Annotated in this window: 57 protein-coding genes (2 of these 57 only partly in view); 24 read left to right on the top strand and 33 right to left on the bottom strand. The window is 70.2% G+C overall.

Annotated elements, in window-relative coordinates:
* Nucleotides 1-47 carry the final stretch of a pyruvate kinase gene (gene pyk, locus ACZ7L5_RS22310; protein WP_369273473.1) on the top strand. The gene continues 1,384 nt to the left of window position 1, outside the view, so 47 of the gene's 1,431 nt are visible here — the last part of the coding sequence; the start codon falls outside the window, past its left edge; the stop codon is at nt 45-47.
* A 223-nt stretch (nt 48-270) separates the two neighbouring features.
* Here pyk and ACZ7L5_RS22305 read toward each other — a convergent pair whose 3' ends face one another.
* The 4 genes from ACZ7L5_RS22305 to ACZ7L5_RS22290 all read right to left on the bottom strand — a co-directional run bounded on the left by ACZ7L5_RS22305 (nt 271) and on the right by ACZ7L5_RS22290 (nt 4,609).
* Nucleotides 271-1,644 (bottom strand): hypothetical protein, encoded by a 1,374-nt coding sequence (locus tag ACZ7L5_RS22305; RefSeq protein WP_471518453.1) that lies wholly within the window; start codon nt 1,642-1,644, stop codon nt 271-273.
* On the bottom strand, nt 1,634-2,194 hold the full coding sequence (locus tag ACZ7L5_RS22300; RefSeq protein ID WP_471518452.1) for a DUF6114 domain-containing protein: 561 nt from the start codon (nt 2,192-2,194) through the stop codon (nt 1,634-1,636). The genes ACZ7L5_RS22305 and ACZ7L5_RS22300 overlap by 11 nt, the downstream gene beginning before the upstream one ends.
* Before the next feature lie 141 nt (nt 2,195-2,335).
* Complete coding sequence (locus tag ACZ7L5_RS22295; RefSeq protein ID WP_328879247.1) at nt 2,336-2,971, bottom strand: DUF6230 family protein; 636 nt, start codon at nt 2,969-2,971, stop codon at nt 2,336-2,338.
* A 663-nt stretch (nt 2,972-3,634) separates the two neighbouring features.
* On the bottom strand, nt 3,635-4,609 hold the full coding sequence (locus tag ACZ7L5_RS22290; RefSeq protein WP_471518451.1) for a tetratricopeptide repeat protein: 975 nt from the start codon (nt 4,607-4,609) through the stop codon (nt 3,635-3,637).
* Nucleotides 4,610-4,820: 211 nt separating this feature from the next.
* Here ACZ7L5_RS22290 and ACZ7L5_RS22285 point away from each other — a divergent pair, with 211 nt between their 5' ends.
* A complete protein-coding gene (locus ACZ7L5_RS22285; protein ID WP_328879249.1) occupies nt 4,821-5,441 on the top strand; it encodes a TetR/AcrR family transcriptional regulator in 621 nt (206 codons plus the stop codon).
* Between the two features lie 12 nt (nt 5,442-5,453).
* Here ACZ7L5_RS22285 and ACZ7L5_RS22280 read toward each other — a convergent pair whose 3' ends face one another.
* From ACZ7L5_RS22280 to ACZ7L5_RS22260, 5 genes are all read right to left on the bottom strand, one after another.
* Nucleotides 5,454-7,154, bottom strand: coding sequence for an acyl-CoA mutase large subunit family protein (locus ACZ7L5_RS22280; RefSeq protein ID WP_362380485.1), 1,701 nt, complete (start codon nt 7,152-7,154; stop codon nt 5,454-5,456).
* A 72-nt stretch (nt 7,155-7,226) separates the two neighbouring features.
* The gene (locus ACZ7L5_RS22275) at nt 7,227-7,559 is read right to left on the bottom strand and encodes a DUF3817 domain-containing protein (protein ID WP_328879251.1); all 333 of its coding nucleotides are present in this window, start codon (nt 7,557-7,559) and stop codon (nt 7,227-7,229) included.
* 56 nt (nt 7,560-7,615) lie between these two features.
* The gene (locus ACZ7L5_RS22270; protein ID WP_328423301.1) at nt 7,616-8,125 is read right to left on the bottom strand and encodes a MarR family winged helix-turn-helix transcriptional regulator; all 510 of its coding nucleotides are present in this window, start codon (nt 8,123-8,125) and stop codon (nt 7,616-7,618) included.
* A gap of 74 nt (nt 8,126-8,199) precedes the next feature.
* Nucleotides 8,200-8,505 (bottom strand): antibiotic biosynthesis monooxygenase family protein, encoded by a 306-nt coding sequence (locus tag ACZ7L5_RS22265; RefSeq protein WP_362380486.1) that lies wholly within the window; start codon nt 8,503-8,505, stop codon nt 8,200-8,202.
* 10 nt (nt 8,506-8,515) lie between these two features.
* Entirely contained in the window at nt 8,516-9,784 is a 1,269-nt protein-coding gene (locus ACZ7L5_RS22260) for a cytochrome P450 family protein (RefSeq protein WP_471518450.1), read from the bottom strand.
* A 157-nt stretch (nt 9,785-9,941) separates the two neighbouring features.
* Here ACZ7L5_RS22260 and ACZ7L5_RS22255 point away from each other — a divergent pair, with 157 nt between their 5' ends.
* Nucleotides 9,942-11,573, top strand: coding sequence for an FAD-dependent oxidoreductase (locus tag ACZ7L5_RS22255; RefSeq protein ID WP_471518449.1), 1,632 nt, complete (start codon nt 9,942-9,944; stop codon nt 11,571-11,573).
* Nucleotides 11,574-11,624: 51 nt separating this feature from the next.
* On the top strand, nt 11,625-12,590 hold the full coding sequence (locus tag ACZ7L5_RS22250) for an amidohydrolase family protein (RefSeq protein ID WP_471518448.1): 966 nt from the start codon (nt 11,625-11,627) through the stop codon (nt 12,588-12,590).
* Nucleotides 12,591-12,665: 75 nt separating this feature from the next.
* Here the strand turns inward: ACZ7L5_RS22250 and ACZ7L5_RS22245 are convergent, their stop codons facing one another.
* The 9 genes from ACZ7L5_RS22245 to ACZ7L5_RS22205 form a co-directional block, all read right to left on the bottom strand.
* Nucleotides 12,666-12,989, bottom strand: a complete 324-nt coding sequence (locus ACZ7L5_RS22245) for a TcmI family type II polyketide cyclase (RefSeq protein ID WP_328879255.1) — start codon at nt 12,987-12,989, stop codon at nt 12,666-12,668.
* Entirely contained in the window at nt 12,974-13,429 is a 456-nt protein-coding gene (locus ACZ7L5_RS22240; protein WP_328879256.1) for an SRPBCC family protein, read from the bottom strand. The genes ACZ7L5_RS22245 and ACZ7L5_RS22240 overlap by 16 nt, the downstream gene beginning before the upstream one ends.
* Nucleotide 13,430: 1 nt before the next feature.
* Nucleotides 13,431-13,697 carry an acyl carrier protein gene (locus ACZ7L5_RS22235; protein WP_328879257.1) on the bottom strand — a complete coding sequence of 89 codons (267 nt, stop codon included), beginning with the start codon at nt 13,695-13,697 and terminating at the stop codon, nt 13,431-13,433.
* 19 nt (nt 13,698-13,716) lie between these two features.
* A complete protein-coding gene (locus ACZ7L5_RS22230; RefSeq protein WP_471518447.1) occupies nt 13,717-14,964 on the bottom strand; it encodes a ketosynthase chain-length factor in 1,248 nt (415 codons plus the stop codon).
* A complete protein-coding gene (locus ACZ7L5_RS22225) occupies nt 14,961-16,232 on the bottom strand; it encodes a beta-ketoacyl-[acyl-carrier-protein] synthase family protein (protein ID WP_365062809.1) in 1,272 nt (423 codons plus the stop codon). The genes ACZ7L5_RS22230 and ACZ7L5_RS22225 overlap by 4 nt, the downstream gene beginning before the upstream one ends.
* A complete protein-coding gene (locus tag ACZ7L5_RS22220; protein ID WP_328879260.1) occupies nt 16,229-16,693 on the bottom strand; it encodes a cupin domain-containing protein in 465 nt (154 codons plus the stop codon). Before ACZ7L5_RS22220 ends, ACZ7L5_RS22225 begins: the two co-directional genes overlap by 4 nt.
* A gap of 44 nt (nt 16,694-16,737) precedes the next feature.
* Nucleotides 16,738-17,865 carry a SchA/CurD-like domain-containing protein gene (locus ACZ7L5_RS22215; protein WP_471518446.1) on the bottom strand — a complete coding sequence of 376 codons (1,128 nt, stop codon included), beginning with the start codon at nt 17,863-17,865 and terminating at the stop codon, nt 16,738-16,740.
* 426 nt (nt 17,866-18,291) lie between these two features.
* Nucleotides 18,292-18,585 (bottom strand): MTH1187 family thiamine-binding protein, encoded by a 294-nt coding sequence (locus tag ACZ7L5_RS22210; RefSeq protein ID WP_362380492.1) that lies wholly within the window; start codon nt 18,583-18,585, stop codon nt 18,292-18,294.
* A complete protein-coding gene (locus ACZ7L5_RS22205; protein WP_362380493.1) occupies nt 18,582-18,926 on the bottom strand; it encodes a DUF3817 domain-containing protein in 345 nt (114 codons plus the stop codon). Before ACZ7L5_RS22205 ends, ACZ7L5_RS22210 begins: the two co-directional genes overlap by 4 nt.
* 215 nt (nt 18,927-19,141) lie before the next feature.
* On the opposite strand from ACZ7L5_RS22205, the gene ACZ7L5_RS22200 reads away from it, so the two are divergent.
* The 4 genes from ACZ7L5_RS22200 to ACZ7L5_RS22185 all read left to right on the top strand — a co-directional run bounded on the left by ACZ7L5_RS22200 (nt 19,142) and on the right by ACZ7L5_RS22185 (nt 21,804).
* A complete protein-coding gene (locus tag ACZ7L5_RS22200) occupies nt 19,142-19,774 on the top strand; it encodes an AIM24 family protein (RefSeq protein ID WP_471518480.1) in 633 nt (210 codons plus the stop codon).
* 1 nt (nt 19,775) lies between these two features.
* Nucleotides 19,776-20,426 (top strand): AIM24 family protein, encoded by a 651-nt coding sequence (locus ACZ7L5_RS22195; RefSeq protein ID WP_328884319.1) that lies wholly within the window; start codon nt 19,776-19,778, stop codon nt 20,424-20,426.
* Nucleotides 20,427-20,470: 44 nt separating this feature from the next.
* On the top strand, nt 20,471-21,226 hold the full coding sequence (locus tag ACZ7L5_RS22190) for an AIM24 family protein (RefSeq protein ID WP_328884320.1): 756 nt from the start codon (nt 20,471-20,473) through the stop codon (nt 21,224-21,226).
* 101 nt (nt 21,227-21,327) lie between these two features.
* Nucleotides 21,328-21,804, top strand: coding sequence for a MarR family winged helix-turn-helix transcriptional regulator (locus ACZ7L5_RS22185; protein ID WP_328879264.1), 477 nt, complete (start codon nt 21,328-21,330; stop codon nt 21,802-21,804).
* 31 nt (nt 21,805-21,835) lie between these two features.
* Here the strand turns inward: ACZ7L5_RS22185 and ACZ7L5_RS22180 are convergent, their stop codons facing one another.
* Nucleotides 21,836-23,278 carry a sensor histidine kinase gene (locus ACZ7L5_RS22180; RefSeq protein WP_471518445.1) on the bottom strand — a complete coding sequence of 481 codons (1,443 nt, stop codon included), beginning with the start codon at nt 23,276-23,278 and terminating at the stop codon, nt 21,836-21,838.
* Complete coding sequence (locus ACZ7L5_RS22175; protein WP_363040767.1) at nt 23,275-23,943, bottom strand: response regulator transcription factor; 669 nt, start codon at nt 23,941-23,943, stop codon at nt 23,275-23,277. Before ACZ7L5_RS22175 ends, ACZ7L5_RS22180 begins: the two co-directional genes overlap by 4 nt.
* A gap of 160 nt (nt 23,944-24,103) precedes the next feature.
* On the opposite strand from ACZ7L5_RS22175, the gene ACZ7L5_RS22170 reads away from it, so the two are divergent.
* A complete protein-coding gene (locus tag ACZ7L5_RS22170; protein ID WP_471518444.1) occupies nt 24,104-24,787 on the top strand; it encodes a PepSY domain-containing protein in 684 nt (227 codons plus the stop codon).
* Nucleotides 24,788-24,816: 29 nt separating this feature from the next.
* On the opposite strand, the gene ACZ7L5_RS22165 is transcribed toward ACZ7L5_RS22170, so the two are convergent.
* The 3 genes from ACZ7L5_RS22165 to ACZ7L5_RS22155 form a co-directional block, all read right to left on the bottom strand.
* Nucleotides 24,817-26,052 carry an MFS transporter gene (locus ACZ7L5_RS22165; RefSeq protein WP_471518443.1) on the bottom strand — a complete coding sequence of 412 codons (1,236 nt, stop codon included), beginning with the start codon at nt 26,050-26,052 and terminating at the stop codon, nt 24,817-24,819.
* 181 nt (nt 26,053-26,233) lie between these two features.
* Complete coding sequence (gene meaB, locus ACZ7L5_RS22160; protein ID WP_328879269.1) at nt 26,234-27,190, bottom strand: methylmalonyl Co-A mutase-associated GTPase MeaB; 957 nt, start codon at nt 27,188-27,190, stop codon at nt 26,234-26,236.
* A 34-nt stretch (nt 27,191-27,224) separates the two neighbouring features.
* Complete coding sequence (locus ACZ7L5_RS22155; protein WP_471518442.1) at nt 27,225-28,427, bottom strand: acetyl-CoA C-acetyltransferase; 1,203 nt, start codon at nt 28,425-28,427, stop codon at nt 27,225-27,227.
* Nucleotides 28,428-28,574: 147 nt separating this feature from the next.
* Between ACZ7L5_RS22155 and mce the strand changes: the two genes are divergently transcribed.
* The 7 genes from mce to ACZ7L5_RS22120 all read left to right on the top strand — a co-directional run bounded on the left by mce (nt 28,575) and on the right by ACZ7L5_RS22120 (nt 38,354).
* Entirely contained in the window at nt 28,575-29,015 is a 441-nt protein-coding gene (gene mce / locus ACZ7L5_RS22150) for a methylmalonyl-CoA epimerase (RefSeq protein WP_363040774.1), read from the top strand.
* Nucleotides 29,016-29,248: 233 nt separating this feature from the next.
* Nucleotides 29,249-33,097: a polarized growth protein Scy gene (scy, locus tag ACZ7L5_RS22145; RefSeq protein WP_471518441.1), complete on the top strand. Its 3,849-nt coding sequence runs from the start codon at nt 29,249-29,251 to the stop codon at nt 33,095-33,097.
* Nucleotides 33,098-33,280: 183 nt separating this feature from the next.
* Nucleotides 33,281-34,216: a coiled-coil domain-containing protein gene (locus tag ACZ7L5_RS22140; RefSeq protein WP_328879272.1), complete on the top strand. Its 936-nt coding sequence runs from the start codon at nt 33,281-33,283 to the stop codon at nt 34,214-34,216.
* An 86-nt stretch (nt 34,217-34,302) separates the two neighbouring features.
* Nucleotides 34,303-35,265, top strand: a complete 963-nt coding sequence (locus tag ACZ7L5_RS22135; RefSeq protein WP_328879273.1) for an ATP-binding cassette domain-containing protein — start codon at nt 34,303-34,305, stop codon at nt 35,263-35,265.
* A 2-nt stretch (nt 35,266-35,267) separates the two neighbouring features.
* Nucleotides 35,268-36,038 carry an ABC transporter permease gene (locus tag ACZ7L5_RS22130; protein ID WP_328879274.1) on the top strand — a complete coding sequence of 257 codons (771 nt, stop codon included), beginning with the start codon at nt 35,268-35,270 and terminating at the stop codon, nt 36,036-36,038.
* Nucleotides 36,039-36,159: 121 nt separating this feature from the next.
* The gene (locus tag ACZ7L5_RS22125) at nt 36,160-37,485 is read left to right on the top strand and encodes an ABC transporter ATP-binding protein (protein WP_471518440.1); all 1,326 of its coding nucleotides are present in this window, start codon (nt 36,160-36,162) and stop codon (nt 37,483-37,485) included.
* Entirely contained in the window at nt 37,482-38,354 is an 873-nt protein-coding gene (locus tag ACZ7L5_RS22120) for an ABC transporter permease (RefSeq protein WP_328879276.1), read from the top strand. The genes ACZ7L5_RS22125 and ACZ7L5_RS22120 overlap by 4 nt, the downstream gene beginning before the upstream one ends.
* Before the next feature lie 7 nt (nt 38,355-38,361).
* Here the strand turns inward: ACZ7L5_RS22120 and ACZ7L5_RS22115 are convergent, their stop codons facing one another.
* Nucleotides 38,362-38,694, bottom strand: a complete 333-nt coding sequence (locus ACZ7L5_RS22115; protein WP_363040784.1) for an ATP/GTP-binding protein — start codon at nt 38,692-38,694, stop codon at nt 38,362-38,364.
* A 223-nt stretch (nt 38,695-38,917) separates the two neighbouring features.
* On the opposite strand from ACZ7L5_RS22115, the gene ACZ7L5_RS22110 reads away from it, so the two are divergent.
* On the top strand, nt 38,918-39,949 hold the full coding sequence (locus ACZ7L5_RS22110) for an LLM class flavin-dependent oxidoreductase (protein WP_471518439.1): 1,032 nt from the start codon (nt 38,918-38,920) through the stop codon (nt 39,947-39,949).
* Nucleotides 39,950-40,070: 121 nt separating this feature from the next.
* Here ACZ7L5_RS22110 and ACZ7L5_RS22105 read toward each other — a convergent pair whose 3' ends face one another.
* Complete coding sequence (locus tag ACZ7L5_RS22105) at nt 40,071-40,463, bottom strand: SCO5389 family protein (protein ID WP_328879279.1); 393 nt, start codon at nt 40,461-40,463, stop codon at nt 40,071-40,073.
* 265 nt (nt 40,464-40,728) lie between these two features.
* Here ACZ7L5_RS22105 and nucS point away from each other — a divergent pair, with 265 nt between their 5' ends.
* Nucleotides 40,729-41,400 carry an endonuclease NucS gene (gene nucS / locus ACZ7L5_RS22100; protein WP_471518438.1) on the top strand — a complete coding sequence of 224 codons (672 nt, stop codon included), beginning with the start codon at nt 40,729-40,731 and terminating at the stop codon, nt 41,398-41,400.
* Between the two features lie 79 nt (nt 41,401-41,479).
* Here the strand turns inward: nucS and ACZ7L5_RS22095 are convergent, their stop codons facing one another.
* The 4 genes from ACZ7L5_RS22095 to ACZ7L5_RS22080 all read right to left on the bottom strand — a co-directional run bounded on the left by ACZ7L5_RS22095 (nt 41,480) and on the right by ACZ7L5_RS22080 (nt 46,485).
* The gene (locus ACZ7L5_RS22095) at nt 41,480-44,062 is read right to left on the bottom strand and encodes an ATP-binding protein (protein WP_471518437.1); all 2,583 of its coding nucleotides are present in this window, start codon (nt 44,060-44,062) and stop codon (nt 41,480-41,482) included.
* Between the two features lie 259 nt (nt 44,063-44,321).
* Complete coding sequence (locus ACZ7L5_RS22090; protein WP_030046661.1) at nt 44,322-44,645, bottom strand: STAS domain-containing protein; 324 nt, start codon at nt 44,643-44,645, stop codon at nt 44,322-44,324.
* A gap of 213 nt (nt 44,646-44,858) precedes the next feature.
* Complete coding sequence (locus ACZ7L5_RS22085) at nt 44,859-45,707, bottom strand: 3-hydroxyacyl-CoA dehydrogenase family protein (protein ID WP_471518436.1); 849 nt, start codon at nt 45,705-45,707, stop codon at nt 44,859-44,861.
* A 139-nt stretch (nt 45,708-45,846) separates the two neighbouring features.
* On the bottom strand, nt 45,847-46,485 hold the full coding sequence (locus ACZ7L5_RS22080; protein ID WP_471518435.1) for a TetR/AcrR family transcriptional regulator: 639 nt from the start codon (nt 46,483-46,485) through the stop codon (nt 45,847-45,849).
* Between the two features lie 79 nt (nt 46,486-46,564).
* On the opposite strand from ACZ7L5_RS22080, the gene ACZ7L5_RS22075 reads away from it, so the two are divergent.
* From ACZ7L5_RS22075 to ACZ7L5_RS22065, 3 genes are read left to right on the top strand one after another with little or no spacing between them, the layout of a single operon-like run.
* Nucleotides 46,565-47,347, top strand: a complete 783-nt coding sequence (locus ACZ7L5_RS22075; protein WP_471518434.1) for an ABC transporter ATP-binding protein — start codon at nt 46,565-46,567, stop codon at nt 47,345-47,347.
* A gap of 10 nt (nt 47,348-47,357) precedes the next feature.
* Entirely contained in the window at nt 47,358-48,107 is a 750-nt protein-coding gene (locus ACZ7L5_RS22070; protein ID WP_471518433.1) for an ABC transporter permease, read from the top strand.
* Nucleotides 48,108-48,120: 13 nt separating this feature from the next.
* Nucleotides 48,121-48,693 carry a cob(I)yrinic acid a,c-diamide adenosyltransferase gene (locus ACZ7L5_RS22065; RefSeq protein WP_471518432.1) on the top strand — a complete coding sequence of 191 codons (573 nt, stop codon included), beginning with the start codon at nt 48,121-48,123 and terminating at the stop codon, nt 48,691-48,693.
* A 4-nt stretch (nt 48,694-48,697) separates the two neighbouring features.
* Here the strand turns inward: ACZ7L5_RS22065 and ACZ7L5_RS22060 are convergent, their stop codons facing one another.
* A complete protein-coding gene (locus tag ACZ7L5_RS22060; RefSeq protein ID WP_471518431.1) occupies nt 48,698-49,282 on the bottom strand; it encodes a hypothetical protein in 585 nt (194 codons plus the stop codon).
* Nucleotides 49,283-49,435: 153 nt separating this feature from the next.
* On the opposite strand from ACZ7L5_RS22060, the gene ACZ7L5_RS22055 reads away from it, so the two are divergent.
* The 3 genes from ACZ7L5_RS22055 (at nt 49,436) to ACZ7L5_RS22045 (ending at nt 53,206) form a co-directional block, all read left to right on the top strand.
* Nucleotides 49,436-50,623, top strand: a complete 1,188-nt coding sequence (locus tag ACZ7L5_RS22055) for a sensor histidine kinase (protein WP_471518430.1) — start codon at nt 49,436-49,438, stop codon at nt 50,621-50,623.
* Entirely contained in the window at nt 50,620-51,261 is a 642-nt protein-coding gene (locus tag ACZ7L5_RS22050) for a response regulator (RefSeq protein WP_471518429.1), read from the top strand. Before ACZ7L5_RS22055 ends, ACZ7L5_RS22050 begins: the two co-directional genes overlap by 4 nt.
* 124 nt (nt 51,262-51,385) lie before the next feature.
* A complete protein-coding gene (locus tag ACZ7L5_RS22045; RefSeq protein ID WP_467478795.1) occupies nt 51,386-53,206 on the top strand; it encodes a glycosyl hydrolase family 18 protein in 1,821 nt (606 codons plus the stop codon).
* 47 nt (nt 53,207-53,253) lie between these two features.
* Here the strand turns inward: ACZ7L5_RS22045 and ACZ7L5_RS22040 are convergent, their stop codons facing one another.
* The 3 genes from ACZ7L5_RS22040 to atpD all read right to left on the bottom strand — a co-directional run.
* A complete protein-coding gene (locus ACZ7L5_RS22040) occupies nt 53,254-53,700 on the bottom strand; it encodes a DUF2550 domain-containing protein (RefSeq protein WP_328879292.1) in 447 nt (148 codons plus the stop codon).
* Between the two features lie 163 nt (nt 53,701-53,863).
* Nucleotides 53,864-54,238 carry a F0F1 ATP synthase subunit epsilon gene (locus tag ACZ7L5_RS22035; RefSeq protein WP_328879293.1) on the bottom strand — a complete coding sequence of 125 codons (375 nt, stop codon included), beginning with the start codon at nt 54,236-54,238 and terminating at the stop codon, nt 53,864-53,866.
* A 130-nt stretch (nt 54,239-54,368) separates the two neighbouring features.
* Nucleotides 54,369-54,926: the 3' portion of a F0F1 ATP synthase subunit beta gene (atpD, locus tag ACZ7L5_RS22030; protein ID WP_351191947.1), read on the bottom strand. Its footprint extends 879 nt past the window's final position; 558 of the gene's 1,437 nt are visible here — the last part of the coding sequence; the start codon falls outside the window, past its right edge; its stop codon occupies nt 54,369-54,371.

The raw sequence follows: 54,926 nt of genomic DNA, 5'->3' as shown, positions 1-54,926 counted from the left end.
CCAACATGGTCCGCGTCCACCACCTGGGCGGCCGCCCGCGGGACTGACCGCACGGGCCGCTCCGAGGCCCTGCTACGACATGGAGGGCGCCCCCTGCCGGCAGGGGGCGCCCTCATCCGTGTGTGCGCACAGGTGGCTCAGCCCTTCGTACATCGCCGGCACCTGACGGGGTGCACAGCCGTGGCCCGGCCCTCGCTTGGAGGACCGGCCCACGGCCGGTTGTGCGGCTCCCGAACGGGTCTGTGGGGGCGTCTGATCGAGGCGCCCGGCTCAGTCGGTCGTGAAGTTGTGCAGGCCGGGCACGTGCAGGGTGCCGCCGAACTGGCCGGCCTGGGTGACCTTCACCTTCGTGAAGTAGATCAGCGGGATGTTCAGCGGCGGCGGGTGCTCCGGGTCGAACGTCACCGGGATCAGACCCAGCAGGTTGCCGGAGATGCTCTCGGTGTACATCACCGTCTTGCCGTTGCGGATCGTGGACGTCGAGCCCTCGGCCGCCTGCACGTGGTAGGTCTTGCCGGACTGCTTGTCCTTGACCGTCTGGTGCAGGTCGCCGATGTCGGTGCCGTCGGAGATGACGTACTTCAGCACCTTCTTGGTGGTGCCGTCGGCCGTCTTCACCTTGACGATGCCCTGGTAGTCGGCGCCCTTGAGCAGCAGCGAGCTGGCGTTCAGGAACCACGGGTCGTCGGGCAGCGGCACGGGGTTGTCGACGCCGCCCTCCTCGTCCGTGGCGGCCGGGCAGTTCTCCGGGTCCGTGGTGGAGCTCGCGGACGGGCTCGGCGTGGCGGTGGCCTCGTCGGCCGCCTCCTGGGCCGCCTCGGTGGTGTCCTCGGCCGCCTCGGACGCCTTGTCGGTGGCGCCCTCGACGGTGTCCTTCACCGCGTCGGTGGCCTTGTCGGCGGTCTCCTTGACGGGGTCGGACGACTCGGAGGTGTCCTTGCCGGACGTGCCGGAATCGGCAGATCCGGAGGACGTCTCCTCGCTCGCGCTCGCGGAGGGCGTCGGCGTCGGGCTCGCGGACTCCTCGTCCTTCGCACCGCCCGTGAAGATGCCCTCGATGGCGTCGCCGATGTCCTCCAGCACGTTGCCGCCGCTCTCGGACGGCGAGGGGGACGCCGTGGCCGAGTCGCCGGACTGGGCCTCGCCCGCCTTGCTCGGCGACGGGGTCGGCGTGGGCTCGGCCGCGTCGTCGGAACCTGAATCCGACGAGGAGGAGTCGCCCGCGGAGTCCGAAGAACCCGACGTGTCGGAGGAGTTGTCCGAGGAGCCGGAGGAGGCCGACGGAGTCGGCTCGGCCGTCTCGTCCTTCTCTTCCGTCTTGTCCTTGTCCGTGGACTCACTCGCGCTGGGGGACGCGGACGCCGAGGCGTCGTCCTCCAGTGCCGCCACGCACTCCTTGTACTCGTCCGCGGTGAGGCTGTTGGACGTCGGCTTGGTGGCGTTGTCGCTGTCGGCCTGCGCGAGCGTGGGCGTGAAGCCCATGCCCATAAGGACCGCCGTCGGCATCGCCGCCAGGGCTATCGCCTTGCCTGCCGGCATCTGGAACCTGGTGAACAGCGGCTTCTTGGGCGCCGCGTGACGCGGCCCGGTTCTCACACGGGACTTGTCCACCTCAGTCCCGTGGGTCACCTCGTCAGCCGGCACTGTGCCTCCCGTTCGCCCCGTTCGCCGGGCTCGTTCCTGACAGATCGTTCGGCTCGCCCACCACGGGCTTGAGGATCGTGGTGTCGGGGTCCGCGGCACCCGCGGGTGCGCTCTCCCCGCCCGTCGCGTCCGGCTGTGCCGGCTGCGCGTCAAAGTCCCGGGCGGGCACCCACGACACGGCCATGGCCCCGCCGACGAGGGCGAGGAGGAAGCCGATCAGGAAGCCGCCGAGGTTGGACAGCGGGATGGACACCAGCGCCAGCAGGATCGCCGCGACGCCCGCGAAGGTGCGGACGTGCTTCTGGAACCAGAGAGTGAAGCCGAGGACGACGAGCAGCACACCGATGATCAGGGAGCTGGAGCCCCCCGCGGTCTGCATCGCCAGCGTCAGGTGGCCGATCTGAAGGTTCGCGTATGGGAAGTAGGCGATGGGGAGTCCGCCGAGCATGACGAACAGACCGGCCCAGAACGGCCGCGTACCCCGCCAGGCGGCGAACTGCGTCCTGCGGTGGGCGAACTGGCCGGATACGGCAGGAGTCTCGGCGCTCATGGAAAACAGCTCCCTGCTACGGCTTGCTGTGATGGTGGTGCGGTGGTGGTGAGTTGTGGTGCGTGTGACCGCTTGTGAAGAAAGCGGGCGGAGAGTGGACGGGCGGGGGCGCCATCGGCTCCCCCGCCCGTCAGTGAGTGCTTAGTAGCACTCCTTGACACCCGTCGACAGCGACATCTTCAGACCGCTGAGCTTGAAGGTTCCGGCGGTGGTCGCCCACGCCGTCTGCTTCACGTTGCTCAGCGTGGCCTTGTCGGCCTGCTGGGCGAAGCCGAAGGGGTTGGCCTGCTCGCCGCCGCCCTTCATGCCCGGACCCTTGTTGGCGTCCTTCGCGGCCACACCGATGTCGATGTTCTCGAACGTGGCGTCGGCCTCAAGGTCGGCCACGTCGATGTACAGGTTCTTGGCCTCGACCGGCTTGTCACCCTGGCCCGCCCGAAGGATCAGGCTGACACTCCCGAGGATCGGGATGTCCGGGGTGACGACGGACTGGCACATGTTGGTGATCGTCGCGGACTCGAACCCCGAGACGGCGACGGGGTGAACCGTCTTCTTGCCGGAGAGCGTGTAGCCCTCGTCAAGAGCGCCGTACTGCGAGAAGCCATTACCGACGAGCTTGTCGGTCGTGACCTTGAACGACTGCCCGGAGACACTGAACGACGCGGCGAGAGCGCCCTGCGCGAGGGCGACACCTATCGCAGCCGTGGCGGCGACGCTGGGCACCATGACCACAGCGAACCGCTTCCATCTGGTCCCGCCACGCACCTGGGACTCCATATTTCCTCCTTCTCGGACGTACATCTCCTGGCCCTGGCTGCCACTGTCAGCTCGACGGCTCAGCCGGGCAGGGATGGGAGAAGTGCTACGTCCTCGGGAAGGAGAGCGCCCGTCCTCGGAGGCGCGAACCGCGCACCGATCACCGGCGATCACCCCCGAGCGACAACCACTGGTCGCGCCTGACACGCATCACGCACAACCTTGCTGGACAGGCTTCGCCGGGTGGGCGAAGACCCCCCTGTCCAAGAGCCGGCGCCACTGCCGCCGACTCTGCTCGGTGGGGACCCAGGAACTCCCGTGACCCAACCGGCTGTCGGGGTGCGGGAATGGACCGAGCGTGGCCGATCGTGGTGCATTCTCGCCGCCCGCACAAGGGGCTTCGTTACTCGGTAGTAACGGGCGGATAACCGAACAACGACCTGCCGGTCTCGGACAGCGACGCAGGGTGGTGTCGGGCGACCGGACAAGTCCATTAATCACCGGACAGATTCCGACAGAATGACGGCTTCGACTTACCCGCAGTAACTGCGGCCGCGATTACCAAGATTTGGTAAAGCGCGGCCGCTCTGATGCCCTCCAGGGCAATCCCTTCACTCGGGCAACACGTGCCCTCGCGTTTAGTTACTGGTCAGAACGGGGCCACCGCCCCGCTCGAAGCCCCGGTCAGAACAGGGCGCGGGCCAGTGCCCTGCGGGCCGCGGCCACGCGCGGGTCCTCGCCGCCCACGACCTCGAAGAGCTCCAGCAGCCGGAGCCGTACGGCGTCCCGGTCGTCACCCACAGTGCGCTGCACGGTCTCGATGAGCCGTCCGAAAGCGTCCTCGACATGGCCGCCCACCAGGTCCAGGTCGGCGGCGGCGATCTGCGCCTGCACATCGGCCGGCTTCTCGGCGGCGTCCTTGCGCACCTGCTGGGGGTCGAGACCCTGCACGCGCTGCAGCAACTCGGCCTGCGCGAGACCCAGTTTGGCCTCCATGTTCGCCGGGTCCTCGCTCAGCACGTTCTTGTAGGCCTGGACGGCACCGCCGAAGTCGCCCGCGTCCAGGGCCTGTACGGCGGCCTCCAGCAACGCGTCGTACGGGCCGGCCGGCGCGGCGGGAGCGGACTGGGCGCCCCCGGGCTCGGCGTCCTGGTCGACGGTGAGACCGGTCAGGCCGAAGCGCTGCTCGGCGACGGCGACGAGCTGGTCCAGCGTCTCGCGGATCTGCGCCTCACTTGCGGCGCCCTGGAAGAGCGGCAGCGCCTGTCCGGCGACGACGGCGAACACGGCCGGAATCCCCTGCACGCCGAACTGCTGCATCAGCATCTGGTTGGCGTCGACGTCGATCTTGGCGAGCATGAACCGCCCGGCGTACTCAACGGCGAGCCGCTCCAGCAGCGGGCTGAGCTGCTTGCAGGGCTCGCACCACTCGGCCCAGAAGTCGATGACGACGGGCACCTCGGCGGACCGCTGCAGGACGTCCCGCTCGAACCCCGCCTCATCCACATCGATGACGAGGTCGGCGGGCGACACGGCCCCTCCCCCGCCCTGCCGGGCGGACTCGGCACGTGCCTGCTCCGCCTTCGCCTTGGCCTCCTGGGCCGCCTTCACCGCGGCGAGGTCGACGACTCCGCTCATGGACATGTTCCGTGGCTGCATGCGTCTATCCTCCCCCGATCCGCCCGCGCATGTGAAAAACGGTCCGAAAGCCGGTCCGGTCCGCTGCTGTTCGACGCCGGGTCCCCACCCGCGTCAGTGGTCATCGCTTTCGCTACGACTCGTAGCGTAATGGCAGAGCGGGGTTCCGGAACACCACCATCCCGTGATCTCCCTCACGACCACACAGGAACCCCCCGGATATGGTCATGGGATGCAGAGCCGCACCACCGCCCCCCGTCCCGGCCGCCCGCGCAGCGCCGCCGCGGACGCCGCGATCCTGGCTGCGACGCGCGAGGCTCTGGTCGAACTGGGCTGGTCCAAGCTCACTTTGGGAGACGTGGCAACACGCGCGGGGGTTGCAAAGACGACGCTTTATCGCCGCTGGTCCGGCAAGAACGAGCTGGTGGTCGACGCGGTGGCCGAGCTCTTCGACGAGCTGGAGCTCCCCGACCGCGGCTCCCTGGCCGCCGACATCGAGGGCGTGGTCCTGCAGTTCGCGGCGATTCTGGCCCGCCCGGAGGCCAAGAGCGGGCTGATGGCGGTGGTCGCCGAGTCGACGCGCGACGACGCCCTGCGCGAGCGCATCCGCCAGTCCATCGTCGAGCGCCAGAAGGGCCTGGTCCTGCAGGGGCGCTGCCGGGCCCAGGAACGCGGCGAGCTCCCCCCGGAGACGGATGATCCGGAGGAAGCCGCGCGCACCGTGGACCTGATCTTCGACGTGGTGGCAGGTGCGGTGGTGCACCGCACCCTGGTCAGCGCGGAGCCGGCCGACGAGGAGTGGGTGCACGGCTTCACGCGCGTGCTGCTCCTCGGCCTCACCGGCGCCGCGTAGAGCTGTGCGGGGTCAGAACCCCGGCGGCTCCGTGTACACCCCCCACTCGTCCCGCAGCACGCCGCAGATCTCGCCCAGCGTCGCCTCGGCCCGAACCGCGTCCAGCATCGGCTCGATCATGTTGGACCCGTCGCGGGCGGCGGCGATCATCGCGTCGAGCGCGGTGCGTACGGCCGCGTCGTCCCGGGCGTCACGGCGGGCGCCCAGCACCCGTACCTGCTCCCGCTCCACCTCGTGGCTGACCCGCAGGATCTCCAGGTCGCCGGTGACGGAGCCGGTGTGGGCGTTGACCCCGACGACCCTCTTGTCGCCCTTCTCCAGCGACTGCTGATACCGGAACGCCGACTCGGCGATCTCCCCGGTGAACCAGCCGTCCTCGATGCCCCGCAGGATCCCGGACGTGATCGGCCCGATGGGGTGCCGGCCGTCGGGGTGCGCCCGCAGCCCGCGCTCCCTTATCTGCTCGAAGATCTTCTCGGCGTCGGCCTCGATGCGGTCGGTCAGCTGCTCGACGTACCACGCACCGCCCAGCGGGTCGGCCACGTTGGCGACCCCGGTCTCCTCCATGAGGACCTGCTGGGTGCGCAGGGCGATCTCGGCGGCCTGCTCGGAGGGCAGGGCGAGCGTCTCGTCGAGGGCGTTGGTGTGCAGCGAGTTCGTCCCGCCGAGCACGGCGGCGAGCGCCTCCACGGCCGTACGGACGACGTTGTTGTAGGGCTGCTGGGCGGTCAGCGAGACACCGGCGGTCTGCGTGTGGAAGCGCAGCCACTGCGCCTTGTCGCTCTTCGCCCCGTACACGTCCCGCATCCAGCGCGCCCAGATGCGGCGGGCGGCCCGGAACTTGGCGATCTCCTCGAAGAAGTCGAGGTGCGCGTCGAAGAAGAAGGACAGTCCGGGGGCGAACACGTCGACGTCCAGGCCGCGCGAGAGCCCCAGCTCGACGTACCCGAACCCGTCCGCCAGCGTGTACGCCAGCTCCTGCGCGGCCGTCGCTCCGGCCTCGCGGATGTGGTAGCCGGAGACGGACAGCGGCTTGTAGGCGGGGATGCCGGCCGCGCAGTGCTCCATGAGGTCGCCGATGAGGCGCAGGTGCGGCTCGGGCTGGAAGAGCCACTCCTTCTGGGCGATGTACTCCTTGAAGATGTCGGTCTGCAGCGTGCCGTTGAGCACAGCCGGGTCGACACCCTGGCGCTCGGCGGCCACCAGGTACATGCAGAAGACGGGCACGGCCGGTCCGCTGATGGTCATGGAGGTCGTCACGTCACCGAGCGGGATGTCCTTGAACAGGACCTCCATGTCGGCGGCCGAGTCGATGGCGACCCCGCAGTGCCCGACCTCGCCCAGCGAGCGCGGGTCGTCGGAGTCGCGGCCCATGAGTGTCGGCATGTCGAAGGCGACCGAGAGACCGCCTCCGCCGTTGCCGAGGATCATCTTGTACCGCTCGTTGGTCTGCTCGGCGTTCCCGAACCCGGCGAACTGCCGGATGGTCCACGTCCGCCCTCGGTAGCCGGTCGGATACAGCCCGCGCGTGAAGGGGTACTCCCCGGGCCATCCGATCCGCTCGAAGCCCTCGTACCTGTCCCCAGGCCTGGGCCCGTACACCGGCTCCACGGGGTCCCCGGAGAGCGTGGTGAAGTCGGCCTCGCGCTTGCGCGAAGCGTCGTAGCGGGCCTGCCAGCGACGGCGGCCCTCCTCGATGGCGTCAGCGTCCATGCTTCAAATTTACTAGGACGTCCAAGTAAATGTCGATGGCAGACCGCCGTACGCACGCGTACGGCGGTGCCGTCAGGCCTTGGCGACAGCCGGCGCAGGGTCCCCGACCAGGGGTTCGACCTCTCGTGTGACCTTGCGCTCCACGAAGAAGGCGGCGAGGGGAATGGTCCCGGAGAGCAGCACCCACAGCAGCTTGCCGAACGACCACTTGGCCTTGGAGCCGAGGTCGAAGGCGAAGACCAGGTAGATGATGTAGAGGAAGCCGTGGACCTGGGAGACGGCGAAGGTGACGTCCTCGCCCATGTCGAAGCCGTACTTGAACACCATGCAGGTGCACAGGACGAGCAGCATCACGGCGGTGACGTAGGCCATCACCCGGTAGCGGGTCAGGACGCTCTTCTTCATGCGAAGAGCGTAACCAGGCGTTCCGGGAGATCTTGCCCCGGCCCCCGGCCGCGAAGTCAGCTCTCGTCGAAGTCGTGGGCCGCCACCCGCAGCGGGCGCAGCATCGCGAAGATCTCCGCGCACTCCTCGGCGTCGTACGCCCCGAGTCCGAAGTCCATGGCCATGAGGTCACGGGTGGCCGCCTCGACGACCTCCCGGCCCTTGTCGGTGATGGAGGCGAGGGTGCCGCGTCCGTCGTTGGGGTTGGGCCTCTTGTCGACCAGACCCGACTTGACCAGCCGGTCGACGGTGTTCGTCACGGACGTGGGGTGCACCATGAGGCGCTCGCCGATCTTGGACATCGGCAGTTCCCCGGCCTTGGAGAAGTTGAGCAGCACCAGTGCCTCGTACCGCGCGAACGTCAGCCCGTACGGCTTGACCACCGCGTCCACCTCGGCCAGCAGGATCTGCTGTGCGCGCATGATCGAGGTGATGGCGGCCATGGACGGCACGTTTCCCCAGCGCTGCTTCCAGAGTTCGTCGGCGCGGGCGATGGGGTCGAAGGGAAGACTGAGCGGCTTCGGCACGGCACCGACCTTACCGGCCGGTCACATGCTGGTCAGCCCCGTCTCGCCCTTCGGTCCCCTGCCCTGCCGCCGCGCTACTCGGCCACCAGGTCCCGGACCTGGAAGGCCCCTGTCCACCGGTCGTCGTGCAGACAGGCGTTCATCGGCTCGACCAGCAGTTGGTGGTCGGGGTCGGTCCGCCACCGTTTGACGGCGTCCATGCTCTCCCACTCGCTGGTCAGCAGCCATCGAGCGGGATCGTCGAGGGAGCGGCACAACTGTTCGCCGAGGTGCCCGGGGGCACGCGCGGCACGTTCGCGCACGCCTTGATAGGAGTCCACGAAGTCCGCTTCCCGGCCCTCGCGCACATGAAGCAGCCGGATGACCCGCACGCGTTCCATGGTGCTCACGTCAGGACGGGTCGAGGACGACCGGCAGTTCCGCGAGTCCGCGGAAGGCGGGGAACGGCACGGTCATCCAGCGCGCGTCCTCCGGTGCCACGGCCAGGGCCATGTGCGGGTGCCGCCGGAACAGGGTGGCGAGGGCGAGCTGGATCTCCAGCCGGGCAAGCGGTGCGCCGGCGCAGTAGTGCGGGCCGTAGCCGAAGGCTAGATGCGCCGCCTGGGCGTTCGGACGCTGGACGTCCAGCTCGTTCGGGTCGGCGAACACCTCCGGGTCACGGTTGGCGCCGGTGATCGAGATCTGGACGAGCGCACCCTTGGGGATGAGCTGGTCGCGGATGACGATGTCCTCCTTCGCCCAGCGGAAGGTGGAGTTCTCCACGGAGCTCTCGAAGCGGAAGATCTCCTCGATCGCCGCGGCCAGGGAGGCGTCGTCCCGCAGTGCCAGCCGCTTCTGCTCCGGGCGGCTGAGCAGGTGGTAGACGGTGTTGCCGATCTGGTACGCCGTCGTCTTGTGGCCCGCGAAGAGGAGCACCCACGCCGTGGACACGAGTTCGCTGTCGGTGAGCGCGCCTTCCTGGTCCTTGGCCGTGACGAGCGCGCTGAGCAGGCCCGAGTCCGGCGCCTTCCGCTTTCGCGCGCACAAGTCCACCAGATACTCGCGGAGATTTCCCTCGGCGATTTCCAGCGCCTTTCTCGCCTCCGGTCCGAAACCGGTCTGCGCGACGGTCGCCGACCATTCCTGAGCCTGTTTGCGCTCGTTTTCCGGGACGCCCAGGAGTTCACAGATCACCTGCAGCGGCAGCGGGAAGCAGAACTCCGGGAGCAAATTGAACGGACCGGACGTCGGACATTGATCCAGCAGCCCGTCGGTGATCTCCTGGATCCGGGTGCGCAGCGATTCCACCCTTTTCGGAGTGAACGTACTGCCGACGATCCTGCGCAGCCTCGTGTGCTTCGGCGGGTCCGAGAACAGCATGTTGTCGTCCAGCGCGATCGACGAGTCACCGAAGATGCGGTGGTAGGCGTCGATGGCGCCGTACATGTCCTTGCTGAGCCGGGGGTCGGCCAGCGCGGCGCGGCTGTCGTCGTAGCGCGTGATGAGGTACGTCTCGACGCCGTGCGGCGGCGACATCGGGCAGACGGGTGCCGTTTCCCGCAGCGTGGCGTACACGGGATGCGGGTTGGCGCGGAACTCCCGGCTGCACGCCGCGGCCGCGGCCGCGGCTTCTTCGCGCGACAGTGCCCCGGATTCCTCGGATGCGAAAGCTTGCGTCATGACTGTCCCCGGGTAGGCGTGGATTCCGGCGGTCGGATTCCGTCGGTCAGTGCCACCGTTTCCCGGGCGGCACCACGCCGCAAACGGCACTGCGCCAAACGGGTCGGGTCGCCGGAGGACGTGTGGACCGGAGTCCGAACTGGTAAACATCGACGACGTGAGCGGACACGAAGCGGAATCTGTACCAGTTCTTATCGTCGGCGGATCCCTGGTGGGTCTTTCCACTTCGGTTTTCCTGGGGCGCCTCGGAATTGAGCACATGCTCGTGGAGCGGCATGCCGGGACATCGACGCATCCGCGCGGCCGTGGCAACAACGTGCGCACCATGGAGATCTACCGGACCGCCGGCCTGGAGTCGGGCATCCGGGAGGCGGCCCGCGTGCTCTCCGGGAACGACGGCATCCTCCAGGTGGACAAGCTCACCGGGCAGGAACGCCGCTGGATCATCGGGGACATCTCCGGCGGCATGGACATCTCCCGGGTCAGTTCCGCCGACTGGTGCCTGTGCAGTCAGAACGACCTGGAGCCCGTGCTGTTGAGCTACGCCCGCGAGCAGGGTGCCGACATCCGCTTCAGCTCGGAGCTGCTCTCCTTCACGGAGACCGGGGACGGAGTGCGGGCCCGGGTCAGGAACCGGGAGACCGGTGAGACCTACACCGTGAACGCCGACTTCCTGGTGGCCGCCGACGGTCCCAGGAGCCCCATCCGCAACCACCTGGGGATCGGCCAGTCGGGGCCGGGCGAGCTGTTCCACAACGTCAGCGTCACCTTCCGCAGCAGGGCGCTGAAGAAGTACGTCGGAGAGAAGCGATTCGTCGTCTGTTACGTCACCGACCCCGACGGGGAGGGTGCACTGCTCCCGGTGGACAACGAGGAGCGCTGGGTGATCCACGTTCCCTGGTATCCCGACCGGGGCGAGGACCTGGAGGACTTCACCGACGAGCGGCTCTCCGCCCACATCCGCGCTGCCGTCGGCGCCTCGGACCTCGACGTCGAGATCACCGGCAAGGCCCCGTGGCACGCGTCGAAGCGGGTCGCGGACAGCTACGGCGAGGGCCGGGTCTTCCTGGCCGGCGACTCGGCCCACGAGATGCCGCCCACCGGGGCGTTCGGCTCCAACACCGGAATCCAGGACGCTCACAACCTCGCCTGGAAACTGGCCTCGGTGCTGCGTGGCTGGGCCGGCCTGCCGCTGCTCGAGTCCTACGAGCGGGAGCGGCGGCCCGTCGCCCTCGCGACCGGCACACGCGCGTGCGTCCAGGCGGCCGACGAACAGCACCCGGGGTTCAGCCCCGCCGCGGGACGCAACAACGACCCGGCGGACCTGATGACCGTCGCCCTCTGTTACCGGTACGCGTCGAACGCCGTGGTGGGCGCCCACCCGGAGCAGCCGATCGTCCCCGACACGTTCCAGCTGGGCGGCGAACCGGGCAGCCGTGCGCCGCACATGTGGGTCGTGCGAGGGGGCGGCAGGATCTCCACGCTCGATCTGTACGAGCGCTCCTTCGTGCTGCTCGCCGGCTCCGGCGGACAGAAGTGGCGGACCGCGGTGGAGAAGGCCTCCCTGAACCTGGGCGTCCCGGTCGAGGCGTACCTCGTGGGCACGGGACCCGACCACGACCTCGTCCCCGACACGGACGCCGACTGGGCGGAGCTGCACGGCACGGCCGAGGACGGCGCCGTCCTGGTCCGCCCGGACGGCTTCGTCGCCTGGCGGGCGGACGCCGCGATGCCGGACGCCGACCGCGTCCTGACGAACGTGCTGCAGACCCTGCTCTGCCGCGACTGAACTCCCGTGAACCCCTGTCACCCCTGACCACCCCACACCGAGGACGTTGTTATGACCCTTGCCGGACGCATCGACGTCCACCACCACTTCACCGCCCCGGCCTGGCTGGACTGGGCCGAGGAGCGGGGCGTCGTCAGCCGCGAGAAGCTGCCCTGGTGGACCCGGTGGGACCTGAACGCGGCACTGGAGGTCATGGACAAGAACGGCATCGGCACGTCCGTCATGACCGTCGCGATGCTGGGCCGGTTCCGTGAGCGCGCCGAGCGCCAGGAGAGCGCACGCGTCGCCCTGCGGGCGGCGGCCGACGTCGTCGAGTCCAACCCCGCGCGCTTCGCCTTCTTCACGCCCGTCTTCCTCGACGACCTGGAGCTCTCCTCGTGGAGCGTGCGCCACGGCCTTGACGAGCTCGGCGCCGTCGGGGTGAGCACGCGCACGAGCGTCAACGGCGTCTTCCTGGGCGACGAGTCGCACGACCGTCTCCTGCAGGAGCTGAACGAGCGGTCCGCGGTCATCAGCACGCACCCCATGGAGGTGCAGGCCGGGAAGGACGGTGACGCGGGGCTGCCGGGGATGCCGCCCTTCGTGTGCGACTTCCTGCTGGACACCACCCGCGCGGCCATCAACCTCATCCGCAACGGCACCCTGGACCGCTACCCGAACCTCAGCTTCGTCCTGCCGCACGGAGGGGGCTTCCTCCCCTACATGGCCACCCGCCTCGAACTGTTCGGCGGACGCATCGACCCCCCGATCGAAGCCGACCGGGTCCGTGACTACCTGCACCGGTTCTACTTCGACACGGCGGGCCCCATGTCGCCGTCCGCCACGCCCACTCTGCTGGCGACGGTGGACCCCGACCGCATCCTCTTCGGCACGGACTGGCCGCCCACCCCCGCGCATGTCATCACCGACCGCGTGACCCCCGCGCTGGACGGCGACCCCTTCCTCTCGGAGCAGCAGCTCCAGGGCATCAACCGGGAGAACGCGCTGCGGCTGATGCCGGGGCTCGCCCGTCGGTGACCGGCCGCACGACAAAGCCGCCGCCCGCGCCTGTCCGGCGCGGGCGGCGGCTTTGTCGCTCGCGGCCCTTCGACCTCAGCTCTTCGACCAGTGGTAGAAGCGCTGCGCCATCGCGTCCTTCGGACTCCGCCAGGTCTGCGGGTCGTACGGGCTGACGAACGCCTCGAGCTTCCTGCTGATGTCGACGAACTCGGGGTGCCCTGCCACCTTCGCGATGGCGGGGCCCGGGTCCTGCTCGGCCTCGATGAAGTGCATGTACACATCGCCGAACTGGAACAGCGAACGCTGGGTCACCCCGACGAGGTGCGGGAGCTCGCCCCGGTCGGAGGCCGCGAAGACGCCCGCGATGTCCGAGGCGGACTGCGGGGCCATCCTGGCGACGATCAGTGCGTGGTGCATGCGGCCTCCACACGGTCGCGGATGAGGGCCATCTGGATGGGCGAGTTGCGGTTGATGATGTCCGTCATCCCGGCGTCGTCCACCGGCGCGTCGGGCTTCATGGCGAAGTCCTGCGTCCAGTGCATCCGGGTGCCGGCCGGGGTCTCCTCGTACTCCCACACGATGTTCATGTACTCGAAGGGGCCGGTCTCGACCCTGCGGGCGCGCACGACGAGCTTCTCGCGGTCGGCGACCCGCTCCGAGACCCAGCTCCACACCTTGCCGTTCTCGTCGGGGTGCATGGTCAGGCGGAAGGTCACCGTGTCGCCCTCGCGGGACAGCACGTCGCAGGACGCGTACTCGCTGAACAGCTGGGGCCAGCGCTCCAGGTCGTTCGTCATGTCCCAGACGAGGTCGACGGGAGCGGCGATGGTGATTTCGTTCTCGGTGTGTCCGGCCACTTCAGGCTCCTGTCGTGAGGCTGCCGTTGACGAGGTCGAGGAAGGCGCGGGGGCTCTTGCAGCGCTCCGCGTCGGTGGGCAGTGCCTGGCCGTGGCGGTTCTCCAGCTCGCCCACGATGCCGAGGAGGCCGAGCGAGTCGAGCCCGAACTCGGAGAAGGGCGTCTCCGCCCGGGCTTCGAGGTCGTGCGCGTCGACGGACACACCGGCGGCCTGCTTCATCAGCGCGGCCAGCTCGGCGACGGTCACTTGGTTCACTCCGGTGGTCATGAGGGTTCTCCTTCTCGTTCTATGCGGCGGATTCGGGTCCCCGACGCAGGACCAGAGCCGCGTTGGAGCCCATCAGTCCCCTGCTGAGGACCAGGGCCGTGCGGAGCTCGGCCGGGCGTGCCGTGCCGGTCACCAGGTCGATGTCGTGGCAGATGTCGAAGACGCCCGGCGTCGGCGGTATCTGCCCGTGCTCCATGGCCTGCACCGCGGCCACGATGTCCAGCAGGGGCGCCCCGCAGTACGACCGCCCGATGCCGGTCTTGGGGGCGGTGACCGGCACTCGGGTGCCGTGCCGACCGAGGGCGTCGGCGAGGGCGAGCGCCTCGGCACGGTCCGCGTCGGGCACGCCCATCGCGTCGGCGAAGACCACGTCGATCTCCTCCGGCGCGCAGCCGGCCTCGTCGAGGGCGCCGCGGATGGCCTGCGCGAGGCCCTCCCGCGACCGGTCCCAGCGCGAGGCGCCCGTGAACGTGGCCGCGTGTCCCGCCACGGTGGCCCGGACGGCCGCCTCCCGGCGCTGTGCCCGGTCCAGGTCCTCCACGACCAGTACGGCACCGCCCTCGGCGGGTACGAAACCGCAGGCCGCCGAGGTGAAGGGGCGGTAGGCGCGGGCCGGGTCCTCGACCGTGCTGAGCTCGGGGTAGCCGAGCTGGCAGACCCCCGAGTACGGGGCGAGCGGCGCCTCGGCGGCCCCGACCACGACCACGTCCGTGCCCCGGTGCACCGCCCGCGCGGCGTGCGCGACGGCGTCCAGGCCGCCCGCCTCGTCGCTGGCCACCACCCCGCAGGGGCCCTTGAAGCCCTTGCGGATGGAGATCTGGCCCGTGCTGGCCGCGTAGAACCAGGCGATGGACTGGTAGGGCCCGACGAACCGGGCCCCCTTGCCCCACAGCTTCTGCAGTTCCCGCTGGCCGAACTCGCCGCCGCCGGACCCGGCCGCGGTGACCACACCGACCGAGTACGGCGAATCGGCGGCGCTGCTGCTGAGTCCCGCGTCCTGCAGGGCTGCGTCGGCGGCGGCCAGTGCGAAGTGGGTGAACTTGTCGGTCTGGACGAGGAAGGTCTCCTCGATCAGCGCCGACGGGTCGAATCCGCGGACCTCTCCGGCGACGCGGAGCGGAAGGTGCTCGCAGCCCTCCCGGGTGACCCGGTCCAGTACGCTCGCGCCCTCCTTCACGGACTTCCAGTAGGTGTCCGCGTTCAGGCCGTTGGGCGCGACCACACCCATTCCGGTGACCGCTGTGCGCCGGGCGCGTTGACCACTCATCGTCGTCTCCTCCCACTCGGCCCCGTCAGGAGCACCGCGGACTGGAACCCGCCGAAGCCGCTGCCCACGGAGAGCACGTTGTCGAGCCTGCGGGGGCGAGCGGTGCGCGGGACGTAGTCCAGGTCGCACTCGGGGTCCGGGGTCTCGTAGTTCGCCGTCGGCGGTACCACCTGCCGGGCCAGCGCCAGCACACAGGCGACGACCTCGATCGCGCCGATCGCGCCGAGTGAGTGGCCCACCATGGACTTGATCGAGCTCATCGGGGTGTCGTAGGCGTGGGAGCCCAGCGACTTCTTCACCGCGGCGGTCTCGTGCCGGTCGTTCTGGCGGGTGCCCGAGCCGTGCGCGTTGACGTAGTCGATCTCGGTGGGGTCCACGCGCGCGTGGTCGAGCGTGTCGTCGATGGCACGGGCCATCTCCAGGCCCTCACTGGTGAGTCCGGTCATGTGGTACGCGTTGCCGAACGTCGCGTAGCCGCCGATCTCGCAGTAGATGTGCGCGCCGCGCGCCCGGGCGTGCTCCAGTTCCTCCAGGACCAGCACCGCGGCGCCCTCGCCCATGACGAATCCGTTGCGGTGGGCGTCGAAGGGGCGGGAGGCGTGCTCGGGGTCGTCGTTGTTCGGCGACGTGGCCTTGATGGCGTCGAAGCAGGCCATGGTGATCGGGGAGATCGGCGAGTCCGAGGCCCCGGCTATGCAGATGTCGGCGCGGCCCTCCTCGACGGTGTGGAAGGCGTAGCCCACCGCGTCGAGTCCGGAGGTGCAGCCGGTGGACACGGTCTGCACCGGGCCCTGGGCGCCGAACCGTTCGGCGACGTCGGCCGCGAGCGTGCTGGGCGAGAACGCCCGGTGCAGTTGCGGCTCGGCGTTGCGGTGGTCGACGTCCCAGCGCTGCCCGTGCTCGCTGACCAGGACGTAGTCGTGCTCCAGCCGGGTCGTGCCGCCCACCGCGCTGCCCAGGGACACGGCCACGCGCCAGGGGTCCTCGGCGGCGAAGTCGACACCGCTGTCGGTCACGGCCTCCTGCGCGGCGACCAGGGCGAACTGTATGTACCGGTCGGCGCGTTCGGCGATGCCGGGTTCGAGACCGTGCGTGAGGGGGTCGAAGTCGCACTCGGCGGCTATCCGGGACCGCAGGCCCTCGGGGTCGAACAGGGTGATGCCACGGGTCGCCGTCCGGCCGTTGGAGAGGAGGTCCCAGAACGCCGGGACCCCGATCCCGCCGGGGGCGACCACACCTATGCCGGTGACCGCCACGCGCCGGGTCACGAGAGCACTCCGGGTCGCTCGGGCTGCCCGCCCTCCTCCTGGACGAGCGGGTACGGCTTGATGTCGTCGCTGAGTTCCGGCGCCTCGGTGTCGACGTGGCCGAGCTTGGGGTTCGGCGCGAGCGGGCCCAGGTGGAAGACCATCCGGGCCTCCTCGTCACCGACGTTGCGGAAGCGGTGCCGCATGTCGATGGGGATCATCAGGCCCTGGTCGGAACGGAGGGAAAACGTTTCTCCATCCAGGTCGACCTCCAGCCTGCCCTCGACGACGTAGATGAACTCCTCGGAGTACGGGTGGTAGTGCTCGCTGATGCGTTCGCCGGGCCGCATGATGGCCAGGCCCATGAAGCCGCTCGTGGCACCCACCGTGACCGGGGTGAGCAGGGTGCGCAGGTCGCCGCCGCGCTTGCGGTTGGGCTCGATCTCTTTGAGGTCCACGACGCGCGGGCGCATCTTGTCCATGGTCTGTCTCCAGGTCGTTCGGTGGGGTGATGGTCCCTGCGCGGTCAGGACTGCGCAGCCCTGCGGTCGCCGGCCCTGCGGTCGGTGATCAGCGCCATGTCGGCGTGCGTCAGGAGGCGGGTCGCCTCGCGTCCGCCGCTGAACGGTCCGGCCACGCCGAGCGCGTCGGTGTCCAGCAGCCGGGCCAGCACCGCGGCCTTTCTCGGGCCTTGGATGCCGAGCGCCATGACCGGGTCGGTCTCGGGATCACCCCGTACGTCGATGAGGCGGACGACGATGTCCTCGCGCTGGAAGACGGTGCTGCGGTGCACGGGGCCGGCCGGGTCGGCCGCCGCGGTCTCGTCCTGCTGCGAGAGCAACCGGGCCAGCGCCATTCCGCAGCCCTTGCGGGCCGGGTAGTACAGGGCGTGCCGCTTGATGTCGTCCGGCTCCGGGCCGCCGCGTGCCACGTGGTGGACGGGCGGCATGGCGGCGCGGATGAAGAACGTCCGCGCGGACTCGGGGTCGGCCAGGTCCCGGTGCTGCTCCAGATGCGGGTTGAGGGCCTCCTCGACGGCCCGCACCTCGGGCTGGCGCGAGACGTGGCGCAGGGCCGCCATCAGGTCGCCCTCCACCTCGACCGTGCGGACGACGCGGTTGCCGTGCATGAACAGGGTCGTGCGGCGCAGCCGCGTGGTGTCGTCGACGCGGGCCTCGGGCGGTGCGTATCCGGCGAGGATCTCCGCGACCTTGGACTCGGAGCCGGGCTTGACGGTGAAGGTCAGGGCATGGCGGATCACACCGTCGCCCACCCTTACGGCCGTCTGGAGTCCGCCGGCCTTTTCCGGGCGGACGCCGCCGGTCTCGCGGACGATGCCGTACCGCATCGAGCGGAGCTCGCGGACGCAGGTCTGCAGGGGCCGGACCGTCTCGAGATGCTCTTCACTGTTCACCCAGGCGAGGTACGGCGGGGCGGTGGCCCATTCACTCGTGATGAGCCACTGGGACGGGTTCTCCAGGGACTGGCACAGCTGGTCCCCGAGGTGACCGGGGACCGACGCGACTCGGTCGCGCATGTGCTCGTAGGCGTCCAGGAACTGTTGCTCGGCACCTTCGTGGAGGTCGACGAGAAGGAGGACTCGCATCCTGGAGCCGTCGAACGCCGACTGGGATGTATAGGGCGAAGTGGTCATCCGGCAGACCCTTCCTTCGCGGGAGCAAGCGGCGGCCGTCCGTGTCCACCAGCGCGAACGCGGGTTTCGGCCCTGAGCCTTCATCGTGGGTCAGGGCTGTGGGGTCCGCGAGCCATGCGGGCCAAAGGAGGGAACTGGCCGTGCTTGTGTCCGGCGGCAGCCGACGCTGCGTCAGGCTCCGCCAGTTGGGGCCGGGATGCCTGCGGCGGCCCGTGGCGCTGTGGGGGGTCGCGTCGCGCCTGACGGTGCGTTGGGGGGCGGGGCCGCGCCGGGGGGTGTCCGTCCTCGGACCGGCGGCCGGGGTCGGGCAGGGTGGTGCCGCTTCTTGACGCCGGCCACTGCGGGCGGACACCCCCGGCACGTCCCCTTACCGCCCCGTACGCGGGTGCGGCGCCGCGGGGGTAACGCGCTTCAAGCCGGGCGCGGCTACTCGGCCAGGTGGCGCTCCACCGTTTCCACCTTGGAGGTGAGGCCGTCCGTCACCGTGGGCCTGATGTCGGCCTTGAGGACCAGCGATACGCGCGGGGCGCGTTCTTCTACGGCTGCCACGGCGCGCTTGACCACGTCCATGACTTCGTCCCAGTCGCCCTCGATCGAGGTGAACATCGCGTCGGTGCGGTTGGGCAGGCCCGACTCGCGGACCACGCGGACGGCGTCGGCGACGTACTCCCCCACGTCCTCGCCGACGCCGAGCGGCGTCACGGAAAACGCGACGATCATGCGTTCACGATTCCTTCGTTGCGGGCGCGGGAGGCGATCACCGCGTTCTCGGCCTCGCGCTTGAGCATGCGCTCGGCGAAGAAGCCGCCGGTCGGCAGGACGGAGAGGACGAAGTAGAGCGCCGCGGTCTTCAGGGACCACTTGGTGCGGTTCCAGGCGTCCGCCCAGAAGATCACGTACAGGATGAAGAGCACGCCGTGGACCATGCCCATCACGGGCACCGCGTTGAAGTCGGTCGTCCGCTTCAGCACCGAGCACAGGAGCAGCAGCAGGAACGACACCGCCTCGGGGGCCGAGACGAGACGGAGGCGGCGGAGGGAGGTGGCGGTCTTGATGTCCACGGGTCACCTTCGGTGGGTTCGGGAGAGGTCTGCTCGGATCAGCTTGTGAACACAAGCACAAACGTTCACCCATTGTGGCAAACGTTGGCCGCCGGGTTGGCATCGGGTGGATGACAGCGTCTCCGCCTCCGGAGGATCGGGGTGTCGTCAGGGGTGAAGTCCGTCTCTGGGATCTGTTGGCGGCAGGTCCCGGCGGCTACCTTCGCTGCGTGGCGATGTTCCGACTGCAAGGCAGCAAGGTGCTCGCCGTCGACATGACCGGTGATGCCGTGAAGGCGAAGAACGGCTCGATGGTCGCGTACGACGGGCAGATGGCCTTCAAGAAGATGAGCGGCGGCGGTGAGGGCATCCGGGGCATGGTGACCCGGCGGCTCACCGGTGAGCAGATGACGGTGATGGAGGTGAAGGGGCATGGGACGTGCTGGTTCGCGGACCGGGCCTCCGAGATCAATCTCGTGAACCTCCAGGGAGACAAGCTGTACGTGGAGTCGAGCAATCTGCTCGCCACGGACGGGGGGCTGCGGACCGGTACGTCCTTCACCGGGATGCGCGGTGCCTCGCAGGGCAACGGGCTGTTCACGACGACCGTTGAAGGGCACGGACAGGCGGCGATCATGTCGGACGGGCCTGCGGTCGTGCTGCGGGTCAGTTCGCAGTTTCCGCTGACGGTCGATCCGGGGGCCTATGTGGCCCACCAGGGGAATCTGCGGCAGTCCTTCCAGTCCGGTGTGACCTTCCGCACGCTCATGGGCGGGGGCGGCGGCGAGGCCTTCCAGATCCGGTTCGAGGGGGACGGGCTGGTGTACGTACAGCCGAGCGAGCGGAACACGATCGCGGGGGATGTCTGAGATGGGCTTCCGTGAGATCAACTCCAAGATGGTCGAGGCGACCGTCATGTCGGGGCAGCGGCTGTTCAGTCAGCGCGGGGCGATGCTCGCCTACAAGGGCGAGGTGTCCTTCACTCCCAACACGGCCGGTGGCCAGGGCGGGATCATGTCGATGATCGGGCGCCGGGTGGCGAACGAGGACACCCCGCTGATGACCGTCGAGGGCAGCGGCACGGTGCTCTTCGGGCACGGCGGCCACCATGTCCAGGTGATCAACCTCGCCGGCGACACCCTGTGCGTCGAGGCGGACCGCCTCCTCGCCTTCGAGGGCACGCTCCAGCAGGGCACGATGTTCCTCGGCTCGCAGGGCGGGGTCATGGGCATGGTCCGCGGACAGATCAGCGGGCAGGGGCTGTTCACGACCACCCTCAAGGGGCACGGGGCCGTGGCCGTCATGGCGCACGGCGGCGTCTTCGAGATCCCGATCACTCCGCAGCGGCCCGTCCACGTCGACCCCCAGGCCTACGTCGCCCACCACGGCGACGTACGCAACAAGCTGTCCACGGCCCTGGGCTGGCGCGACATGGTGGGCCGCGGCTCCGGCGAGGCCTTCCAGCTGGAGCTCAGCGGCAACGGTGCGGTGTACGTCCAGGCCTCTGAGGAGAAACTGTGAGCGCCCCCTACCAGGCCCCCGGCGGCCCCGCGGTCCTCGACCCGATGACGCTGCCGTCCGACGACAACGTCAACGCCTACACCTTCTGCGTGGAGCTCAAGGGGAGCCAGTGGTTCCTGCAGAAGGGGAAGATGATCGCCTACTACGGCTCGATGGACTTCAACGGCGTCGGGCACGGGCGACTCGACCGACTTGTCCGTACGTCCTTCCATTCGCCACTGCACGCGAGCGACTGGGTCGTGGCGGAGGGCAACGGCAAGATGCTGCTGGCCGACCGGGCCTTCGACGTGAATTCGTTCGACCTCGAAGACGGCAACTTGACCATTCGCTCCGGCAACCTGCTCGCTTTTCAGCCAACTCTTGCTCTCAAGCAGTCGATCGTGCCGGGTTTTCTGACACTCATCGGAACCGGAAAGTTCGTGGCCGCATCTAACGGTCCGGTGGTGTTCATGGAACCCCCGATCCGGGTGGACCCACAGGCACTCGTCGGCTGGGCCGACTGCCCCTCCCCGTGCCATCACTACGACCATGGCTACATGACCGGCGTGATGGGCGGTCTACGTGCACTGACAGGCCTCGGCGGGGCCTCCGGAGAGGAGCATCAGTTCGAGTTCGTCGGAGCCGGTACGGTCCTGCTCCAGTCGAGCGAGACCCTCATGGCCGAGCACGCCACCGGGGCGGTTCCGCCGGAGCCCGGAGTCCCCGGTTCCGGAGGGTCGCACACAGGCCCTTCACAACAGGCCGGGGCACCGCGCCTTCCCGGACAGCTGGGAGACCTCCAGCGTCGCTTCGGGCTGTGAGCGGTAGTCTGCGGAGTGTGACATCGAACGTGTGCGCACACGGTTGTGTCACAGAAAACCCTCACTAGTTCGCCTTTCAACTTTTTAGGTAGACTTCATTCATGGAGACCGAGACGGCCACCCGCTGGCTGACCGATGCGGAGCAGTGCGCCTGGCGCACCCACCTGGAGGTCAACAGGCTGTTGACGTACCAGCTCGAAAAAGACCTGCAGCCGTTCGGCCTGACTATGAACGACTACGAGATCCTGGTGAACCTCTCCGAGTCGGAGGACGTACGGATGCGGATGAGCGACCTCGCGTCGGCCACCCTCCAGTCCAAGAGCCGCCTCTCCCACCAGATCACCCGCATGGAGAACGCGAACCTGGTCCGCCGTGAGAACTGCGAGTCCGACCGCCGCGGCCTCTACGCCGTCCTCACCGACCACGGTATGGAGACGATGAAGAAGGTCGCGCCGCACCATGTGGCGTCCGTGCGCAGGCACTTCATCGACCTGCTGTCCACCGATGCCCTGGCGGAGCTCGACAAGGGCCTGAAGCCGATCGCGGAGCACCTGCGCGGGCAGCGCGGACGCCCGTGACGTCCGTGACACCCGGTAGGGGCTTGAAGGTCTAGGCGAGCGGCAGGCGGAGTTCGAACAGGGCGCCGCCTGCCGGGGCGTCCCGGACCGTGAGAGTGCCGCCGTGGCGTGCGGCCACGTCCCGGGCGATGGCGAGTCCGAGCCCGGCGCCGCCGTCGTCGCGGGTGCGAGCCTCGTCCAGCCGTACGAACCGCTCGAAGATCCGCTCCCGGTCGGCCTCGGCCACCCCGTCCCCGTCGTCGGCCACGGCCGCCACGGCCCAGTCCCCGTCCCGCCCGACGGTCACGGTGACCGCGTCCCGTGCGTGCCGCTGGGCGTTGTCGAGCAGGTTGCCCAGGACCCGCTCCAACTGCCCCCGCGACCCGGCCACCTCCGCGACGTCCGCCTCGACGGCCACGTTCTCACGGCCCCGCGCCTCCCGCCGCGCCACCTCACCCAGGTCGACCCGCTTGTCGCCGGGCCCCTCCCCCGCGTCCAGGCGGGCGAGCAGCAACAGGTCGGCGGCGAGGCGCTGCAGCCGTACGGTGTCCTCCACCGCGCCCGGCACGTCCAGCAACTCCGGGTGGGCGACGCCCACTTCGAGCTGGGTGCGCAGGGACGCGATCGGGCTGCGCAGTTCGTGCGAGGCGTCGGCGACGAACCGGCGCTGGCGCTCCACGGAGGTCTCCAGCGCGGCCAGCGTCTCGTTGGTGGTGCGGGCGAGCCTGGCGACCTCGTCGTGGGTGTCCGGCTCCGGCACGCGCCGGGCGAGGTCCTCGGACGCGGTGATCGCGGCCATCTCGCGCCGGATGCCCTCGACCGGGCGCAGTGCGCGCCGGGTGACCAGCCAGGTCACGGCCGCGACGACGCCGAGCAGCAGCGGGAAGCCGATCAGCATGACGGTGAGCGCGGAGTTCACGGCGCTCTGCTCGGCCTCCAGGGAGCCGCCGGCGTGGACGGTGAGCGTGCCCCGGTCGTCGGTCTCCACCTGGACGGCGGCGAAGCGGTAGTCGGCGGTGTCGCCGTCGATCGTCGCCGAGCCGTCGGTGAGCGCGCTCACCTCGCCGATCCCGCCGGCGTCCTGGGCCGTGTCGTCGTCGTCCGCGTCGTCGTCGGCGGGCTCGCCGCCCGACCCGGCGGTGTTGCCCGTACCCCCCGTGTCGGCCTTCCGCGGCTGCGGCTGCGGCTGCACGGCGTCGGTGCCCGTGCCGCTGATCCGCTCCAGGTCCTCGGTGGCCGCGACGAGATGGCCGTTCGCGTCGACGACCTGGACCGGGCTGTCGTCGTCGATGTCCAGCTGGTCGTACGGCTTCCCGGCGACGAGCTGGGCGACGACGTTCTGCGCCGTGCGCTCCGCGTCGTTGCCCGCCTGGTCGATCAGGTTGGACCGCAGCGACAGCAGGACCGCCGCGCCGGCCGCGACCAGCGCCACGGCGACGACGAGGGTGGCGGCGAGTGTGGCCCGCGACCGGACCGAGCCGAAGAGCCTTCTCATCGTTCCTTCTCCAGCCGGTATCCGGCGCCGCGGACCGTCTTGATGAGCCCGGCGCGCAGCTTGCGCCGCAGGGTGCTGACGTACACCTCGACGATGTTCGGATCGCCCTCGTACGCGAAGTCCCAGACGTGCTCCAGGATCTCGGCCTTGGACACCACCTCGCCGGCCCGCAGCACGAGCTGCTCCAGGACCGAGAACTCCTTGGTGGTGAGGGACACCTCGTCGTCGCCGAGGAAGACCCGGCGGGCCGCCGTGTCGACCTTGAGGTCGCCGTGGACGTGCACGGGCGAGGCCCCGGCGCCCTGTCCCCCGCGCCGCAGCAGTGCCTTGACCCGGGCGACGAGGACGACGTACGAGAACGGCTTGGTGAGGTAGTCGTCGGCGCCGGTGTCCAGCCCCTCGGCCTCGTCGTACTCGCCGTCCTTGGCGGTGAGCATCAGGATCGGCACGTCGTGGCCGGCGCCGCGCAGGGCGGCGCAGACGCGGTAGCCGTTCATGCCGGGCAGCATGATGTCGAGGATCACGAGGTCGTACGACCCCTCCGAGGCCCGGAACAGCCCCTCCCGGCCGTCGTGGACGACGTCCACGGCGTACCCCTCGGCGGTCAGGCCCTTGGCGAGCGACAGGGCCAGCCGCTTTTCGTCCTCCACGATCAACAGGCGCATGCGTACAGCCTGGCAAAGCGAAGCTGAAGATCTCTTCAGGGGGCTTCAGGTTCCTCTCAGCGTCGGTTCGGCAGATTGGTTCCCGTCGAAACCAAGCGACATGAAACGACACCAAGCGTCGTGAACCGTCGTGAAACGCAACACTCTGGGAGGGAACCCCATGAAGCGCAACATCGTCATCGCCACCGTCACCGCCGCGGCTCTGGTCGGCGGCGGCACCGTCGCGGCCTACGCGTCGGCCGACGACGGCAACGCGCCCACCCAGCGTCAGACGAACGTCCGGGTCGCCGACGACGACCGGAGCGACGACGCCGACGACCGCAACGACGACGCGACCGACGACCGCAGCGAGGCCGCGGACGACCGGAGCGACGACGCCACCGAGGTCCGCGTCTCCAAGATCAGCGCCGCCGACGCGATCGCCGCCGCGCTGAAGAACACGCCGGGCACGGCCGTCTCCGCCGACCGGGACGACGACGGCGCCGGCGCCTGGGACGTGAACGTCGTCAAGGGCGACGGCACCGAGTACAACGTCCAGGTCTCCCCCGACACCGCCAAGGTCGTCGACGCCCAGCGCGACGACGACGATGACAATGACGGCCGCGAGGACCTCGCCGCGCTGAAGGGCGCGAGCGTGGACGCCCGCGAGGCCGCCGAGGCCGGCACGGCGAAGGGCACCGTCACCGACGTCGACCTGGACGACGACGGCCCCGCCGCCTGGAGCGTGGAGACCACCAAGGGCGAGTGGAAGGTCGACCTCAAGACGGGCAAGGTCACCCAGGACCACGACGACGACAGCGCCCAGGACAACGCTCAGGACGACCGCGACGGCGACGACGACTGACGGTCGTCAGCGCGTCAGCCGTCAGCGCGTCACACGAGGGGTACGGGATGTCCCGTACCCCTTTTCGCGTCTCCCCGCCGGGCCACGGCCACCGCCGTCACCAGCATCACCGCACCGGTGGCCGCGAAGCACACCCCCGCCGGAAGCCATCCGACCAGCACGCCGGCCACCGCGGCACCGCCCGTGATGCCCGCGTTGACGGCCGTGTTGACCCAGGCCCCGGCCTGGACCCGGGCCTCGGGCGCGGCGGCCTCGTCGGCGATGAGGTACGCGGTGGTGATCAGCGGGGACACGAAGACACCGGCGACCGCGACCGCCACGGCCAGGGTGCCGAGCCCCTGGGCCAGCCCGGCGCCGCCCAGCGCCAGCCCCAGGCCGGCGGCCTGCACGGACAGCCGGGTGCCGGCGGAGGCCCGCCACTCGACGGCCCCGTTGAGCAGCCCGCCCACGGCACTTCCGGCGGACAGGGCGGCGAGCACCCAGGCCGCGCCGCCGGCGCCGTGACCGTGCCCCTCCGCGAAGGCCACGACCAGCAGGTCGACCACGCCCAGGGCGAGGCCGACCCCCGCGGCCGCGATCACCGGCCGCCCCAGACCGCGCAGCACCCGCCGCCCGGCCGGGTCCGGGCCCGGCTCGCGCTTGCCGGCCGGCACCGCACGCACCGCGGGCGACGACACGAACCCGGCCGTCCCCGCCACCATCAGCGCCGCGCCCACGACGATGCCGGCCGCCGGCGCTGCGAACCCTACGAGCACGCCCACCAGCAACGGCCCCGAGACGAAGAGCAGTTCCTCCGCGACGGCGTCGAGACTGTAGGCCCGCTGCATCAGCGCCCGGTCCGGGGCCAGCCGCCCCCACACGGCCCGCATGGTGGGTCCGAGCGGCGGAGTGCAGGCACCGGCGAGGGCGGCGCCGACGGCGAGGACGAACGGCGAGGCGGCACCGGGACGCCACAGGAGCGCCGCCAGCAGACCGAGCAGCCCGGCGTGGGCCGCGACCATCGGCACGAGCGCCCTGCGCGGCCCGAACCGGTCGATGAGTGCAGCCCTCGCGGGCGACAGGAAGACGCTGGTCGCCGAGAACAGCGCCATCACCACGCCCGCCACCGCGTACGACCCGGAGGACCGGGTCACGGCGAGCATCACGGACAGCGGGGCGATGCCGTACGACAGCCTGCCGGTCAGGGCTGCGGCGAAGGTGCGGCGGGCATGGGGGATCCGGAGAACGGCGGCATACGAAGGCCGCACGTCATGTGTGGAAGACACGGGAGTTCCTCGACTCGAGGCGGAAAAGGGGACGCCGTATCGCCGCGCCGGTCACGACCGAGCGGTCGCTCACCGTGCGCGGGCAGGCGTGCCCTATGCCAAGAGGAGGTACATGCGAATCAACTTAGCAGCGGAAGGCGGAAGTTGACCACGGGGAAAGCTCTCGGGGCGCTTTCCGGGGTCAGGCCCCCGTAAGTCCCTCCACCAGCTCGTCCGCCGCCCGGTACGGGTCCAGCTCGCCGGCGACGATCTTCTCCGCCAGTGCCCCGAGCCTGCGGTCGCCGTGCAGGTCCGCGATGCGTTCGCGCAGGGCCGTGACGGCGATGGTCTCCACCTCGCGGGCGGCGCGGGCGCGGCGGCGTTCGGTGAGGACTCCGCGCTCCTCCATCCAGGCGCGGTGCTTCTCCAGGGCCTCCACGACCTCGTCGATGCCCTCGGCGCGGGCGGCGACCGTCTTGACGATCGGCGGGCGCCAGTCGCCGGGGCCACGGGACTCGCCGAGGCCGAGCATGTGGTTGAGCTCGCGGGCGGTGGCGTCGGCACCGTCACGGTCGGCCTTGTTGACGACGTACACGTCGCCGATCTCCAGGATGCCCGCCTTGGCCGCCTGGATGCCGTCACCCATGCCCGGGGCCAGCAGGACGACGCTCGTGTCCGCCTGGGAGGCGATCTCCACCTCCGACTGACCGACCCCGACCGTCTCGACGAGCACCACGTCGCAGCCCGCCGCGTCCAGGACGCGGATCGCCTGCGGGGCGGCCCACGCGAGGCCGCCCAGGTGGCCGCGCGTCGCCATCGAGCGGATGTACACGCCGGGGTCGGAGGCGTGGTCCGACATCCGGACCCGGTCGCCGAGCAGCGCGCCGCCCGAGAACGGCGAGGACGGGTCGACGGCCAGGACGCCGACCCGCTTGCCCTGCTTGCGGTACGCCGTCACGAGCGCCGACGTGGATGTCGACTTGCCGACTCCGGGCGAGCCCGTGAGGCCGACGACATACGCGTTGCCCGTGAGCGGCGCCAGCGTCTCCATGACCTCCCTGAGCTGCGGGGACGCCCCCTCCACCAAGGAGATCAGCCGGGCCACGGCACGCGGCCGGCCCTCTCTCGCCTGGGCGACGAGTGTGGAGACGTCCTGCATCACTGCTCCGTTCAGAAAGGAAACGTACGAGGTCTCAGGCCTTGGGTACCCGCACGATCAGTGCGTCACCCTGGCCGCCACCGCCGCACAGGGCCGCAGCGCCGACGCCGCCGCCCCGCCGCTTCAGCTCCAGGGCCAGGTGCAGGACGAGCCGCGCACCCGACATACCGATCGGGTGACCCAGGGCGATGGCTCCGCCGTTGACGTTCACCCTTTCCGATGACACCCCGAGGTCCTTCATTGACTGCACCGCGACGGCGGCGAAGGCCTCGTTGATCTCGATCAGGTCGAGGTCGGCGACCTCCAGGCCCTCCTTCTTCAGGGCGTGCTCGATGGCGTTCGAGGGCTGGGACTGGAGCGAGTTGTCCGGGCCCGCCACATTGCCGTGCGCGCCGATCTCGGCGATCCAGTCCAGGCCGAGCTCCAGCGCCTTGGCCTTGCTCATGACGACGACCGCGGCGGCGCCGTCGGAGATCTGCGAGGCCGAGCCCGCAGTGATCGTGCCGTCCTTGGAGAAGGCGGGGCGCAGCTTGCCCAGGGACTCCGCCGTGGTGTCGCCGCGGATGCCCTCGTCCTTGCTGAAGAGGACCGGGTCGCCCTTGCGCTGCGGGATCTCGACCGGGGTGATCTCGGCCTCGAACAGGCCGTTCTTCTGCGCGGCGGCGGCGCGCTGGTGGGACTGGGCGGCGATCTCGTCCTGCGCGGGACGCTGGATGCCGAGGCGGGTGTTGTGCTTCTCCGTGGACTCGCCCATGGCGATGCCCTCGAAGGAGTCGGTCAGACCGTCGTACGCCATCGCGTCGAGCATCTCGATCGCGCCGTACTTGAAGCCCTCGCGGGACTTCGGCAGCAGGTGGGGGGCGTTGGTCATGGACTCCTGACCGCCCGCGACGATCACGTCGAACTCGCCGGCGCGGATCAGCTGGTCCGCGAGCGCGATCGCGTCGAGACCCGACAGACACACCTTGTTGATGGTGAGCGCCGGGACGCTCATCGGGATGCCGGCCTTGACCGCTGCCTGGCGCGCCGGGATCTGCCCCGCCCCGGCCTGGAGCACCTGGCCCATGATCACGTACTGCACCTGGTCGCCGCCGATCCCCGCACGGTCGAGGGCGGCCTTGATCGCGAATCCGCCGAGGTCGGCTCCGGAGAAGGACTTCAGCGAGCCCAGCAACCGTCCCATGGGCGTACGGGCGCCCGCGACGATCACCGAGGTACTGCTGTTCGTTCCAGTCATGAGGTGCGATCCCCTTCCGGCTGCACTGCCGAGGAGTGAACGAGGGTTTACTTCGAATGTACTGATGGCACTCCGTGCCGTCACCGGGCCGTCGGTGTGATCGCTGGCACGTTGCGTAACCACCGCCGCCGCGCTGCACTGAATTCCATGCTGACGCGAATCGACCACATCGGGATCGCCTGTTTCGACCTGGACAAGACCGTGGAGTTCTACCGGGCCACCTACGGCTTCGAGGTGTACCACTCCGAGGTCAACGAGGAGCAGGGCGTCCGCGAGGCCATGCTCAAGATCAACGAAACCTCCGACGGCGGCGCCTCCTACCTGCAGCTTCTCGAGCCCACCCGCCCGGACTCCACCGTCGCCAAGTGGCTCGACAAGAACGGTGAGGGTGTCCACCACATCGCTTTCGGTACGGCAGATGTGGACGGCGACGCCGCCGACATCAAGGGCAAGGGCGTACGCGTTCTGTACGAAGAGCCCCGGCGCGGCTCCATGGGGTCACGAATCACCTTCCTGCACCCAAAGGATTGCCATGGAGTACTGACAGAACTGGTCACTTCGGCGCCTGTTGAGTCACCTGAGCACTGACCCTCGTACATATGGGCCGGTAGGGTTGGGGGCGGTCGCCGCTCAGTCCAGGGCGACCCGGCCCTGCCTTTTGACGGCGGGACCGAGCCGGGGTCCGGGTTTCGGGGGGCGAGGGTGGGGCAACAGCCCGTGCTCCGCCGTTGATCTGACACCATTCCCCGGGGGCCCCGTTCGGCGGATGGACGGTGCTCGTATGGAGAGACTTGCGACCAGGGGACGGATGGGACCGCGCAGTGCGGGGCTACGAACGCCAGGAGCGAGAGCCGGCGGCTGACGTCGACCACCTCTCTCGGTTCGAGGCCGAGATGGATCGGCTGAAGACCGAGCGGGAAAAGGCGATCCAGCACGCCGAGGACCTCGGCTACCAGGTCGAGGTGCTGCGCGCCAAGCTGCACGAGGCGCGGCGGACCATCATGTCCCGGCCCGCCTTCGACGGCGGGGACATCGGCTATCAGGCCGAACAGCTGCTGCGCAACGCCCAGGTGCAGGCCGACCAGCTGCGCCAGGAGGCCGAGCGCGAGCTCAGCCAGGCCCGGGCGCAGACTCAGCGCATCCTCCAGGAGCACGCGGAGAACGCGGCCCGGTTGCAGGCCGAGCTGCACCAGGAGGCGGTCACGCGCCGCCAGCAGCTGGACCAGGAGCTGGCCGAGCGGCGGCAGACCGTCGAGTCGCACGTCAACGAGAACGTGGCGTGGGCCGAGCAGCTGCGCGCCCGTACCGAATCGCAGGCCCGCCGGCTCCTCGACGAGTCGCGTGCCGAGGCCGAGCAGGCCATGGCGACCGCGCGTGCCGAGGCCGAACGGCTCACCGGCGAGGCCCGCCAGCGCCTCACGGGCGCGGCCGAGGAGGCCCGCGCGGAGGCCGAGCAGATCCTGCTCCGGGCCCGTACGGACGCCGAGCGGCTGCTGAACGCCGCGTCCACGCAGGCCCAGGAGGCCACCGACCACGCCGAGCAGCTGCGCAGCTCCACGGCGACCGAGTCGGACAGCGCCCGCCGCCAGGCCACCGAGCTCAGCCGCGCCGCCGAGCAGCGCATGACGGAGGCCGAGGAGGCGCTGCGCAAGGCGCAGTCCGAGGCCGAGAAGCTGGTCGCCGAGGCCACCACGGCCGCCGAGAAGGCCCTGTCGAGTGCCGAGTCGGCCAACGAACAGCGCATGCGTACGGCCAAGGAGCAGGTCGCCCGCCTGGTCAGCGAGGCCACCAAGGAGGCCGAGAGCACCAAGGCGGACGCCGAGCAGGTCGTCACCGACGCCCGCGCGGAGGCCGAGAAGATCGTCGCCGAGGCCTCCGAGAAGGCCCGCACGATCACCGCCGAGGAGAGCGCGACCCAGCTGTCGAAGGCGGCCAAGACCGCCGAGGACGTCCTCAACAAAGCGCAGGAGGACGCCCAGAACACCACCAAGGCCGCGGCCGAGGAGGCCGAGCGGATCCGCAGGGAGGCCGAGGCCGAGGCGGACCGGCTGCGCGCCGAGGCGCACGACATCGCCGAACAGCTCAAGGGCTCGGCGAAGGACGACACCAAGGAGTACCGCGCCAAGACGGTCGAGCTGCAGGAGGAGGCCCGTCGGCTGCGCGGCGAGGCCGAGCAGCTGCGTTCAGAGGCGGTCGCCGAGGGCGAGAAGATCCGCGCGGAGGCCCGCAAGGAAGCCGTCCAGCAGATCGAGGAGGCGGCCAAGACCGCCGAGGAGCTGCTCTCCAAGACCCGGCAGGACGCGGACGAGCTGCGCCAGAAGGCCACGACGGACAGCGAGAAGGTCCGCACCGAGGCCATCGAGCGGGCCACGACGCTGCGCCGGCAGGCCGAGGAGACCCTCCAGCGCACCCGTCAGGAGGCCGAGCGGCACCGCGAGGAGGTCGTCGAGCAGGCCGAGGGCATCAAGGCCGACGCCGAGCGCGCCGCCCGCGAGCTGCGCGAGGAGACCGAGCGCGGCGTCGAGGCCCGCCGCACGGAGGCCGCCGACGAGCTGACGCGCCTTCACACCGAGGCCGAGCAGCGGCTCGCGTCGGCCGAGCAGGCACTGTCGGAGGCCCGTGAGGAGGCCGCCCGCATCCGGCGCGAGGCCGCCGAGGAGACCGACCGGCTGCGCACCGAGGCCGCCGAGCGGATCCGCACGCTGCAGCAGCAGGCCGAGGAAGAGGCCGACCGGCTGCGCACCGAGGCCGCGTCGGACGCCTCCACGTCCCGTGCCGAGGGCGAGGCCATCGCCGTACGCCTGCGTTCCGAGGCCGCGGCCGAGGCCGAGCGGCTGAAGTCGGAGGCGCAGGACACCGCCGACCGGGTCCGTGCGGAGGCCCAGGCCGCCGCCGAGCGGATCGGCACGGAGGCGTCCGAGACGCTGGCCGCCGCCCAGGAGGAGGCCACCCGGCGCCGCCGCGAGGCCGAGGAACTCCTCGGCTCCGCCCGCCAGGAGGCCGACCAGGAGCGCGAGCGGGCCCGCGAGCAGAGCGAGGAACTGCTGGCCTCCGCCCGCAAGCGGGTCGAGGAGGCGCAGACCGAGGCCGTTCGGCTGGTCGAGGAGGCCGACCGGCGCGCCACCGAGATGGTGTCGGCGGCCGAGCAGCACGCCCAGCAGGTCCGCGACTCCGTGTCGGGACTGCACGAGCAGGCGCAGGAGGAGATCACCGGCCTGCGCAGCGCCGCCGAGCACGCGGCGGACCGTACCCGCCGGGAGGCGCAGGAGGAGGCGGACCGGGTCCGCTCCGACGCCTACGCCGAGCGGGAGCGGGCCAGCGAGGACGCGGGCCGCATCCGGCGCGAGGCCAACGACGAGTCCGAGGCCGCCAAGTCCCTCGCCGAGCGGACCGTCGGCGAGGCGATCGCCGAGGCGGACCGGCTGCGCTCGGAGGCCGCCGAGCACGCACAGCGGGTGCGTACGGAGGCGTCGGACGCGATCGCCGAGGCCGACCAGGCAGCGTCGCGCACCCGGGCCGACGCCCGCGAGGACGCCAACCGGATCCGTTCGGACGCGGCGACGCAGGCGGACACCCTCATCACGGAGGCGCGTTCCGAGGCGGAGCGGCTCCAGTCGGAAACCGTCGCGGAGGCCGACCGGGTGCGCACCGAGGCGCGCTCCAAGGCCGAGAAGCTGGTCGGGGACGCCACGTCGGACGCGGAGCGGCTGCGCGCCGAGGCCGCCGAGACGGTGGGGTCGGCCCAGCAGCACGCGGAGCGGACCCGCAACGAGTCCGAACGCGTCAAGGCAGAGGCGGCCGCGGAGGCCGAACGGCTCGTGACCGCCGCCCGCGAGGAGGCCGAGCGCACCCTCGACGAGGCCCGCAAGGACGCGGGCAAGCGGCGCCAGGACGTGGCCGAGCAGGTCGACAAGCTCATCACGGAGACCACCGCCGAGGCGGACAAGCTGCTCACCGAGGCGCAGCAGCAGGCGCACAAGACGACCGCGGACGCCGAGGCGCAGGCCGACACCATGGTGGGCGCCGCCCGCAAGGAGGCCGACCGGCTGGTCTCCGAGGCGACGGTGGAGGGCAACTCGCGGGTGGAGAAGGCCCGTACGGACGCGGACGAGCTGCTCGTCGGCGCCCGCCGGGACGCCACCTCGATAAGGGAGCGCGCCGAGGAGCTGCGCGACCGCATCACGAGCGAGATCGAGGAGCTGCACGAGCGGGCCCGCCGCGAGTCCGCCGAGACGATGAAGTCGGCCGGGGACCGCTGCGACGCCCTCATCAAGGCGGCCGAGGAGCAGCTGTCCAAGGCGCAGGCGAAGGCCAAGGAGCTGGTCTCGGAGGCCAACTCCGAGGCGGGCAAGGTCCGTATCGCGGCCGTGAAGAAGGCCGAGGGCCTGCTCAAGGAGGCCGAGCAGAAGCGGTCCTCGCTGATCAAGGAGGCCGAGGAGCTCAAGGCCGAGGCGATCCGCGAGGCCAGGCGCACGGTCGAGGAGGGCAAGCGCGAGCTGGAGGTCCTGGTCCGGCGCCGCGAGGACATCAACGCCGAAATCTCCCGTGTCCAGGACGTCCTGGAGGCGTTGGAGTCCTTCGAGACACCGGCCGGCGGCAAGGACAACGGGGTCAAGGCAGGTGCGACCGTGGGCGCCCCTCGATCGGGTGGCAAGTCGTCAGACAGCTAGCGGGGCGAGCGGGTTCCGGTGTCTCCTGGGGCCTTTGACCAAGTTTTTGGCAAGCCGTCCAGCGGTTAGCCACTCAAAAGGGGTCTCATTCTCCAGATCAAACACGTATCCGCTCGATGACACACCGCTTCGGCCCCTAGGATTCCACTTATCACCTCACCGGTCTCATTCGACAGGAACCCCATGAGCGACACTTCCCCCTACGGCTTCGAGCTTGTGCGGCGTGGGTACGACCGCGCGCAGGTGGACGAACGCATCTCGAAGCTCGTCTCCGACCGCGACAGCGCTCTGGCCCGCATCACCGCTCTGGAAAAGCGCATCGAGGAGCTCCACCTCGAGACGCAGAACGCCCAGGCCCAGGTAACCGACGCCGAGCCGTCGTACGCCGGCCTCGGCGCGCGTGTCGAGAAGATCCTCCGCCTCGCCGAGGAAGAGGCCAAGGATCTGCGCGAGGAGGCCCGCCGCGCCGCCGAGCAGCACCGCGAGCTCGCCGAGTCGGCGGCCCAGCAGGTCCGCAACGACGCAGAATCGTTCGCTGCGGAGCGCAAGTCCAAGGCGGAGGACGAGGGCGTCCGGATCGTCGAGAAGGCCAAGAGTGACGCCTCCCAGCTGCGTGCCGAGGCGCAGAAGGACGCGCAGTCCAAGCGCGAGGAGGCCGACGCTCTCTTCGAGGAGACCCGCGCCAAGGCCGCGCAGGCCGCCGCCGACTTCGAGACGAACCTCGCCAAGCGCCGCGAGCAGTCCGAGCGCGACCTGGCGTCCCGTCAGCAGAAGGCGGAGAAGCGCCTCGCGGAGATCGAGCACCGCGCGGAGCAGCTGCGCCTGGAGGCCGAGAAGCTGCGCACAGACGCAGAGCGCCGGGCCCGCCAGACGGTGGAGACGGCTCAGCGCCAGGCCGAGGACATCGTGGCCGACGCCAACGCCAAGGCCGACCGGATCCGTTCGGAATCCGAGCGCGAGCTCGCGGCTCTCACCAACCGCCGCGACAGCATCAACGCTCAGCTGACGAACGTCCGCGAGATGCTGGCGACCCTCACGGGCGCCGCGGTGGCCGCCGCCGGCACCCCGGCCGAGGACGAGCCGATCTCCCGCGGTGTTCCGGCGCAGCAGACCCGGTAACCGTTCGGCGTACGTCGTCTGAACATCTGTGAAGCCCCTTGCCACTCGGGTGGCAGGGGGCTTTGCGGCGTTTTAGCGTGGTCGGCATGATCGAGCTCGAGGGGCTGACAAAGCGGTACGGCGAGAAGGTGGCGGTCAACAACCTCACCTTCGCCGTGAGACCCGGCATCGTCACCGGGTTCCTCGGCCCCAACGGCGCCGGGAAGTCCACGACCATGCGGATGATCCTGGGTCTCGACTACCCCACCGCCGGCGGCGTCCGTATTGACGGAAAGCGCTACGACCAGCTCAAGGACCCGCTGACGTACATCGGCGCCCTGCTTGAGGCCAAGGCCTGGCACGGCGGGCGCAGCGCCTACAACCACCTGCTGTGTCTCGCCCAGAGCAACGGCATCCCGAGGAGCCGGGTGCGCGAGGTGCTGGACACGGTCGGGCTGACGGCGGTCGCGCGCAAGAAGACCAAGGGCTTCTCGATGGGCATGGGGCAGCGGCTCGGGATCGCGGGCGCGCTGCTCGGCGATCCGCGGATCCTGATGTTCGACGAGCCGGTCAACGGGCTCGACCCCGAGGGCATCCACTGGATCCGGAACCTGATGAAGTCCCTGGCGGCCCAGGGGCGGACGGTGTTCGTCTCCAGTCACCTGATGAGCGAGATGGCGCTGACCGCCGACCACCTGGTCGTCATCGGCCAGGGACGGTTGCTGGCCGACACCTCCATGGCCGACTTCATCGAGCGCAACTCGCGGTCGTACGTCCGGATCCGCACCCCGCAGCGGGAGCGGCTGCTCGACGTCCTGCCCACGGCCGGGATCACGGCCGTGCAGACGGGTGACGGCTCGCTCGAGGTGGACGGCAGCAAGGCCGAGCAGATCGGCGAGCTGGCGGCGCGGCACGGGATCGTGCTGCACGAGCTGAGCCCGCAGCAGGCCTCCCTGGAGGAGGCGTTCATGCAACTGACCGCGGAGTCGGTGGAGTACCACGCGCACACCGGCGCGCCGCTGCCCCCCGAGCCGCGGCCGCAGTGGGGCGACGACTGGAGGAGGAGCTGAGCATGGCAGCCACGCAGGTCGTCCGCTCCGAATGGACCAAGATCCGGTCCGTGGCCTCCACCATGTGGACGCTGTCCCTCGCCGTGGTGGTCACCATCGCCCTCGGGATGCTGATCTCCGGCCTGTCGAACAGCGAGTTCGACAACATGAGCGAGCGGGACAGGCTCTCCTTCGATCCGACTTTCATCAGCTTCGCGGGGATGACCCTCGGTCAGCTCGCGCTGATCGTGTTCGGCGTTCTCGTCGTCTCGAACGAGTACAGCACCGGCATGATCCGCACCTCGCTGGCCGCGGTGCCGCGGCGTGGGACCTTTCTGGCCAGCAAGATCGCGGTGGCGACCGGCCTCGCACTGGTCGTCGGCCTGGCCACCAGCTTCGTCACCTTCTTCCTGGGGCAGGCGATGCTCGGCGACCACCGGGCCGAGATCGGCGATCCGGGAGTGCTGCGCGCGGTGATCGGCGGCGGGCTCTACATGACGCTCATCGCGATGTTCTCGATGGGCGTCGCCGCGATGCTGCGCTCGCCGATGCTGTCGCTGGGCATCCTGATGCCGTTCTTCTTCCTGGTCTCCAACATCCTCGGCAACGTCTCGGCCACCGAGAAGATCGGCCAGTACCTGCCGGACCAGGCCGGAAGCAGGATCATGCAGGTGGTCACCCCGATCGACGACGACAAGCCGTACGGCCCCTGGGGCGGGCTCGGGATCATGGTGCTGTGGGTGATCGTGGCGCTCGCGGGCGGTTACGCGACGCTCAAGAAACGGGACGCGTAGGGTCACGGTTGGCATGAGGTTTTACTTGCTCTTGAGTGGAACCGTCAGCGCCTCGGTATCCTCCTAACCCTTACGGGGGGCGTGTGCCCCGCTGTCCTGAACCTTTCGATGGGTGCGGAGCATGATCGAGGCAGTCGGCCTGACCAAGCGCTACGGCGACAAGACCGCTGTGTACAACTTGTCCTTCCAAGTGCGGCCCGGGTCCGTCACCGGCTTCCTGGGCCCGAACGGCTCGGGCAAGTCGACGACGATGCGGATGATCCTCGGCCTGGACAACCCGACGGCGGGCCATGTCACGATCGGCGGCTACCCGTACCGCAGGCTGCCCAACGCCCCCCGCCAGGTCGGCGCGCTGCTGGACGCCAAGGCCGTGCACGGCGGCCGGGCCGCCCGCAACCATCTGCTGTCGCTCGCCCAGCTGTCCGGTATCCCGCCCCGGCGCGTGGACGAGGTGCTGGGCGTGGTCGGCCTCCAGGACGTCGCCAAGCGGCGCTCCAAGGGCTTCTCGCTCGGCATGGGCCAGCGCCTCGGCATCGCCGCCGCACTGCTCGGCGACCCTCAGGTGCTGCTGTTCGACGAGCCGGTCAACGGCCTCGACCCCGAGGGCATCCTCTGGGTGCGGAACCTGATGAAGTCGCTGGCCGCCGAGGGCCGGACCGTCTTCGTCTCCTCCCATCTGATGAGCGAGATGGCGCTGACCGCCGACCACCTGATCGTCATCGGGCGCGGTCAGCTGCTCGCCGACATGAGCGTCAAGGACTTCATCGCGGCGAACTCCGCCGGCTTCGCCCGGGTCCGTACGCCCGACACCGAGCCGCAGCTGCGCGAGAAGCTGGCCGGCGCGCTCACCGAGGCGGGCGGGCACGTGCTGCCCGAGCAGGACGGCGGCCTCCGGGTGACCGGGCTGCCGCTCCCCCGCATCAGCGACATCGCGCACGACACCGACGTACGGCTGTGGGAGCTGTCGCCGCACCAGGCCTCGCTTGAGGAGGCGTACATGCGTATGACGCAGGGCGCCGTCGACTACCGCTCGACCGTCGACCAGAAGACCGGGCTCCAGCAGCCGCTGCCGCCCGGCGCGCAGCCGCCGATGCCGGTTCCGGGGCAGGGCCAGCCCGGCTGGTACGCCCCGCCGCCGCCGGAGCAGGGCGGGCAGCCGTTCGCCGCGCCGCAGGGTCAGCCGCTGCAGGGCGCGCCGGGTCAGGCGCCCGCCGGTCCCTACGGCGCTCCCGCCGCGCCCGGCGCCGCCCCGGGCGCCGGTACGGCCAACCCGTACGCCCAGCAGCCGCCGCAGGCGCCCCAGGGACCGCCTACGGCCCAGCCCGCCGCTCCGCAGGCCTTCGCCGCGCCCGCGCCCCAGCAGGCGCCCGCTCAGCCGTCCGCGCCGCCTGTCGCCCCCTCCGCCCCTGCGCCCGCCGCCCCGACCACGCCCGAGGACGCCCGATGAGCACGCCCCAGCCCCCGATGCCGCAGACCGCCGCACCGAACTGGCAGGCGGCGGCACCCGGCTCGTCGTACCCCACCTACACCTCGCCGATCCCCGTCGTGCGCACGCACCTCGGGCACGCGCTCGCCTCCGAGTGGACGAAGATCCGGTCGGTGCGCTCCACGATCTGGACGCTCGGCGTGTTCGTGCTGCTCGTCGTCGGCATCGGCCTGGCCGCCGCCGCGCTGGTCGCGGCCAACTCCTCCGACGGCAGCCTGAGCGGCGAGAGCCCGCTGGCCTTCGGCTTCTTCGGGCTGCTGCTCGGCAGCATGTGCATCATCACGCTCGGCGTGCTGACCACCGCCTCGGAGTACGGCACCGGCATGATCCGGACCACGATGACCGCGTGCCCGACCCGCGGCCGGGTGCTGCTGGCGAAGGCGATCGTGTTCTTCGTGGTCGCGTTCGTGGTGACGCTGGGGTCGGCCGTCCTCGTCGCCCTCGCCGACGTGGCCATGCTGGACGCTCGCGAACCCAGCACCCAGGAGTGGCTGAAGGGCACGGTCGGCATCTCGCTCTACATCGCGCTGCTCGGCCTGCTCTCGCTGGTCGTCGGCTCGATCATCCGGCACTCCGCGGGCGCGATCACGATCATGATCGGCGTCGTGCTGGCCCCGCTGGTCATGGCACTGTTCATGTTCTCGGAGTCCCTCCAGGACCTTCAGCAGGCCCTCTTCGAGTACTCCATCCCGAACCAGCTCAGCGTCTTCTACGCCCAGTCCCTCACCGACAGCGGCCCGTCCGGCTGGGAGCCGCTGTGGATCATGCTCGGCGTGACGGCGGCCGCGTTCGCCGCCGCCTACGCGCTGCTGGAGAAGCGGGACGTGTAGTCCCGGCTCAGAACCTCGGCGCGTTACGGGACCGCTGCACCCGCGTGGTGCGGCGGTCCTTCGCGTTCCAGCACGCCTTGTGCCAGTGCCGGCGGTCGTCGACGCCGACGTGGTCCGGCCAGGCGACGACGTGCGGGACGCCGTCCGGGATCAGCTGGTCGCAGCCCGGGCAGCGGTACGCCTTGCCCTGTGCGCTCGCCCCGGCCACGTGCCGCACGTTCCACTCCTCGCCCTGCCAGCTCTCCGTGGACTGCCAGCCGCCGTAACGGCCGGAACGGTCGTCCTCGGCACTGTGTTCGGACGAGCCGACTCCCTTGGGTCGATTGCGACGCGGGGACACGGAACACCTCACGGGGCTATACAGGATGCGGGGGCCGTGTCCAGCCTACGCGGCACGGTCAGGGGTAGTCGTACGGCACCAACCCCCACAAGTCCCCCGCTCCGACGAAGCATTCTGCAGACAATCCGCAAATCTCTTCGTCAAGCCGTGTCCTCGGCACGTGTCAGACGGTTATGCCGGGTGGGGGAGCTCCGCGTCGGAGCCAAGGAAGCAGGAAAAGGCAATGCACGTAGGTAGTTTCGTGTTGGCGGCCCGGTTCCCGGGACAGGGCGACGGGGAAGCGCTGCACCGCGCGGTCCGCTCCGCCGAGGTCGCCGAGGAAGCGGGGCTCGACACGGTCTGGCTGGCCGAGCACCACTTCGTGCCGTACGGCACCTGTCCGTCCGCGATCACGCTGGCCGCGTTACTGCTCGGCCGTACCCAGCGGTTGCGGGTCGGCACGGCGGTCAGCGTACTGCCCACCGCGCATCCGGTGGCCCTCGGCGAACAGGCCGCGCTGCTGCACATCGCCTCAGGCGGGCGGTTCTCGCTGGGCGTGGGGCGCGGCGGGCCCTGGGTCGACCTGGAGGTGTTCGGCGCGGGCCTGCGGGCGTACGAGGAGGGGTTCCCCGAATCACTCGATCTGCTGCTGCGCTGGCTGCGCGAACCCTCGGTCGCGGCCGCCGGCGAGCAGTTCGGCTTCCGCGAGGTCCCCGTCGTGCCCAGGCCGTCGGAGTGCCTCACGGAGGCCGCCGCGGGTCCCGAGGTCGTCGTCGCGTGTACGTCACCGCACAGCGTGCGTCTCGCGGCCGAGCGCGGGCTGCCGATGCTGCTCGGGATGCATGTGGGCGACGAGGAGAAGGCCGAGACGGTCGCCCTGTGGCGGGAGTACGCGCGCGCGGCGGGGCGGCCCGCCGACGAGATCCGCGGTGCGGCCCATGTGTCGGCCGGCGTCTGCCAGATCGCGGACCGGCGCACGGACGCGGTCGAGACGCTGACGAAGGCGATGCCGGGCTGGCTGCGGCAGGGCCTGGAGGCCCATGTGACGGTGGACGGCCGGCATCGCGCGATGCGCGACCCGCTGGCGTACACCGAACTGCTCTGCGGACTGCACCCGGTGGGCACCCCGCGCCTGTGCGCCGACCGCCTGGCGGCGACCAGCGAACGGACCGGGATCTCCCGCTTCGCCCTGCTCGTCGAGGGCTCGGGCGACCTGGCGGCGACCGAGGAGAACGTACGGCGACTGGGCGCCGAAGTCCTCCCCCACCTCGGCTGAATCGCCCTGTCGCGGATCAACGGCCCGGTCCTTCTGGGGGCTTGCGGTCCTGCAGGGGGCTTGCCGCCCCAGTACTGATTGCACCTCCCGCGTACGGAGCGGCAAGCAAGCGGCTACTGCATCAGCAGTCCCTGAATTCCGGCGACTGGTTCATCACCTGACTGCGGACCGAGGTGAAGCGGGTCAGCGTCTCGTCGACCGAGGAGTCAAGCGGGAACACCGCCACCCGGTGGCAGTTCTGGAAGGCCAGTCGCACCCCGAAGTGCCGCTGCAGCGCGCCGCGTATCGCGTCACTCGCAAGCGCACGCAGCAGCTGGCCACGTGCCTGCTCGTCCGGCGGGGGCGTCTGGTTGTCGGCGAACGAACCGCCGTCGACCTTCAGCTGGGCCACCAGGGAGCTGATCATCTCCCACGCATAGGGCAGGGAGGTCCGGACGCAGTCGACGAAGGCGGCTTCGTCGACCTCGCCTCGCTCGGCCTGTTCGAGTAGGGCCGGTGAGACGTCGAGCGACATGGGTTCTCCTCTCGCACCCCCGCAGCAGCGGGGGTTGCCGGACAGATAGGGGAGTTCGCGATATCGAACACTCTGCGTACACGCCTCGCGACCTCCCGTTTAATACGGTAGGCAACGGACGGTGACGGCACCAGGAGAATGCGTACATGGGCGGTCCTCGTTAGGCGCACAATCGGCCAGAAATGAACAGGGGCAGTCCGGGGTCTTACGGACTCCCCCAGGGCGAATCGCGTCGACACCGGCCCGTCGAGTAGCGTTGCGGACCATGCGTCTCGTCATTGCCCGATGCTCCGTCGACTACGCGGGCCGGCTCACCGCCCACCTGCCCTCGGCGCCCCGTCTGATCCTGGTCAAGGCGGACGGCAGCGTCTCGATCCACGCGGACGACCGGGCCTACAAGCCCCTGAACTGGATGTCGCCGCCCTGCACCCTGAAGGAGGGTGACGGCGAGCAGAAGGACGTCTGGACGGTCATCAACAAAGCGGGCGAGAAGCTGATCATCACGATGGAGGAGGTCCTCCATGACTCCTCGCACGAACTGGGCGTTGACCCCGGTCTGATCAAGGACGGCGTGGAAGCGCACCTCCAGGAGCTCCTCGCCGACCGCATCGAGATCCTCGGCGAGGGCTGCACGCTCATCCGCCGCGAGTACATGACCGCCATCGGCCCGGTCGACATCCTGTGCCGGGACGCCGAGGGCCAGACGGTCGCGGTGGAGATCAAGCGGCGCGGCGAGATCGACGGCGTGGAGCAACTCACGCGCTATCTGGAGCTGTTGAACCGGGATCCCCATCTCGCTCCGGTCCGCGGCATCTTCGCGGCCCAGGAGATCAAGCCGCAGGCCCGGGTCCTGGCGACGGACCGCGGCATCGGCTGCCAGGTGCTGGACTACGACGCGATGCGGGGCATCGAGGACGACAAGCTGCGGTTGTTCTGACGCGCCGTTCTTGGCAGTTGTACGACGAAGAGGGCCGGGTCCTGATGATGGACCCGGCCCTCTTGTCCTGAAGCGAGCGTCAGATCAGGGAGTCGGAGCCGCCGCTGGGCGAGCCCTCGTCCGTGCTCTGTGGAGCGGATGCCGAGCTGGTGGTCTCCGTCGGGCTGGAGGAGGCCGGGCCGCTGGCCGACGTCGAGCTGGTCGGAGTGTCCGTCGGCGAGGTCGTCGGGTCCTCCGTCGGCGTCTCGGTCGGCGGGTCGGTGGGCTCCTCGGTCGGCGGGTCCGTCGGGTCCTCGGTCTCCGTCTCGGTGGGCGGCTTGGGCGAGGTCGGCGGCTTCGACGTCGACGACGGAGGCTTGGTCGGCGAGTTCGACGGACCGCCGCCCGGCTTCGTGCCGCTCGGGTCGTCCGACGGGTCCGTCGCACCGTCGGTCGGCGTCGGGTCGTCCGAGGTGCCGTACGTCCCGTCGGGGCCCGGGTCGGTCGGGCTGCCGGTGGGCGCGCCCGTGTCGCCGGAGCCCTCCCCGTCGTCGTCCTCGGCCTTGTCGGCGCCGAGGCTGTCGTCGCCGACGCCCTGGCTGGCGGACGGGTTGGGGCCGACCTGGGTGGCCGGGCCGTCGGGGTCGTTGTCGGACGTGGCGCCGAGCGTCACCACCGTGCCGAGCACGGCCACGAGCAGCGCGCCCGCGCCGGCCGCGACGAGGTTGCGACGCGCGAAGCCCCGGACGCCGCCGCGGCCCTTGTGCGAGGCCGGGGACGACGCAGACACAGACGTGGCGCGGTGCGTGACCAGGGTCGTGGCGTCGCCGGCGGGAAGGAATGCGGCCGGTACGCCTCCCGGCGGCGACTGCGACTCCTCGTACCGCGCGTCCGGCACCTCCTCGCCCGCCGTCGCGCCGAACGCGGCCACCCCGGGCGTCGTACCGGAGCGGTCCGACACCAGGGCGAGGGCGCGGCGGCCCGCGACCGTGCCGCGCTTGTCGGCCAGGGCGCCGCGCAGGCCGATGGAGGTCTCCAGCTCGGCGCGGGCCCGGTCCAGCCGGCCGCCGCAGAGCGCGAGGACGCCCAGCTCGTGGTGGAAATACGCCTGTTCGGTGACGTCACCGGCCAGGCGTGCGGCCTCGGCACCGGCCCGCAGGACACGCTCCCAGGCACTCCAGCACAGCCCCGCCGCGAACGCGGGCGCCGCCGTGCGGGCCAGCAGCACCGTCGGGCTCTCCTCGCCCTCGGCGGGCGGTGTGGTGCCCGGCACGAGCACCGCGAGGGCGGCGAGCACGGCGTCCGCCTCGGCGGCGACACGCTCGGGCGTGACCGAGGGGTGCCCGGCCCACCAGGTGTAGTGCTGCGCGGCCGTGAGGGCGCCCTCACGGACGTCCTCGGTGTATCCGGCGGCCTCCAGCTGGGCCTGCACTCCGGCGGCGAGGCGGTAGCGGGAGCCGACCGGCGTGACCAGCCCGCAGTCGGTCAGCTCGCCGAGGGCGGCGTCCGCGTGGGTGTCGCCGACCAGGGCCGGCAGATGCGCCTGGTGCGGCACCTCGCCGCCGAGCGCGACGGCGAACCTCAGGGTGGCACGGGCCGAGGCGCTGAGCCGTGAGGCGAGCAGCGGAGCGGGTCCTGCCGCCTCGCCGAGCGAGGGCAGGGGTGTCTCCACACCGCCGCTCTCGGTGCCGAACGGGGCGTCGACGGGCCCGTCGAACGGGGCGTCGACCGGCGGCACGTCCTCGAAGACGCCGTACTCGTCGACTGCGTCCGCGCCGGCCCGCAGCCGGTCCCGCTGCCGCAGCAGGGCTCCGGCCTGGACGAACCGCAGCGGCAGACCCTCCGACTCGAACCACAGGTCGCCCGCCCAGTTCGCCTCGTCCTCGGTGAGGACCCGGCCGACCTGGCGCTCCAGCAGCTCCACGCTGTCGGCGCGCTCAAGGCCGCCGAGGGCGACCTCCTCGATGCCGGACTCGGTGGACGGGGCGGGCACGTCGGGCGTGGCGCCGATCAGGAACGCGCACTCGGGGGTCGCGTCAAGCAGCTCGTCGAGCGCGGCGCCGCCGAACTCGATGTCGTCCAGGACGACGACCGCGCCGATCTCACGCACGAAGCCGAGCAGTTCGTCCTGATCCGGACGGTGCAGGGGTGCGCCGTAGACGGAGTAGAAGAGCTCGTACAGCAGATCGGCGGGCGTGCGGCGGTAGCCGGTGAGGCGGACCACGCCGTCGGGGGCGAGGTCCTCGCAGTCCTCGGCGACGAGATCGAGGAGGCTGGTGCGGCCGGCGCCCGGCGAGCCGACCAGGCGTACGGAGCGGCCGCGGGCCAGCATCCGTACCAGCTGTTCGCGCTCGTCCTGGCGGGCCAGGAGCGGCTGGGCGGGACGGGTCGGTCCCGGCGGCACGGGCGGTGTGGCGGCGCGGTCGACCTCGGCGCGTTCGGCCGGGGTCAGCTTCTCGGGCCGCGTGGGCCGCTCGGCCGGCGGGCAGACCTCGATCTCGCTGCCGTCGACGGGGTTGACGGTGAGCAGGAAGTCGCCCGAGACCAGCTGCACCGTGCGGGCCAGTGCGGGCGAGTGCTGTCCGAAGTCGGGTGTGAGGGGATCCCTGGGCGGGCGCTGGCGGGACGACTGGCCGTCGCCGTCATGGCCGTACTCCTCGGGTCCCCGGGTGTTCGGGTCCATCGGTTCAAGCCCCCCAAAAGCGTCTCGTGTGCGTCGGCGGCCCCTCCCGGCCTTTGCACACCGCGCTGTCGCTTCTGGTCCGGGCCCGCTCGAAGGGGTTTGTCTAGGCAGCGGGCAGCCGAACCCTAAACCTTCGCACAGTATCTACGACAGGTCGGGGTACCGCGCCGCCCGAGACATCACAGTCTCGTGAGAATTGTTCGCGACGTACGATTCGCAACCGGAACGTCCGACTGTCCCGCCCCACCCGTGCCGGGCGTCACACCCGAGGCAGGGACTCCACCCCGATGCCGCCCTCGATCGCCAGGATCCGGTGCAGCCGGGTGGCCACCAGCAGGCGCTGCATCTGCGGCGGTACGCCGCGCAGCACCAGGCGCCGGCCGCAGCGGCCGGCCCGCCGGTGGGCTCCCATGATCACCCCGAGTCCGGTGGCGTCCCAGGAATCCAGCTCGGACAGGTCCAGCACCAGATCGCCGACTCCGTCGTCGACGGCCGAGTGCAGGACCGTACGGGCGTCCGCCGCGCTGCGGACGTCGAGGACGCCCCCGACGACCAGTTCGGCGTGGTCGCCCCTGATGTGCATATGCGCTCCCCAAGCGTGCGTCGTGCTCCGCGATGCGTTGCCTGTTGCCTGTGCCTGTATCTGTGCCTGTGTCTGCTGTGAGTCTTCGCTGTGGCCGGTGATGCAACCTCTGACTGCGTTGAGGGGCCTGAGGTTGCCGTCTGTAAGCGAACCGATACCGAATTCACCCCATCGCGTGATGCGTGCAGGGGCTGTGCGGTGCTTTACGAAAGCTCAGTAGCTGTAGAAGCCTTGCCCGCTCTTGCGGCCGATGTCACCCGCGTCCACCATCCGGCGCATCAGCTCCGGCGGGGCGAACTTCTCGTCCTGGGACTCGGTGTAGATGTTGCTGGTGGCGTGCAGCAGGATGTCGACGCCGGTGAGGTCGGCCGTGGCGAGGGGGCCCATGGCGTGACCGAAGCCCAGCTTGCAGGCGAGGTCGATGTCCTCGGCGGTGGCGACGCCCGACTCGTAGAGTTTGGCGGCCTCGACGACGAGCGCCGAGATGAGGCGGGTCGTCACGAACCCGGCGACATCCCGGTTGACGACGATGCAGGTCTTGCCGACCGACTCGGCGAACTCGCGCGCGGTGGCGAGGGTTTCGTCGCTCGTCTTGTAACCGCGGACCAGCTCGCACAGTTGCATCATCGGGACCGGCGAGAAGAAGTGCACACCCACGACCCGCTCGGGACGCTCGGTGGCGGCCGCGATCTTGGTGATCGGGATGGCGGAGGTGTTGGAGGCGAGCACGGTGTCCTCGCGCACGACCTTGTCGAGGGCGCGGAAGATCTCGTGCTTCACTTCGAGCTTCTCGAAGACGGCCTCGACGACGATGTCCGCGTCCGCGGCGGCGTCCAGATCGGTGGTCGCGGTGATACGGGCCAGGGCGGCGTCGGCGTCGTGCGCCTCCAGCCTGCCCTTGCTGACGAACTTGTCGTACGACGCCTTGATGCCGTCGGTGCCGCGCTTCAACGCCTCGTCGGTGACGTCACGCAGGACCACGTCCCAGCCCGCCTGAGCGGAGACCTGAGCGATCCCGGAACCCATCAAGCCGGCGCCGATGACGGCAAGCTTCCGTGCCACTGTTGCGACTCCCCTTTGAAACGCCTTACACCCTGTTTAGGTTGCTCTTCGGCGGACCTTAGCGCTCGTGAGGGACTGTGTGACCGGTTAGTAACGCGAGTCACGTCTCACTTGACGGACATCACACCGGCACGGGCCATTACGCGCCACGGACGGCGTAGTTGAGCACCTTCTCGCTCAACAGCTCCTCCATGTCGTCGAGAAGGACCAGCATCTCTCGTGATACTTCGTCCGGATTGCGACCCTTGAGCATCTCGCGGCCGACGGCGACGAAGACGGTGCCGTGGATCCAGGAGATCTGACCCGCGATCAGCCCGGGGAGCGGGTCACCGTCAGCCGCACCGGCCTCCTCGCGCAGGGTGGCTTCGAGGTGGTCGAGGATCTCCTGCTGGAGGCTCCACAGCCGGGAGCGCAGCGGCGGCGCCTCGTGGATGACGCGCATGAAGCGGTCGTAGCCCTCCAGGAGGCCGATCCGCGGCGAGACCGCCTCGACCTCGGCACGCATTTCACGCAGCACGGCCCGGGCGGCGGACTCCCCTTCGTCCCGGCCGCGCACCCAGCGGGAGAGCTGCTCGACGACGCCGGCGGAGCGGTCGAAGAAGAGGTCCTCCTTCGCCGGGAAGTAGTTGTAGACGGTGTTCACGGAGACGTCGGCGGCCTCCGCCACGTCCGCGATGGTCACCGTCAGGAACCCGTGCTCCAGGAACAGCCCGGTGGCGATGTCCGAGAGCCGCTGCCTCGTCTCGCGCTTCTTCCGCTCCCTGAGCCCTTCAGCCATGACTCCATCCTAGCTTCGCTGGGCTTTCTGAAACTTTGGGTCCATTGCAAAATTTAAGAGACTCTGTTTTTCTGGGGCTATGCCCATCATCAGTACGGCCGGACTGGCCCGTACCTTCCAGACGAAACTCGGCCCGGTCGAGGCCGTGCGCGGCATCGACCTGACCGTCCGCGAGGGCGAGATCCTCGGCTTCCTGGGCCCGAACGGGGCCGGCAAGACGACGACCCTGCGGATGCTGACGACCCTGCTGGCGCCCACCGGGGGCGCGGCCACCGTGGCGGGCTGCGATCTCGCGACCGATCCCGCCGGAGTGCGGCGGGCGTGCGGTTACGTGGCCCAGTCGGGCGGGGTCGACCCGCAGATCAGCGTGCGGGAGGAGCTGGTCACCCAGGGCCGGCTGTACCGCCTGACGAAGCCGCAAGCGACCGAGCGCGCCGAGGAGTTGGCGCGCGACCTGGACCTGACCGACCTCCTCGACCGCAAGGCCGGCGCCCTCTCCGGCGGCCAGCGGCGGCGCCTCGACATCGCGATGGCGCTCACGCACCGCCCGAAGGTCCTCTTCCTCGACGAGCCGACGACCGGCCTCGACCCCGGCAGCCGCGCCGACCTGTGGGCCCTGATCCGGCGCCTGCGCGACGAGCACGGCACGACGGTGTTCCTGACCACCCACTACCTCGACGAGGCCGACGCCCTCTCCGACCGCCTGGTCGTCGTCGACCGGGGCGTGGTCGTGGCCGAGGGGACGCCGACCGCGCTGAAGCTGCAGTACGGCGGCTCGATCGACGCGAGCCTCCAGGACACGTTCCTCGCCATCACCGGCCGCGGTCCCGCCCGGGCCGACGCCGCCCCCGTAGCCGTATAGGACCCCTCTGATGCTGCTGCACGACACGGCCCTCATCTACGGCCGCTATCTCCGTCAGTCCCTGCGCTCCCGCTTCGCCCTGCTCTTCGGCGTGCTGATGCCGCTGCTGTACCTGCTGTTCTTCGGCCCGCTGCTGACGGATCTGCCGCTGGGCGGGGAGGGGAGTTCATGGCAGGTTCTCGTCCCCGGCCTGCTGCTCCAACTCGGCTTGTTCGGGGCGTCGTTCGCCGGGTTCTCGATCATCATCGAGAAGGGCCAGGGGGTGGTCGAGCGGATGCGGGTGACGCCCGTCAGCCGGCTCGCCCTGCTGCTGGGCCGGGTGCTGCGCGATGCCACGGTGTTCGTCTTCCAGGCTGTGCTGCTGGTGCTCGCGGCGCTGGTGATGGGCCTGCGGGCACCCCTGCCTGGCGTGCTGATCGGATTCGCGTTCGTCGGACTGCTGACGGTGTCGCTGGCCTCGCTGTCGTACGCGCTCGCCATGAAGGTCCGTACCCCGCAGGAGTTCGGCCCGGCGATCAACGCCATGACGATGCCGATGATGCTGCTGTCGGGCCTGATGCTGCCGATGACGCTGGGGCCGACGTGGCTGGACGTGCTGTCGCACTTCGTACCGTTCCGCTATCTGGTGGACGCCGTGCGCGACGCGTACGTCGGCTCGTACGCGACAACGCCCATGCTGTACGGCGTTCTGGTCGCGATCGCCTTCGCCGCGCTGACCGTGACGGTCGGCACACGCGTGTTCCGAACCGCCGGAGCGTAACTACGCTGGCCACATGGTCAATCTGACGCGCATCTACACCAGGACCGGCGACCAGGGCACCACCGCCCTCGGCGACATGAGCCGGGTCGCCAAGACCGATCTGCGGATCTCGGCGTACGCCGACGCCAACGAGGCCAATGCGGTTCTCGGCACCGCCATCGCGCTGGGCGGGCTCGACGAGGAGGTCGTCAAGGTCCTCACCCGTGTGCAGAACGACCTGTTCGACGTGGGCGCGGACCTGTCGACGCCGGTGGTGGAGAACCCGGAGTTCCCACCCCTGCGGGTCGAGCAGTTCTACATCGACAAGCTGGAAGCCGACTGCGACCACTTCAACGAACAGTTGGAGAAGCTGCGGTCCTTCATCCTGCCGGGCGGCACACCGGGTGCGGCCCTGCTGCACCAGGCCTGCACGGTCGTACGCCGTGCCGAGCGCTCGACGTGGGCGGCGCTGGAGGTCCACGGCGAGGCGATGAACCCGCTGACGGCGACCTATCTGAACCGCCTGTCCGACCTCCTGTTCATCCTGGCGAGGATCGCGAACAAGGAGGTCGGGGACGTGCTGTGGGTGCCGGGCGGGGAGCGCTAGGAGTTCACCGGCGGGCGTTCTCCTTCGGCGCGGCGAACCGGTCGGCCGACGCTGTCTCACCCTTGGGCTGCTTTGGCCAGATCAGATAGGCCAGCGCGACCAGGCCGTGGATGCCGGCGGCGCGCAGCGCCACCCACTGGAAGGACCGCAGGGACGAGGTGTCGCCGTCCCCGACGTACCAGACGGCGCCCTGGAGGAGCGCACAGGCCACCGCCGCCGCGAGCAGCGTCCGCAGCCACAGGCGTCCCTCGTGCCGGGCCCTTGCCATGCCGTACTGCGGTGGCTTGGGCGGGCGCGGGGCGCCGGCCAGGCGGTGGGCGGCGTGGCCGTCCAGCCAGCGGATCGTGTAGTGGCCGTACGCCACGGTGTAGCCGATGTAGATCGCTGCCAGGCCGTGCTCCCAGCCCGGCTCGGCACCGTTCTTCAGGTCGATCGCCGTGGCGACGAACAGGACCAGCTCCAGCACCGGCTCGCACAGCAGCAGCACCACGCTCGTGCGGCGCCACTTCAGCAGGTAGCGGACGGACAGGCCCAGGGCCAGCAGCACCCAGAAGCCGACCTCGCAGGCGATGATGAGGGCGACGATCACAACTTGCTCCCTTCGGTCACCCTTCCAGGCTCCCGTCGGGACAGGGCGCTTTCGTCGTCGCCACTGACGAACTCGCGGTACATCGAAAGATGCAGTCCAGGACCCTTCCCGGGAATCAGGCGCGGACCGCGCACACCGTGTTGGATGGGAGCCATGCTCCTCCCCCGCCCGCGCCGCTTCGACGTGTACATCGCTGTCGGCGGGCTGCTCGGCGGCCTGCTGCTGGTGAGCATCGGCCTGGGCACCCGGCCCGCCGACGACCCGATCACGCTCTTCGAGGGCCCCTGGCCCATCCTGGTGCCGCTCGGCGTCATGGCCTGCTGCGAGCTGCTGCGCCGGGCGGCCCCGCGCACAGCCCTGCTGACCGGCTCGGTCGCGATCTGCGCGGACGTCGTGACGCAGGGCAATCTGGCGACGGTCCTGATGTTCACCGACATCGTCTACGCGGCCGTGCTGTACGGCCCGCTCGCCTCGGCCCGCCGCATCCAGTGGATCACCGGCCTGCTCACGGTGGCCGCGACACTGGTGCCGTTCGCGGTGTGGCGCAAGCCGGAGGCGCTGCTGATCGGCGTGGTCGTCGGAGTCGTGGCGTACGGTCCCGCCGCCACGGGCTGGATCGTGCGCAACCACCGTGACGCCGCCGAGGCCGCCCGGCTGCGCGCCGAACAGACCGCGCTGCTCGCCGAGATGGACCGCGCGCAGGCCGTGACCTCGGAACGCTCGCGCATGGCACGCGAGTTGCACGACATGGTCGCCAACCACCTGTCCGCCATCGCCATCCACTCGACGGCCGCACTTTCCCTCGACGATCCGAAGACCTCCCGGGACGCCCTGACGGTCATCCGCGAGAACAGCGTCGAGGGCCTCGCCGAGATGCGCCGGCTCATCGGCATCCTGCGCGACTCCAGTGGCGACACCGAGCCGGTCGCCGCCCCCACCCTCGACGGCCTGGACGCGCTGGTCGAGGGCGCCCGCACCAACGGCCTCGACGTCCACCTCGACGCGGACCCCGGCACCGTCCCCACCCCCGTCGAACTCGCCGCCTACCGCATCGTGCAGGAGTCGCTGACCAACGCCCTCAAGCACGCCGGGCCTGGCCGGGTCAAGGTGTCCCTCGCCCGCCGGGACGGCTCGCTCACCGTCACGGTGACCAGCCCGTACGGCGACCGTGACGGCCCGCGCGCCCCCGGCTCCGGCGCCGGCCTGGTCGGCATGCGGGAACGCGTCGCGCTGCTGGACGGCACGTTCGAGGCCGGCCCCGAGGACTCGCCCGACGGCAAGGTCTGGGCCGTACGCGCCGCCCTCCCCGTCACCGACACCGTCGAAGGAGATCCCGCATGATCCGCGTGCTCGTCGCCGAGGACCAGTCCGCCGTCCGTGCCGGGCTGGTCCTCATCCTGCGCAGCGCGCCCGACATCGACGTGGTCGGCGAGGCGGCGGACGGTGAGCAGGCGGTGACCCTGGCCCGTGAACTGCGGCCCGACCTGGTGCTGATGGACGTACAGATGCCACGCCTGGACGGGGTGTCGGCGACCCGGCAGGTCGTCGCCGAGCGGCTGGCCGACGTTCTCGTGCTGACCACCTTCGACCTGGACGAGTACGTGTTCGGGGCGCTGCGGGCGGGCGCGTCCGGGTTCCTGCTCAAGAACACCGACGCCAAGGACCTGCTGGAGGCGGTACGCACGGTCGCGCGCGGCGAGGGCCTCATCGCCCCGGCCGTCACCCGGCGTCTGATCTCGGAGTTCGCCGCGAAGCCCGTGCGGGAGCCGACCGCCGACCTGTCCGTCCTGGACAGCCTCACCCGGCGCGAGCGCGAGGTGCTGTCCTGCCTGGGCGAGGGCCTGCCCAACGCCGACATCGCCTCCCGGCTCGACATGGCCGAGGCGACCGTTAAGACACATGTCAGCCGATTGCTGGGGAAACTGGAGCTGCGCAGCCGGGTCCAAGCGGCCGTATTGGCACAGGAGTTGGGCATCTGAGGTTTATGCCTCGGAACTGGTCCAGACCTATTGACCGGTGGTCCAGACCTTTCTATTCTCACCGCACCATGAGAGGGCGTGAGGCTCAGTCGCGCCCCGTGACTCCCCACCAAGGAGGCGCAGCATGCGCTTCAGACACAGAGCCCTGGCAGGGTTCGCGACCCTGCTGCTCCCGCTGGCCGGCCTGGTCGGCCTCGCGAGCCCGGCCGAAGCCGCCACGTCCGCCACCGCCACCTACGCCAAGACCCAGGACTGGGGCTCCGGCTTCGAGGGCAAGTGGACGGTGAAGAACACCGGCACGACCGCCCTCAGCTCCTGGACCGTCGAGTGGGACTTCCCCTCCGGCACGTCCGTCACCTCCGCCTGGGACGCCGACGTCACTTCCTCCGGCACTCACTGGACCGCCAAGAACAAGTCCTGGAACGGCTCCCTCGCCCCCGGCGCCTCCGTCACCTTCGGCTTCAACGGCACCGGCACCGGCTCCCCCGCCAACTGCAAGCTCAACGGCGGCAGTTGTGACGGCGGCAGCGTCCCCGGCGACAACCCGCCGTCCGCTCCCGGCACGCCCAGCGCATCCGACATCACCAACACCTCGGTGAAGCTGACCTGGTCGGCCGCCACCGACGACAAGGGCATCAAGAACTACGACGTCCTGCGCGACGGCACCAAGGTCGCGACGGCGACGGGCACGTCGTACACCGACAGCGGCCTGACCGCCGGCACCGACTACTCCTACACCGTCCAGGCCCGTGACACCGCCGACCAGACCGGTCCGGCGAGCGGCGCCCGCGCGGTGCGCACCACCGGCGGCGGCACCGACCCGAACCCCGGCGCGAAAATCAACCTCGGGTACTTCACCGAGTGGGGTGTCTACGGCCGCAACTACCACGTCAAGAATCTGGTGACCTCGGGCTCCGCCTCGAAGATCACCCACATCAACTACGCGTTCGGCAACGTCAAGAACGGTCAGTGCACCGTCGACGACACCTACGCCGCCTACGACAAGGCCTACACCGCCGACCAGTCCGTCAGCGGCTCCGCAGACACCTGGGACCAGCCGCTGCGCGGCAACTTCAACCAGCTGCGCCAGCTGAAGGCCAAGTACCCGCACATCAAGGTGCTGTACTCATTCGGCGGCTGGACCTACTCCGGCGGCTTCGGCCAGGCGGCGGCCAACGCGGCGGCGTTCGCCAAGTCCTGCAAGGCCGTCGTGGAGGACCCGCGCTGGGCCGACGTCTTCGACGGCATCGACATCGACTGGGAGTACCCGAACGCCTGCGGCCTGACCTGCGACACCTCAGGACCTGCCGCGTTCAAGAACCTGATGTCCGCCCTGCGCACCGAGTTCGGCTCGAACTACCTGGTCACCGCGGCCATCACCGCCGACGGCTCCAACGGCGGCAAGATCGACGCGGCCGACTACGGCGGCGCCTCCCAGTACCTCGACTGGTACAACGTGATGACGTACGACTACTTCGGCGCCTTCGACGCGGACGGTCCGACCGCCCCGCACTCGCCGCTCACCTCGTACGCAGGCATCCCGCAGGCGGGCTTCAACTCCGCCGACGCGATCGCCAAGCTGAAGTCGAAGGGCGTCCCGTCCGCCAAGCTGCTGCTCGGCATCGGCTTCTACGGCCGCGGCTGGACCGGCGTCACCCAGTCCGCCCCCGGCGGCTCGGCGACCGGCGCGGCCCCTGGCACCTACGAGGCGGGCATCGAGGACTACAAGGTCCTCAAGAACTCGTGCCCGTCGAACGGCACCATCGCAGGCACGGCCTATGCGCACTGCGGCAACAACTGGTGGTCCTACGACACCCCGTCGACCATCGCCGGAAAGATGACCTGGGCCAAGAACCAGGGCCTCGGCGGCGCGTTCTTCTGGGAGTTCAGCGGCGACACCAGCAACGGTGAGCTGGTGACCGCCATCAACAGCGGGCTGAAGTAGGCCCGTTAAGCAACATTGACGCTCCCCCACCCAGCGAGTGAATGTGGCTACGCCACATTCACTCGCTGTCCGGGCGGGGCTGCTTCCAGCCACGCGAGAAATCCGGTCAGCGCGTCGTCACTCATGGCCAGTTCGAGGCGCGTGCCCCGATGGAGGCAGGTGAGGATCACCGCGTCGGAGAGCAGCGCCAGTTCCTCCTCGCCGTCGGGTACCCGGCGGCCGGCCACCTCGATGGCGGAGCGCTCCAGGATGCGGCGCGGGCGATAGGCGTAGGAAAAGACGCGGTACCACTCGATGCGGTCGCCGTTGTAGCGGGCGACGCCGTAGCTCCAGCCCTTGCCACTGGTGTCGGGTTTCTCCGGCACGTCCCAGCGCAGGGAACAGTCGAACGTGCCGCCCGAGCGCTGGATGAGCCGTCGGCGCAGGCCGAAGACGAACAACCCCAGCACCACGAGGGCGACGACGATTCCGCACACAGTCAGAGCGAGGACCATCGACACCGACCTCCTCGTCTCCTAGGTAACGGAACGGAAAAAACTTCCATATCTGCCTCAGCCGCGACCGGCACCGGATTGCTCCGGTCCCAGCCGCGGCTGAGTGACGTCATCGCGTGCGCTCCCTCCAGAGCCTAAAGGGCCCGGGAGGTACCTCCAGGGGTCAGCGCGCCGTCGCCGCCCGCAGACGAACCTCCGCGCGGCGCTCGGCGGAGGCGTCGTCGTCGGACTGCGCGCGCTCCAGCGCCCGCTCCGCGCGCTGGACATCGATCTCGTCCGACAGCTCGGCGATCTCGGCCAGCAGCGACAGCTTGTCGTCGGCGAACGAGATGAAACCGCCGTGCACCGCGGCGATGACGGTTCCACCTTCACTCGTACGGATGGTCACGGGGCCCGACTCCAGCACACCGAGCAGCGGCTGGTGACCGGGCATGACGCCGATGTCGCCGGACGTGGTGCGCGCGACGACCAGGGTGGCCTGGCCCGACCAGACCTCACGGTCGGCGGCGACCAGCGCGACGTGCAGCTCAGCAGCCAAGGTGGCTCCTCGGGTCACCACCCGGCGGGTTCTGCCGGGTGTTGGTTACAAGTCTAGTAGGCGTGGATGAGGGGGCGGGACGAACCCCCGCCCCCTCATCAGAGCTCAATGGCTCACAAGCACCGGTGCGTCAGGAGACGCCCAGCTCCTTCGCGTTCTTCTTCAGGTCCTCGATACCACCGCAGAGGAAGAAGGCCTGCTCCGGGAAGTGGTCGAAGTCACCGTCGATGATCGCGTTGAACGCGGTGATCGACTCGTCCAGCGGCACGTCCGAACCGTCCACGCCGGTGAACTGCTTGGCGACGTGGGTGTTCTGGGACAGGAAGCGCTCGACACGGCGGGCACGCTGGACGACCAGCTTGTCCTCCTCGCCGAGCTCGTCGATGCCGAGGATGGCGATGATGTCCTGGAGGTCCTTGTACTTCTGCAGGATCCCCTTGACGCGCATCGCGGTGTTGTAGTGGTCCGCCGCGATGTAGCGCGGGTCCAGGATGCGGGACGTGGAGTCCAGCGGGTCCACGGCCGGGTAGATGCCCTTCTCGGAGATCGGACGGGACAGAACCGTCGTCGCGTCGAGGTGGGCGAACGTGGTGGCCGGGGCCGGGTCGGTCAGGTCGTCCGCGGGGACGTAGATCGCCTGCATCGAGGTGATCGAGTGACCACGGGTCGAGGTGATGCGCTCCTGGAG

This window comes from Streptomyces sp. NPDC107528, assembly GCF_055639295.1.
The sequence above is the reverse complement of the archived record's forward strand: the minus strand, read 5'-3'. Positions and strand labels throughout refer to the sequence as shown.

Bases quoted from the DNA above. Each gene is read 5' to 3' on its own strand.
- ACZ7L5_RS22300 (WP_471518452.1), bottom strand. From the start codon at position 2,194: ATGAGCGCCGAGACTCCTGCCGTATCCGGCCAGTTCGCCCACCGCAGG.
- ACZ7L5_RS22295 (WP_328879247.1), bottom strand. From the start codon at position 2,971: ATGGAGTCCCAGGTGCGTGGCGGGACCAGATGGAAGCGGTTCGCTGTG.
- ACZ7L5_RS22290 (WP_471518451.1), bottom strand. From the start codon at position 4,609: ATGCAGCCACGGAACATGTCCATGAGCGGAGTCGTCGACCTCGCCGCG.
- ACZ7L5_RS22285 (WP_328879249.1), top strand. From the start codon at position 4,821: ATGCAGAGCCGCACCACCGCCCCCCGTCCCGGCCGCCCGCGCAGCGCC.
- ACZ7L5_RS22280 (WP_362380485.1), bottom strand. From the start codon at position 7,154: ATGGACGCTGACGCCATCGAGGAGGGCCGCCGTCGCTGGCAGGCCCGC.
- ACZ7L5_RS22275 (WP_328879251.1), bottom strand. From the start codon at position 7,559: ATGAAGAAGAGCGTCCTGACCCGCTACCGGGTGATGGCCTACGTCACC.
- ACZ7L5_RS22265 (WP_362380486.1), bottom strand. From the start codon at position 8,505: ATGGAACGCGTGCGGGTCATCCGGCTGCTTCATGTGCGCGAGGGCCGG.
- ACZ7L5_RS22260 (WP_471518450.1), bottom strand. From the start codon at position 9,784: ATGACGCAAGCTTTCGCATCCGAGGAATCCGGGGCACTGTCGCGCGAA.
- ACZ7L5_RS22250 (WP_471518448.1), top strand. From the start codon at position 11,625: ATGACCCTTGCCGGACGCATCGACGTCCACCACCACTTCACCGCCCCG.
- ACZ7L5_RS22245 (WP_328879255.1), bottom strand. From the start codon at position 12,989: ATGCACCACGCACTGATCGTCGCCAGGATGGCCCCGCAGTCCGCCTCG.
- ACZ7L5_RS22235 (WP_328879257.1), bottom strand. From the start codon at position 13,697: ATGACCACCGGAGTGAACCAAGTGACCGTCGCCGAGCTGGCCGCGCTG.
- ACZ7L5_RS22230 (WP_471518447.1), bottom strand. From the start codon at position 14,964: ATGAGTGGTCAACGCGCCCGGCGCACAGCGGTCACCGGAATGGGTGTG.
- ACZ7L5_RS22220 (WP_328879260.1), bottom strand. From the start codon at position 16,693: ATGGACAAGATGCGCCCGCGCGTCGTGGACCTCAAAGAGATCGAGCCC.
- ACZ7L5_RS22215 (WP_471518446.1), bottom strand. From the start codon at position 17,865: ATGACCACTTCGCCCTATACATCCCAGTCGGCGTTCGACGGCTCCAGG.
- ACZ7L5_RS22210 (WP_362380492.1), bottom strand. From the start codon at position 18,585: ATGATCGTCGCGTTTTCCGTGACGCCGCTCGGCGTCGGCGAGGACGTG.
- ACZ7L5_RS22200 (WP_471518480.1), top strand. From the start codon at position 19,142: ATGTTCCGACTGCAAGGCAGCAAGGTGCTCGCCGTCGACATGACCGGT.
- ACZ7L5_RS22195 (WP_328884319.1), top strand. From the start codon at position 19,776: ATGGGCTTCCGTGAGATCAACTCCAAGATGGTCGAGGCGACCGTCATG.
- ACZ7L5_RS22190 (WP_328884320.1), top strand. From the start codon at position 20,471: ATGACGCTGCCGTCCGACGACAACGTCAACGCCTACACCTTCTGCGTG.
- ACZ7L5_RS22185 (WP_328879264.1), top strand. From the start codon at position 21,328: ATGGAGACCGAGACGGCCACCCGCTGGCTGACCGATGCGGAGCAGTGC.
- ACZ7L5_RS22180 (WP_471518445.1), bottom strand. From the start codon at position 23,278: ATGAGAAGGCTCTTCGGCTCGGTCCGGTCGCGGGCCACACTCGCCGCC.
- ACZ7L5_RS22175 (WP_363040767.1), bottom strand. From the start codon at position 23,943: ATGCGCCTGTTGATCGTGGAGGACGAAAAGCGGCTGGCCCTGTCGCTC.
- ACZ7L5_RS22170 (WP_471518444.1), top strand. From the start codon at position 24,104: ATGAAGCGCAACATCGTCATCGCCACCGTCACCGCCGCGGCTCTGGTC.
- meaB (WP_328879269.1), bottom strand. From the start codon at position 27,190: ATGCAGGACGTCTCCACACTCGTCGCCCAGGCGAGAGAGGGCCGGCCG.
- ACZ7L5_RS22155 (WP_471518442.1), bottom strand. From the start codon at position 28,427: ATGACTGGAACGAACAGCAGTACCTCGGTGATCGTCGCGGGCGCCCGT.
- mce (WP_363040774.1), top strand. From the start codon at position 28,575: ATGCTGACGCGAATCGACCACATCGGGATCGCCTGTTTCGACCTGGAC.
- ACZ7L5_RS22140 (WP_328879272.1), top strand. From the start codon at position 33,281: ATGAGCGACACTTCCCCCTACGGCTTCGAGCTTGTGCGGCGTGGGTAC.
- ACZ7L5_RS22135 (WP_328879273.1), top strand. From the start codon at position 34,303: ATGATCGAGCTCGAGGGGCTGACAAAGCGGTACGGCGAGAAGGTGGCG.
- ACZ7L5_RS22130 (WP_328879274.1), top strand. From the start codon at position 35,268: ATGGCAGCCACGCAGGTCGTCCGCTCCGAATGGACCAAGATCCGGTCC.
- ACZ7L5_RS22125 (WP_471518440.1), top strand. From the start codon at position 36,160: ATGATCGAGGCAGTCGGCCTGACCAAGCGCTACGGCGACAAGACCGCT.
- ACZ7L5_RS22120 (WP_328879276.1), top strand. From the start codon at position 37,482: ATGAGCACGCCCCAGCCCCCGATGCCGCAGACCGCCGCACCGAACTGG.
- ACZ7L5_RS22110 (WP_471518439.1), top strand. From the start codon at position 38,918: ATGCACGTAGGTAGTTTCGTGTTGGCGGCCCGGTTCCCGGGACAGGGC.
- ACZ7L5_RS22105 (WP_328879279.1), bottom strand. From the start codon at position 40,463: ATGTCGCTCGACGTCTCACCGGCCCTACTCGAACAGGCCGAGCGAGGC.
- nucS (WP_471518438.1), top strand. From the start codon at position 40,729: ATGCGTCTCGTCATTGCCCGATGCTCCGTCGACTACGCGGGCCGGCTC.
- ACZ7L5_RS22095 (WP_471518437.1), bottom strand. From the start codon at position 44,062: ATGGACCCGAACACCCGGGGACCCGAGGAGTACGGCCATGACGGCGAC.
- ACZ7L5_RS22090 (WP_030046661.1), bottom strand. From the start codon at position 44,645: ATGCACATCAGGGGCGACCACGCCGAACTGGTCGTCGGGGGCGTCCTC.
- ACZ7L5_RS22080 (WP_471518435.1), bottom strand. From the start codon at position 46,485: ATGGCTGAAGGGCTCAGGGAGCGGAAGAAGCGCGAGACGAGGCAGCGG.
- ACZ7L5_RS22075 (WP_471518434.1), top strand. From the start codon at position 46,565: ATGCCCATCATCAGTACGGCCGGACTGGCCCGTACCTTCCAGACGAAA.
- ACZ7L5_RS22070 (WP_471518433.1), top strand. From the start codon at position 47,358: ATGCTGCTGCACGACACGGCCCTCATCTACGGCCGCTATCTCCGTCAG.
- ACZ7L5_RS22065 (WP_471518432.1), top strand. From the start codon at position 48,121: ATGGTCAATCTGACGCGCATCTACACCAGGACCGGCGACCAGGGCACC.
- ACZ7L5_RS22055 (WP_471518430.1), top strand. From the start codon at position 49,436: ATGCTCCTCCCCCGCCCGCGCCGCTTCGACGTGTACATCGCTGTCGGC.
- ACZ7L5_RS22050 (WP_471518429.1), top strand. From the start codon at position 50,620: ATGATCCGCGTGCTCGTCGCCGAGGACCAGTCCGCCGTCCGTGCCGGG.
- ACZ7L5_RS22045 (WP_467478795.1), top strand. From the start codon at position 51,386: ATGCGCTTCAGACACAGAGCCCTGGCAGGGTTCGCGACCCTGCTGCTC.
- ACZ7L5_RS22040 (WP_328879292.1), bottom strand. From the start codon at position 53,700: ATGGTCCTCGCTCTGACTGTGTGCGGAATCGTCGTCGCCCTCGTGGTG.